This is a genomic window from Methanobrevibacter sp., assembly GCF_045603845.1.
Classification (GTDB): domain Archaea; phylum Methanobacteriota; class Methanobacteria; order Methanobacteriales; family Methanobacteriaceae; genus Methanocatella.
The window spans coordinates 1-45,218 of the sequence record NZ_JAZUMY010000033.1 but is presented as its reverse complement, the minus strand read 5'-3'; the positions used below and the strand labels follow the sequence as shown (position 1 = coordinate 45,218).

The 45,218-nt window shown below is 36.0% G+C and carries 24 protein-coding genes; 18 read left to right on the top strand and 6 right to left on the bottom strand.

All coding sequences use genetic code 11. The features are described from left to right. Positions 1 to 13 precede the first annotated feature (13 nt). From ACKI2W_RS03330 to ACKI2W_RS03310, 5 genes are all read left to right on the top strand, one after another. Positions 14 to 7,423, top strand: a complete 7,410-nt coding sequence (locus ACKI2W_RS03330) for an Ig-like domain repeat protein (protein WP_407379214.1) — start codon at positions 14 to 16, stop codon at positions 7,421 to 7,423. 72 nt (positions 7,424 to 7,495) lie between these two features. Next, positions 7,496 to 8,128: a flavodoxin family protein gene (locus ACKI2W_RS03325; protein ID WP_407379212.1), complete on the top strand. Its 633-nt coding sequence runs from the start codon at positions 7,496 to 7,498 to the stop codon at positions 8,126 to 8,128. A 5-nt stretch (positions 8,129 to 8,133) separates the two neighbouring features. Next, the gene (locus tag ACKI2W_RS03320; protein WP_407379210.1) at positions 8,134 to 8,649 is read left to right on the top strand and encodes a nitroreductase family protein; all 516 of its coding nucleotides are present in this window, start codon (positions 8,134 to 8,136) and stop codon (positions 8,647 to 8,649) included. Further along, entirely contained in the window at positions 8,636 to 9,805 is a 1,170-nt protein-coding gene (locus tag ACKI2W_RS03315; protein WP_407379208.1) for a MalY/PatB family protein, read from the top strand. The genes ACKI2W_RS03320 and ACKI2W_RS03315 overlap by 14 nt, the downstream gene beginning before the upstream one ends. A 5-nt stretch (positions 9,806 to 9,810) precedes the next feature. Further along, positions 9,811 to 10,287, top strand: coding sequence for a GNAT family N-acetyltransferase (locus ACKI2W_RS03310; protein ID WP_407379206.1), 477 nt, complete (start codon positions 9,811 to 9,813; stop codon positions 10,285 to 10,287). Here ACKI2W_RS03310 and nudC read toward each other — a convergent pair whose 3' ends face one another. After that, complete coding sequence (gene nudC / locus ACKI2W_RS03305) at positions 10,288 to 11,073, bottom strand: NAD(+) diphosphatase (protein WP_407379204.1); 786 nt, start codon at positions 11,071 to 11,073, stop codon at positions 10,288 to 10,290. Positions 11,074 to 11,165: 92 nt separating this feature from the next. On the opposite strand from nudC, the gene ACKI2W_RS03300 reads away from it, so the two are divergent. From ACKI2W_RS03300 to ACKI2W_RS03290, 3 genes are read left to right on the top strand one after another with little or no spacing between them, the layout of a single operon-like run. Beyond that, complete coding sequence (locus ACKI2W_RS03300) at positions 11,166 to 11,666, top strand: ferritin (RefSeq protein WP_407379202.1); 501 nt, start codon at positions 11,166 to 11,168, stop codon at positions 11,664 to 11,666. A gap of 41 nt (positions 11,667 to 11,707) precedes the next feature. Beyond that, the gene (locus tag ACKI2W_RS03295; protein WP_407379200.1) at positions 11,708 to 12,358 is read left to right on the top strand and encodes an adhesin; all 651 of its coding nucleotides are present in this window, start codon (positions 11,708 to 11,710) and stop codon (positions 12,356 to 12,358) included. 26 nt (positions 12,359 to 12,384) lie between these two features. Continuing rightward, positions 12,385 to 13,104: an ion channel gene (locus ACKI2W_RS03290; protein WP_407379198.1), complete on the top strand. Its 720-nt coding sequence runs from the start codon at positions 12,385 to 12,387 to the stop codon at positions 13,102 to 13,104. Here ACKI2W_RS03290 and ACKI2W_RS03285 read toward each other — a convergent pair. Both ACKI2W_RS03285 and ACKI2W_RS03280 read right to left on the bottom strand, forming a co-directional pair. Next, positions 13,101 to 13,532 carry an acetolactate synthase gene (locus ACKI2W_RS03285; protein WP_407379196.1) on the bottom strand — a complete coding sequence of 144 codons (432 nt, stop codon included), beginning with the start codon at positions 13,530 to 13,532 and terminating at the stop codon, positions 13,101 to 13,103. The genes ACKI2W_RS03290 and ACKI2W_RS03285 overlap by 4 nt on opposite strands. A 12-nt stretch (positions 13,533 to 13,544) precedes the next feature. Continuing rightward, the gene (locus ACKI2W_RS03280; protein ID WP_407379194.1) at positions 13,545 to 14,846 is read right to left on the bottom strand and encodes a phenylacetate--CoA ligase family protein; all 1,302 of its coding nucleotides are present in this window, start codon (positions 14,844 to 14,846) and stop codon (positions 13,545 to 13,547) included. A gap of 191 nt (positions 14,847 to 15,037) precedes the next feature. On the opposite strand from ACKI2W_RS03280, the gene ACKI2W_RS03275 reads away from it, so the two are divergent. The 7 genes from ACKI2W_RS03275 (at position 15,038) to ACKI2W_RS03245 (ending at position 26,779) form a co-directional block, all read left to right on the top strand. Then, positions 15,038 to 18,091 (top strand): DUF3344 domain-containing protein, encoded by a 3,054-nt coding sequence (locus tag ACKI2W_RS03275; RefSeq protein WP_407379192.1) that lies wholly within the window; start codon positions 15,038 to 15,040, stop codon positions 18,089 to 18,091. A 224-nt stretch (positions 18,092 to 18,315) separates the two neighbouring features. After that, complete coding sequence (locus ACKI2W_RS03270; protein ID WP_407379190.1) at positions 18,316 to 23,250, top strand: cobaltochelatase subunit CobN; 4,935 nt, start codon at positions 18,316 to 18,318, stop codon at positions 23,248 to 23,250. Between the two features lie 119 nt (positions 23,251 to 23,369). After that, positions 23,370 to 24,080 carry a DUF2162 domain-containing protein gene (locus ACKI2W_RS03265; RefSeq protein ID WP_407379188.1) on the top strand — a complete coding sequence of 237 codons (711 nt, stop codon included), beginning with the start codon at positions 23,370 to 23,372 and terminating at the stop codon, positions 24,078 to 24,080. A 19-nt stretch (positions 24,081 to 24,099) separates the two neighbouring features. Beyond that, entirely contained in the window at positions 24,100 to 24,747 is a 648-nt protein-coding gene (locus ACKI2W_RS03260; protein WP_407379186.1) for a MotA/TolQ/ExbB proton channel family protein, read from the top strand. Positions 24,748 to 24,752: 5 nt separating this feature from the next. Beyond that, positions 24,753 to 25,091: a DUF2149 domain-containing protein gene (locus ACKI2W_RS03255; protein WP_292800080.1), complete on the top strand. Its 339-nt coding sequence runs from the start codon at positions 24,753 to 24,755 to the stop codon at positions 25,089 to 25,091. Positions 25,092 to 25,187: 96 nt separating this feature from the next. Beyond that, on the top strand, positions 25,188 to 25,505 hold the full coding sequence (locus ACKI2W_RS03250) for a transcription factor S (RefSeq protein ID WP_407379183.1): 318 nt from the start codon (positions 25,188 to 25,190) through the stop codon (positions 25,503 to 25,505). Between the two features lie 92 nt (positions 25,506 to 25,597). Next, positions 25,598 to 26,779: a potassium/proton antiporter gene (locus tag ACKI2W_RS03245; RefSeq protein ID WP_407379181.1), complete on the top strand. Its 1,182-nt coding sequence runs from the start codon at positions 25,598 to 25,600 to the stop codon at positions 26,777 to 26,779. A gap of 12 nt (positions 26,780 to 26,791) precedes the next feature. On the opposite strand, the gene ACKI2W_RS03240 is transcribed toward ACKI2W_RS03245, so the two are convergent. Both ACKI2W_RS03240 and ACKI2W_RS03235 read right to left on the bottom strand, forming a co-directional pair. Continuing rightward, positions 26,792 to 27,565, bottom strand: coding sequence for a DUF389 domain-containing protein (locus ACKI2W_RS03240; protein WP_407379179.1), 774 nt, complete (start codon positions 27,563 to 27,565; stop codon positions 26,792 to 26,794). Positions 27,566 to 27,670: 105 nt separating this feature from the next. After that, on the bottom strand, positions 27,671 to 29,263 hold the full coding sequence (locus ACKI2W_RS03235) for an ABC1 kinase family protein (RefSeq protein WP_407379177.1): 1,593 nt from the start codon (positions 29,261 to 29,263) through the stop codon (positions 27,671 to 27,673). Between the two features lie 131 nt (positions 29,264 to 29,394). On the opposite strand from ACKI2W_RS03235, the gene ACKI2W_RS03230 reads away from it, so the two are divergent. Continuing rightward, a complete protein-coding gene (locus ACKI2W_RS03230; protein WP_407379175.1) occupies positions 29,395 to 31,179 on the top strand; it encodes a YhgE/Pip family protein in 1,785 nt (594 codons plus the stop codon). A 234-nt stretch (positions 31,180 to 31,413) separates the two neighbouring features. Beyond that, positions 31,414 to 32,622: an ATP-binding protein gene (locus ACKI2W_RS03225; RefSeq protein ID WP_407379173.1), complete on the top strand. Its 1,209-nt coding sequence runs from the start codon at positions 31,414 to 31,416 to the stop codon at positions 32,620 to 32,622. Between the two features lie 36 nt (positions 32,623 to 32,658). On the opposite strand, the gene ACKI2W_RS03220 is transcribed toward ACKI2W_RS03225, so the two are convergent. Further along, positions 32,659 to 32,904, bottom strand: coding sequence for a hypothetical protein (locus tag ACKI2W_RS03220; protein WP_407379171.1), 246 nt, complete (start codon positions 32,902 to 32,904; stop codon positions 32,659 to 32,661). A 315-nt stretch (positions 32,905 to 33,219) separates the two neighbouring features. On the opposite strand from ACKI2W_RS03220, the gene ACKI2W_RS03215 reads away from it, so the two are divergent. Beyond that, the coding region (locus ACKI2W_RS03215) for a beta strand repeat-containing protein (protein ID WP_407379169.1) at positions 33,220 to 45,218 on the top strand (11,999 nt) is incomplete at its 3' end.

Here is a 45,218-nt window from a genome sequence, read left to right as displayed (position 1 = left end):
TGTTATTTTGAATGTGACTAAGGTTGTTAATGAGTCAATTGTTTATGTTGGTGATGTTGTAAGGTTTAATATTACTGTGAATAATACTGGTTCTGCTAATGCGACTGGTGTTAATATTACGGATAGTTTAAATTCTGCTTTTGAGTTTGTTAATGCTTCTGGTAATGTTAAAGCAGATGTTAATAATGTTGTTGTTTGGAATAATCTTAAGATTGTCAATGGCACTTCTGTTACTGTTTGGGTTGAAGTCAGGGTAAAAACCAACGGAACGTTCACTAATGTTGCTGTTGCTAAAGCCAATGAGAATACGACTACATTTGAGAATGAGACTGATGTTACTGTTAAACCTGTTGTTAACTTGACTGTTGTCAAATCTTCTGATGTTGTTGGTAATGCCAGTGTCGGTGATTTGGTTAATTATACTATTACTGTGACTAACAATGGTCCTTCTAATGCTACTATGGTTAATATTACTGATAAACTCGACTCTTCATTTGAATATATTAATTCTACTGGTAATATTCGTCCTGTTAATGGTGTTATCACATGGAATATTTCCAAGATTGTTAATGGTACATCCGTCAGTGTTTGGGTTCAAGTCAGAGTAACTACCAACGGTACTTTCACTAATGTTGCTGTTGCTAAAGCCAAAGAGAATAATACTGAATTTAATAATGAAACTAACATTACTGTAAAACCGGTTACTAATTTGGACATTATCAAATCTTCAAATGCTTCCTATGGTAAAAATGCCAGTGTTGGCGATTTTGTTGAATTCAATATTACTGTAATCAACAGAGGTCCTTCCAATGCCACTAACATCAACATTACTGATGTATTAAATCCTGCATTTGAATTCCATAATGCTACAGGTAACTACACCAGAAATAATCAGAATATAGTTTGGAATATTGGAAAATTAAACAAAGGGGAAAATGTCACTGTTCATTTAATAGCTGTAGCGAAAAATAACGGATACTATGAAAACGTGGCTGTTGTTAATTCAACAGAAAATCCTACAGGAAATTCAAGCAAAACAATCGTTGTCATTGAACCTGCTGTTAATATCACAATGATTAAGAAGTCCAATCTAACAGATAATGCTCATGTTGGCGATTTGGTCAATTTCACAATTGAAATAACAAATAATGGTCCTTCTAAAGCTACAGACGTTAATATCACTGATAGTTTGCCAAACGGTTTAGTATATGTTGATTCTGGAAACAATATAACAGGCAATAAAGGACAATATTCAAAAATCAACGGCATCGAAAGCATTGAATGGAATATCGGTAATTTAACTAAAGGATCCAAGGCTCTTGTTTGGGTCATTGTTAACGTGACTACTAACGGCACATTTACAAATGTTGCAGGCGTCACTTCAAACGAAAACAAAACAGGAACATCAAATGAAACAAACATTACCGTTGACCCTGTTGTTAATCTGACTGTTGTTAAATATTCGAATGTTATCGGAAATGTCAGTGTCGGTGATTTGGTAAACTTCACTATTGTTGTTACGAATTATGGTCCAAGTAATGCTACAATGGTCAATATTACTGATGAGCTTAATTCAGCATTTGAATTTGTCAATGCATCCGGAAATGTTAGGGCGGATGAGAATAATGTTGTTAAATGGATTATTCCTAAGATTGTAAGCGGCAATAGCACTTCAGTATGGGTTCAAGTCAGAGTTAAAGCTAACGGCACATTTACTAATGTTGCAGTTGTCAAATCTAGGGAGAACAGCACTCCATCTGAAAACAGAACAAATATCAGTGCTGATCCTATTGTTAATTTGGTTGTGAACAAGACTGTCAATGCCACTAACGTTATCGTTGGTGATTTGGTTGAATTCACTATTAACGTGACTAATAATGGTCCTTCCAATGCTACTTTGGTTAATATTACTGATAGGCTTGATTCTGCATTTGAGTTTATTGCTGAGTTGAATCCGGGTGTTACTTATGCTAATGGTGTTGTATCCTGGACTATCAATAAGATTAATGTCAATGAAACAGCTTCTGTTGTGTTGAAGGTTCGTGTTGTTAAAGAAGGTAATTTCAGCAATGTTGCTAGTGTTGTTTCTCATGAAAATGATACAGTGACTAACGGTTCCAGTGAGAATGTAACAGCAGGAACTGTTATTTTGAATGTGACTAAAATCGGTAATGCGTCAATTGTTAATGTTGGTGATGTTGTCAGGTTTAATATTACTGTGAATAATACTGGTTCTGCCAATGCTACTGGTGTTAATGTTACTGATGTGTTAAATCCTGCATTTGAGTTTGTTAATGCGTCAGGTAATGTTAAAGCAGATGTTAATAATGTTGTTGTTTGGAATAACCTTAATATTGTCAACGGTACTTCTGTTACTCTTTGGGTTGAAGTTAGGGTAAAAACTAACGGTACATTTACTAATGTTGCTGCTGCTAAAGCCAATGAGAATACGACTACATTTGAGAATGAAACGGATGTTACTGTTAAACCTGTTGTTAACTTGACTGTTGTCAAGACTTCTGATGTTGTTGGTAATGCCAGTGTCGGTGATTTGGTCAATTATACCATTACTGTGACTAACAATGGTCCAGGTAATGCTACTATGGTTAATATTACTGATAAACTCGACTCTTCATTCGAATATATTAATTCTACAGGTAATGTTCGCCCTGTTAATGGTGTTATCACATGGAATATTACCAAGATTGTTAATGGCACATCCGTTAGTGTTTGGGTTCAAGTCAGAGTGACTGCTAATGGAACATTTACTAATGTTGCTGTTGCTAAAGCTAAAGAGAATGATACTGAATTTAATAATGAAACTAACATTACTGTTAATCCTGTTGTTAATTTGGCTGTGAACAAGACAGTTAATGCTACGAATGTCATTGTTGGTGATTTGGTTGAATTCACTATTAACGTGACTAATAATGGTCCTTCTAATGCTACTTTGGTTAATATTACTGATAGGCTTGATTCTGCATTTGAGTTTATTGGTGATTTGAATCCGGGTGTTACTTATGCTAATGGTGTTGTATCCTGGACTATTGATAGAATTAATGTCAATGAAACAGCTTCTGTTGTGTTGGTTGTTCGTGTTGTTAAAGAGGGTAATTTCAGCAATGTTGCTAGTGTTGTTTCCCGTGAGAATGATACTGTGACTAACGGTTCCAGTGAGAATGTAACGGCAGGAACTGTTATTTTGAATGTGACTAAAATAGGTAATGAGTCAATTGTTAATGTTGGTGATGTTGTAAGGTTTAATATTACTGTGAATAATACTGGTTCTGCCAATGCGACTGGCGTTAATATTACGGATAGTTTAAATTCAGCATTTGAGTTTGTAAATGCTTCTGGTAATGTTAAAGCAAATAGCAGTAATGTTGTTGTTTGGAAAAATCTTAAGATTGTCAACGGTACTTCTGTTACTGTTTGGGTTGAAGTTAGGGTTAAAACAAATGGAACATTCACTAATGTGGCCACTGCTAAGGCCAATGAGAATAAGACCGCATTTGAAAATGAAACAAACATTACGGTTAATCCTGTTGTCAATCTGACTGTTGTCAAGTCTTCTGATGTTGTTGGTAATGTCAGTGTCGGTGATTTGGTCAATTATACAATTACTGTGACTAATAATGGTCCAAGTAATGCTACAATGGTCAATATTACTGATGAGCTTAATTCTGCATTCGAATTTGTAAATGCATCTGGAAATGCAAAAGCAGATGAGAATAATGTTGTTAAATGGATTATTCCTAAGATTGTAAGCGGCAATAGCACTTCAGTATGGGTTCAAGTTAGAGTTAAAGCTAACGGTACATTCACTAATCTTGCTGTTGTCGAATCTAGGGAGAACAGTACTCCATCTGAAAACGGAACAAACATTACTGTTGATCCTGTTGTTAATTTGGCTGTGAATAAGACTGTTAATGCTACGAATGTTATTGTTGGTGATCTGGTCAAATTCATTATTAATGTGACTAATAATGGTCCTTCCGATGCTACTTTGGTTAATATTACTGATAGGCTTGATTCTGCATTTGAGTTTATTGCTGAGTTGAATCCGGGTGTTACTTATGCTAATGGTGTTGTATCTTGGAATATCAAAAAGATTAATGTCAATGAAACAGCTTCTGTTGAGTTAGTTGTTCGTGTTGTTAAAGAGGGTAATTTCAGCAATGTTGCAAGCGTTGTCTCTCATGAAAATGATACTGTGACTAACGGTTCCAGTGAGAATGTAACGGCAGGAACTGTTATTTTGAATGTGACTAAAATCGCTAATGAGTCAATTGTTAATGTTGGTGATGTTGTCAGGTTTGATATTGTTGTGAATAATACTGGTTCTGCTAATGCTACTGGCGTTAATGTTACTGATGTGTTAAATTCTGTATTTGAGTTTGTTAATGCGTCTGGTGATGTTAAAGCGGATGTTAATAATGTTGTTGTTTGGAGTAACCTTAATATCGTTAATGGTAGTTCTGTTACTGTTTGGGTTGAAGTTAGGGTTAAAGCTAACGGTACATTCACTAATGTGGCTACTGCTGTTGCAAACGAGAATAAAACAACGTTTGAAAATGAAACAAACATTACTGTTGATCCTGTTGTTAATTTGTCTGTGAACAAGACTGTTAATGCTACGAATGTCATTGTTGGTGATCTGGTCAAGTTCACTATTAACGTGACTAATAATGGTCCTTCTAATGCTACTATGGTTAATATTACTGATAGGCTTGATTCTGCATTTGAATTTATTGATAATTTGAATCCTGACGCTAGTTATGCTAATGGTGTTGTATCATGGACTATCAATAAGATTAATGTCAATGAAACAGCTTCAGTTGTGTTAACTGTTCGTGTTGTTAAAGAGGGTAATTTCAGCAATGTTGCAAGCGTTGTCTCTCATGAGAATGATGCTGAAACCAATGGCTCCAGTGAGAATGTTACTGCAGGAACTGTTATTTTAAACATTACTAAGTCTGCTAATGCTTCTGTTGTTAATGTTGGTGATGTTGTCAGGTTTGATATTGTTGTGAATAATACTGGTTCTGCTAATGCTACTGGCGTTAATGTTACTGATGTGTTAAATTCTGTATTTGAGTTTGTTAATGCGTCTGGAGATGTTAAAGCGGATGTTAATAATGTTGTTGTTTGGAGTAACCTTAATATCGTTAATGGTAGTTCTGTTACTGTTTGGGTTGAAGTTAGGGTTAAAGCTAACGGAACATTTACTAATGTGGCTTCTGCTGTTGCAAACGAGAATAAAACTACATTTGAGAATGGAACTAATATTACTGTTAATCCTGTTGTTAATTTGGCTGTGAATAAGACTGTTAATGCTACGAATGTCACTGTTGGTGATTTGGTCAAATTTACCATTAATGTGACTAATAATGGTCCTTCCAATGCTACTGGTGTTAATATTACTGATAAATTAGATTCAGCATTTGAGTTTATTGCTGAGTTGAATCCTGGTGTTAATTATGCTAATGGTGTTGTATCCTGGACTATCAATAAAATCAATGTTAATGGAACAGCTTCTGTTGAGTTAACTGTTCGTGTTGTTAAAGAGGGTAATTTCAGTAATGTTGCATTTGCTAAGTCTAATGAGAATGATACTGAAACCAATGGCTCCAGTGAAAACGTAACTGTAAACAAGGCTCCTTCATTCGTCAGTGCTGAGGATGTAAACGTGACTTATGGTGAAGCAATCATAATTCCTGTTGTCAGTGAAAATGCCACTGGTGTAATCTATCAAATCATCAATACTGAAGGAAAAGTAGTCGCAAACGGCACTATTGGCATTGGTGAAAATATCACAGGCCTTGATTTACCTGCAGGAGATTATGTGGTAAATTTAACCACAATGGTTGATGCAAATCACACTGTTGCAAATAACGCTTCCAAATTGACAGTCAATAAGGCAATTCCTCCAATGGATATTACTCCGGTAAATATCACTTATGGAGACAATGAAACAATTATCATAGAATTGCCTGAAAATGCGACAGGCACTGTCAATATAACTGTTGGAAATAAAACATTTGTGGATATTCCTGTTGAAAACGGAACTGTCAACATTACTGTTCCTGATTTGCCTGCCGGAAACTACACTGTCGATGTGACTTACAGCGGAAATGAGAATTACACTTCAACCAACGGATCAGAACCTTTCAATGTCAAAAAGGTTGATACTCCAATTGACCTGGATACCCAGAATATTTTCTATGGTGATGTGGAAGTGATTGTCGTAACATTGCCTGAAGACGTAACTGGCACTGTAAATATCACAGTCGGCGATAAAACATATGAAAACGTTCCAGTCAACAACGGCAAGGCTGAATTGCCTATTGATGACTTGGGCGGAGGAACATATCCTGTTGAAGTGGTCTATGGCGGAGACAATAACCATAACGGAAATTCAACTACAGGTTCATTTGTCGTATCTCCTGTAAAACCGATAATCACAATAGAAGTTGAAGACATCTGGGTTGGAGAAGTTGAAATCTTAAACATAACAGTTAATGCACCAGGATCTGTAAACATTACAGTCAACGGCATTACTGTGACTGTTAGTTTAGAAAATGGTGTTGTAACCACTGATGTTTTAGCTGTTGGCATCCATGAAGATTATAATGGAAGGGCAACATGGAACATCATTAACTTGCCTGTTGGTCTTTATCCGGCATTCACTATATATGGCGGTAATGAAAATTACACAAGTGTCAATACAAGTGATGTATTTAGAGTAAGGGCTTTACCAACTTCACTAGATATCACAACACATGACATTTACGTTGGTGAAGATGAAAGCATTCAGGTACTTGTAAACTACACTGATGCAAAAGGCAATATCACAATAACCGTTGACGGCAGAAATTACACTTCACCTGTTGAAAACGGAAAAGCCCAATTCACAGTTCCTGGCCTTAAAGCCGGTGAATATGACGTTGAAGCTTATTACAGTGGTGACGATAAATACCTGCCTTCAAACGCTACTGGTGAGTTCAAAGTATCCAAATTTACCCCTACAATCAACACTGAAGCTCCGGATATTAAAGTCGGCGAAGATGGTGTAATCACTGTAACGGTTCCAAGCGATGCGACAGGTACAATAACAATTGTAGTTGAAGGAAAAGAATATACTGCCACTATCGATAATGGAAAAGCAATATTTGTTGTTCCTGGATTAAGCGAAGGCACACATGAAATAAAAGTTTATTATTCAGGTGATGATAAATATAATCCTATAGACGGTATAGGTAGTATCAGGGTCCTGCCATTAGATAAGAATAAAACATCTCCGGATGCCATTCCTTCTAAAGGCGTTGACTTAACAAGTTACCCAACAGGTAACCCTATACTAGTAATGTTATTGGTTATGATGTTAATTGGATCAACTGCAATTAGAAGATTTAAAAAATAATTAAATAATCCTTCTTTGGATTATTTTTTTCTTATTTTTTTCATTAATCATATACTAATAAGGAGATTAACTATGAAAACGATTGTGATTAATGCAAGTCCAAGGAAGAAATGGAACACCGCAGAAATCATGCAGGCTGCCCAAAAGGGAGCCGAATCTGTTGGTGCCGAAACGGAATACATTAATTTATATGATTTGGCTTTTAAAGGATGTAGAAGTTGTCTTGTATGCAAAATGCAGGATAAAACCAAAGGAAAATGCTACTGGAAAGATGACCTGGCTCCGTTAATTGAAAAGATTTTTGATGCGGATGCATTGCTTATAGGAACTCCGATTTATTTTGGAGAGCCTACAAGCGAATTTCGGGCATTGGTTGAAAGATTAATCTTTTGTATTCTGTCCTATGATGACGGGTCCAGTTATTTCACTGGAAAGGTCAATGTGGGGCTCTTTTATACAATGAATGCTCCATTTGATTTCTTTGCAAATAATATGAAGGACAATCTGGCAAAAACGGAATATCTATTTAATTTTTTAAATGGGGAAGTTGTTTCCTATCCTGTTTGCGATACTCTGCAGGTTTCCAAATACTCCAAGTACAACATGGCAGGATTCAGCGAAGAGGCCAAACAGAAACAGTATGTACTGCAGTTTCCAAAAGATTTGGAAAAGGCATTTGAAATAGGTGCTCAGTTAAGCAAGTGATTATTATGAGTGATTTTGAAACGATAATTAATACAAGAAGAAGTATCCGTGTATATGAAGATAAACAAGTCAGTGATGAAGATATTTTAAAAATCCTAAAAGCGGGAATGCAGGCTCCTGGTTCCAGATTAGGTTCTGAGCCATGGGAATTTGTTGTTATTAAAAACAAAGATACTCTGGAGAAATTAGCTGAAATCAAACCTAGAGTCAAAACTGCTCCTGTAGCAATTTTGCTTGTGGCAAATATTGAAAGGGCATTTTATAAGCTTCACTGGCAACAGGACATGTCCGCAGCTGCAGAAAACATGCTTCTTGAAGCAGTAAACCTTGGTTTAGGCGGTCTCTGGAATGGTGTAGCGCCGACCGAAGAGACAATGGAGAAAGTTGCAGAATTATTTGGTCTTGACAATGAAAACCAAAAGCCGTTCTGTGTAATAACATTGGGCTATCCTGCCGATGGCTGGGAAAACAAATTCATGGACAAGTTTGATGAAGAGAGAATCCACTATGAAAAATACTGAATATGATTTTGAAAGCGTTATAGATAGAAATAACACAAACTGCCTTAAATGGGACTTATTTAACGATGATCTGCCTATGTGGGTAGCAGATATGGATTTTAAGGTTGCTCCGCCAATTCAGGAAGCAATCTTAAAAAGGGCAAATCATCCGGTTTACGGGTATAATATTGTTCCTGATGAGTTATTTGAAGCTTACATCAGCTGGTGGGATTCAAGATATGACTTTAGGATGTCCCGTGAAGACATGCTCTATTCAATAGGCGTAATGCCTTCAATTTCATCAATGATAAGATGTCTGACTGATATTGGGGATGAAATACTGATTCAGTCCCCAGTTTATCATGTGTTTTTCTATGTGATTGAAGATAATGACAGAAAAGTCCTTGAAAATGAGCTGATTTATGAAAACGGTGAATATAGAATAGATTTTGATGATTTGGATGAGAAACTCACAAAAGTTAAACTGATGATTTTGTGCAATCCTCACAATCCAATCGGAAAAATCTGGTCAAAAGAGGATTTGGCTCGAATTGGTGAGTTATGTAAAAAACATAATGTTGTATTGATATCAGATGAAATCCACTGTGATTTAACAGATCCCGGAGTCAGTTACAATCCTTTTGAAATGTCATCAGACTGGAAAAATGTCATAACATGTCTTTCCCCTTCAAAATCATTTAATGTTGCAGGTTTTCAAAGCTCAATTGTCCACACAAAAAATAATGAACTTCTTGAAAAGATAAAAACTCAGATGCATGTTGACAATTCAGATGCCTGTAATGTGTTTGCAGCAAGTGCTGTAATGGCAGCTTACAATGAGTCTGGTGAATGGCTGGATGAGCTAAAAGAGGTTTTATATAAAAATAAACAAATTGTAGAGGATTATCTGGCAAATGAATTGCCTATAATAAAACTGGTTCCTTCAGATGCGACTTATTTGCTATGGTTGGACTGTTCGGCTTTAAATGTTCCCTCAAAAGTCTTAAGCGGTTTTTTAAGAGATAATCAAGGATTATTTTTATCTGCAGGAATTGATTTTGGCCAATGCGGTGACAACTTCCTGAGGATGAATATAGCTTGTCCTGAAAAGTTATTGGCTGAAGGATTAGGTAGGCTTAAGGCAGGAATAACTGCTTTGACAATAATTAAAGGGTGAAAAAAATGTCTGATGTATCATTTAGATTTGCTAGCGAAAATGATTGTGGATTGATTTTGGAATTCATTAATGGTTTAGCAGTATATGAAAAATTGGAAGATGAGGTTGTTGCAACTGAAGAAGTCTTAAAAGAATGGTTATTTGATAAAAACGCTGCTGAAGTCATTTTTGCAATGGAAGGTGATGTCGAAGTGGGATTTGCATTGTTTTTCCATAACTTTTCCACATTTCTCGGAAAAGCAGGAATATATCTTGAAGATTTGTATGTGAAACCTGAATTCAGATCAAAAGGTTATGGCAAAGCATTAATTAAAAAATTAGCCCAAATTGCAGTTGAAAGGGATTGTGGACGTTTTGAATGGTCATGCCTTGACTGGAACCAGCCAAGTATTGACTTTTACCTGTCTTTAGGTGCTGTTCCTATGGAAGGATGGACTGTTTATAGGGTTTCTGGAGAAACATTAAATGATTTGGCCAAATAATTAATGGTTGTCAATAAAATCCTGTATCAACCAATCGGATATGCTGATATCGGAATCATATCTGATTATTTCATCTTTTTTAAACCATTTTGCTTTAAGTATTTCATCACCGTCAACTTTAATGTCACCGGATTCATATTCCGCTTCAAATGCAAGCATCAGTGAATTCGGAAAGGGCCAGGATTGGCTTTTCTTATATTTCAGGTTTTTGATTTTGATTCCAACCTCTTCTTTGACTTCCCTGTGGACAGCTTCTTCAATGGATTCGCCAGGTTCCACAAATCCTGCAATCAGTGCATACCTGATGCTGTCATGGTATGAATGCTTGGCCATCAGCAGTTCATCATTTTTTCTAATGGCCACAATAATTGCAGGAGCGATGCGGGGATAGTGAACCTGACCGCAGGAAGGGCATTTTAACATCATGTCCTTTTCATCTACTTCAGTCTTGGTTCCACATCTTCCACAATACTGATGTGATATATACCAATCGTTTACAAGAACTGCTTTTGTACCCATTAAATATAGGTCCCTGTTGAATTCATAGACTTGTCTTAAATCAAAACCTTCTTTGAAATTAGCATTAGCCACAAAACAGTCCTTATTTTTGTATTTTCCAATGTACAGTGAAAAATTAATGTCTAAATCACTAATATCTCTAATTAACTCTTTTTTTTCAAGATATAACTCTCTGTTTTCATTAAAGATAAAATAATAAGCATCATCACTAGTGTATGTGTCGCTGAAATCAATTTCATAATCTTCATAAACGGATTTTTCAATCATGATAATACTTTGTTTTTCTTCAAATTAATGGTTACCATTTCTAAACTTAATCTTTATATTAAAGAAATTACATAATCTATACTGGTGATATTATGGTATCAGAAAATATGGAAAAAGCATTAAATGCTCAATTAAACGCTGAAATTTATTCAGGATATTTATACTTATCCATGGCAGCTTATTTTGAAGACGAAGACTTAGCAGGATTTGCTAACTGGATGAGAGTACAGGCAGAAGAAGAATTGGAACATGGAATGAAATTTTACGATTACATTATCAGAAGAGGAGCTTCTGTAACTTTAACTGATATTGAAGGACCTCAAACCGAATGGGATCCTCCTTTAGCAGCATTTGAACATGTTTTAGAACATGAGAAAAAAGTGTCCGGCTTAATCAACGACTTAGTCAATTTGGCTATTGAAGAAAAAGACCACGCAACCAACAACTTCCTCCAATGGTTTGTTGAAGAACAGGTTGAAGAAGAAGAAAACGCAATGGAATTAGTCGCTAAAGCTAAATTTGCAGACGGCGACAACAGATTGATGTATGAATTGAACAAAGAATTAGGTGGACGCGCACCATCCGAAGACTAGATTTATCTAGTCCTATTTTTTTTATTTTTGGAGATTTTACCATGAATTATCCTGAAGGCCCTACAACTGAAGCTAAAGTTAACTCAAAAGATTATGACTCCGAATTACTTGGAAAAAATGACTTAGGTAGTGTATATATTCATGGTCCTTTCGGCAATTCGGATTCCAATATTAAAATTGCATATCTCATTGGAATGCATCCGCTTGAAAGCAAGTCTCACAGGGCACTGTTTGAAGAGTTAACTGCTTGTGAAAGCTTAAACTACTGCTATTATCTCTACAATATTGAAGTTGACAATCCAGACAGTGAAAGCGAAGGCCGTTTGGAAGGTCAGCTTTTGGCTCAGGAATTTGTCAAGGATGAAATTATTAACAATAAATATGATTTATTTATGGATATTCACTCCAATAGGGGATCCAATGGTCCTGGTGAGTATAAGATTACCAACTTTGTCTTTGCACCCGGCTTTGATGAAAAGTCAACGGAATATGTCAATGAACTGATTAATCTGATAGATGGAGTTGTCTATTATGAGCCGGAATTCCGCTCAAGTCCATCATTTATTACAGAACCTACGGCAAAAGCTGGAATTCCTACAATTGTCTATGAATGCTATTCATATGAACCGATGGAAGTTTCACGAAAACTTGCTGGTGAACTGGTTAACTGTGTTGATAATCTGATATTTTAAATATATCTTTAGATAGATAGTAATCCATGGAAAGAAAGCAAGTATTTTACCTATCAGTTATTTTTTTGATGGTAATTGATATTCTATTTTTAATATATATCACATTTTCTGATGTTTCTTTAACTTTAAGATATTCTGTTCTTGCTTTTGATTTCATATTGTGTATTGTACTGTGGATTGAGTTCATTTACAGTTATATTAATTCTGATGACAAAAAACAGTACATGAAGGATAATTCCTTAAGCATTTTGGGAATGCTTCCGTTTGATTTCATTTTCCTCAGGGCATTGAGATTAATCAAATTAATACAATTCATCAAACTGTTTGTTCTTGCCCGTGACACCCAAAAGGCATTTTCAAAGTTTTTGCGAACAACATATCTGGATAAAATCATATTTATAGCAATTCTGTTTGTTTTCACCGTAACATTGCTTGTAAGACTCTTGGATCCTACTATCCATGACTTAAACACTGCACTGTGGTATGTTGTCGTATCAATTACAAGCACAGGATATGGTGATGTTGTTCCGGTTTCCACTTCAGGCAGAATTATCGGCATAGTCGCAATGATTGGTGGAATACTTATTTTTTCAACAGTGACTGCCGTTATTTCATCAATATATGTATCAAGAATCAGCAGAAGCAGTCACAATGATTTGGAATCAAAGATTGATGATTTGACTATGGAAATTAAGGTTTTAAATGAAAAAATAGATGAGCTAAAAAATAAGGATGAAGAAGTCTAAAGGTTGTAAACTTCTTCGCTAGGTACAAGTGTTACGTTATTTTCCTGAAGCACTTTAATCAGGTTGTCTATATCGTCTGCATGAAGCAGTAAAATAGCTTTATTCGCTTTGTCATGTGAAAATGCATATAGATACTCCAGATCGATATTGTTGTTTTTAATGATTTTCAAAACGCTTGTAAGACCGCCCGGTGTGTCATTCATTTCAACACCGATGATTTCAGTCATCTTTACAAGGAAATTATTCTGTTCAAGTGCTTCCTTTCCTTTTTCAGGGTCATCCACTACAAGTCTTAATATGCCGAATTCAGAAGTGTCCGCCATGCACATTGCCCTGATGTTGACGTCTGCAAAGGTGAGGACTTCCAAAGGTTTTGAAAGGCTTCCCATTCTGTTCTGTAAAAATATTGACAATTGTTTGATTTTCATTTTCTCTCCCCTTTAATGTAAGTTTCTCTCATCAATAACTCTTTTTGCTTTTCCTTCAAATCTCGGTAAGGTTTTTGGTTCAACTAGAGTTACTTTTACTCTGATACCTGTTTCATTTTCAATGTATTTTCCAATTTTCTGCTGAACTGCCATCATTTCTTTAACGCCGTCGAAGAAAATGTCCTGTGACGCTTCGACTTTAACTTCGATTTCATCCAAGGTTCCAGGTCTTGTAACTATAATTAAATAATGAGGCTCTACATCGCCTGCCTTAAGCAATGCTTTTTCTATTTGTGATGGGAATATAGCTACTCCTTTGACCTTAATCATGTCATCTGATCTTCCTGTGATTCTGCTCATTCTTGCATGGGTTCTTCCGCATTTACATTTTTCACGTGTGATTTTGGTCAAATCTTTTGTTCTGAACCTGATTACCGGCATTCCTTCTCTTTCCAGATTGGTTAAGACAAGCTCACCTGGAGTGTTTTCTCCAAGGACTCTTTCGGTTTTCGGATCGATTATTTCAGGATAATAGATGTCTTCTGCAATGTGCAGTCCTTCCTGCGCTTCACATTCAACTCCTACACCTGGACCCATAAGTTCGGTCAGTCCGTAAATGTTGTATGCCTTTGCGCCGAATATCTCTTCGACTTTCTGTCTGATTTCTTCGGTCCACATTTCTGCTCCAAATCCGATAGCCTTGATTCCTAATTCTTTTGGGTCAATTCCGTCTTCAAGGGCAACTTCACCTAAATGTATTCCGTATGATGGTGTAAATATGAGACCTGTTGAACCGAAGTCTTTCATGATTTCAATCTGTCTTCTGGTCTGTCCGGTTGAAATTGGGATGATTGCAGCTCCGACTTTATGTGAGCCGTAGTGAACACCGAATCCTCCGGTAAACATTCCATATCCGTGAGTGTTTTGGAGAATATCGTTTTCGCCGATTCCCATCATAGACAGTCCTCTTGCTATTGTTTCTGCCCATGTATCCAAATCCTTTTCGGTGTATCCGGAAACCACTGGCTTTCCGGTGGTACCGGATGATGAGTGCAGTTCCTTGATTTCTTTCATGTCAACTGCAAAGAGTCCAAAAGGATAGCTTTCACGCAAATCGTCCTTTGTAATGAAAGGTAATTTTTCTATGTCTTTTAATGTTTCTATATCTTCAGGATATACTTCTGCTTCACTGTATTTTTTGTTGTAATAGGGAATCTTATCGAATGCTCTTTTTACAGTGCTCTGAAGTTTTTTTAATTGCAATTCTTCAAGGTCTTGCCTTGACATTGTTTCTATTTCTTCGTTCCACATCATGGATTTTGCCTCATTTGATTTAATATATTATTATATTGATTTTAGTTTACCTTATATTTTATCTATAGTAATACTTTTTTTCGATTTTTTATTTAATTAGTAATACTTTAACTAATTTTATATATTACTACTTGTTTATTTAATATATGGCCATCATATGGTTATTAAAATTTACGAGAGGAATTATGAATATGAAAAATAAATTATTGATTTTTTCTATATTTTTATTTTTATTAGTTTTCTCTTCGGGAATTGTTTTTGCTCAAGATTCAAATATTCCTTTAGTTGAAAACGGAGAAGTTTCAGGTGATGTCGAAATTTCTGCAATTAATCCGTTTTCTTCAACTAATGGAGAACTTGTATACGAAATTCCTGAAGGGGTCAGTGAAATCAAATCTGCAAATGTTGTTGTTGCTTCATATTCCGGAAGTGGAGCACCGACATATGGATTGACTACAAATATTTCTTTGAAAACAAATAATGTAACTGATGTTCTGGAGTATGCGAATTTAACATTTTCCGAAAATACCGCAAACAATCCTGTTATTTATCCAATAACCGATTTTACTTCAAAACAGTATTCTGAATATCAAAGTTTAATTAATATAACAGACAAGGTAAAAAGCTTATCCTGTGGGGATAAAATTACAATATCCGTTAATAATACCCGATTAAGCGATTATTCCTTTGACGGAAGAATCAAAATGATTGCACTGATATTTGCTTATGATGATGGTGATGGGGATAAAATTTCCTATTGGCTGAATATTGGTCAGGCATGGACAAAGGAAACCTTAACTACTGTATTTAAAACTCAAGAATTCAATGACAGCTTTGAATCAGTAAGTTTGGACAGTATTGCTCTTTCCAGTTATGATGCTACATATAGATTGAATGGGGAACTATTAACAGACCCTATTCAGGAACAAGGAAGTTATTATATTCGAGATTCATGGGACATAACTGATAATTTCAAATTGTCTCAGGACAACAATTTCACATACACATCTTCTAAAACATCAGCTTACGGTTCCTATAAAGCTGTAGTGCAATTGTTGAAAATTAATTCTCTGGAAAAACCTGTAATTTCCGCTACTGTTGCTCCGCAATATGCAAACACTGTTTTTGCCGGTGTTTACAATACATTAACTATAACAGTTAAAGACGAAAATAAAAAAGTTAACGGCAGTGTTGTTCTTTTAATCGGCGATGAGGAGATTGCTTCCAGTAATTTAAGCATTGATTCCAATGAAAGCGTTAAAATTACTTTGATTGATTTTACCATCAGGCCTATTGATGAGTCAACAGTTAATGGAGCCAATAATACTAAAGTCACTTACACTTTAAACATACTTGATGATAAAGGCAGCATTTTAAATTCCACTAATGTTACTTACAGTGTTTTATATAATGGTAACTTAGGTAAGGATTTTGCTTATCCTGCTTTCAATGCCAGTGTCAATCGTGTTTATAATATCACTGGCGATGTCATTGTTTTAAAACAGGACACTTCTGCTTATATGGGAAGCGCGGTTACCTCTAAAGAATCAATCTTTGAAGTTAACGATTCTGATGTTTTCGAATCTTTGCTTTATGTTTCATATAATTGGGACAAGATTGTTGGAGGGGACTTTAATGCTTGGAATATAACTTTCAATGATGAGATGATTTCTCCTATAGCATCATACCGTGACCAGTCTAATTTAGGAAGTTATGGAAAATATGGTTATGGTCTGGTTGTTTATAATGTGACGGATTTAATCAAATCAGGCAATAATACATTGGTTTTAAATAAAAGTTCAGGGGGTTGTGCTGTTTATCCTGCAAGTCTGATTGTAATGATCGATGATAATCAAAGCGATACTTTTAAATTAGTTTACATTGCTGAAAACGCTGATTTGTTATCCAAGCCTGCCAATATCGAATCAGGATCTTATTCTTTTATGGATGTTGAGGCTGAAAATTGCATTAATTCCACTTTATACGTTTTTGCTGCCGGAGCCCAATCCGGTGAAGGCAATATTGTTGTAAATGAAAATGCCACTTTTGAAAATGTCTGGAACGGAACCACAAGTTCATTAGATTATTATGTTGTCGATATGGCAAATATGACTGAGGACAATAATGTTATTTACTTCCAGGCAACAGGTTCAACAATTTTGGCATTGCATGACATTTTGGTATTGGAATTTGAAAAATCTAATCCTGAAGTTAATTTAACAGCTCCTTCTGTTGAAAAATATTTCGGCGGTTCACAAAGATTTGTTGTTTACTTATTTGACGGCGATGGCAATCCTTTAAGCAATGAAAGCATTTCAATTGATATCAATGGAATCACATATAACCGTACAACAAATGAAAACGGTTCTTCATCCATTACATTGGGATTAAATAGCGGCGAATATGATGTTGTTGTAAAATATAAAGGTTCAGACATCTATAAACCATGTGAAGTTAATTCTACAGTCACAATCAAATCAACCATCGGCGGAAAGGATATTACAAAAGTTTACAGAAATGGAACTCAGTATTTTGCTAATTTCACAGATAATGAAGGCAATCCGTTAGCCAACGGCACTAAAGTTACTTTCAACATTAATGGAGTAATGTATGAAAGAAAGGTTAATGAAAACGGTACTGCTAAATTGAACATTAATCTGAACCAGGGTACTTACATATTAACAGCTATCAATCCGTTTAACAATGAATCTAGTGCTAATACTGTCACTGTTATTCCAAAGATTGTTGAAAACAGTGATCTGGTTAAATATTACAGAAACGCTTCACAATATGTTGTTAAAGTTTTAGGCGATGACGGAAACCCTGTTGGTGCAAACGAAACCGTTACATTCAACATCAACGGTGTGATGTATGAAAGAAAAACCAACGAATCAGGATACGCTAAACTAAACATTAACTTACAGCCTGGAACTTACGTTATCACCGCTATGTATGGCGGAAGCCTTGTTGCAAACAACATTACAGTCAAACCTGTTTTATCAGCTGAAGACGTTTCTATGAAATATCTTGACGGAACTCAATTCAAAGCTACTTTGCTTGACGGTCAGGGCAATCCGTTCGCTAACCAGACTATTACTTTCAACATAAACGGAGTATTTTATAACAGAACAACTGACAGTGAAGGTATAGCCAAGTTAAACATCAGATTGATTGCCGGTGAATACATTATAACATCAATGTATGAAAACGGTGCAGCAATCTCAAACAAAGTTACAATATCTTAGGGAGGTTTCAACAACTTCTCATTATTTTTTTAGTAATACTTTTTTGCTTATTTTTACCCATTTAGTAATACTTTAATTAATTATATTAATAATCAAATTAGATATTAAATTGAAAGGAATTTTATATAATTCTTTTCAAAGGAGGTTTTAATATAATTAAGAGTAATCTTACTACTTTTAATTTAAAATTTATAGCAATTTTAATTATATTATGTGTTTTACTCATGAGTTCAATCAATATTTCATTTGCTCAGGATAATGAAACGCTATCTGATTTGGAAGCTAATAATCAGATTTATGATAAATCAATGCTTCTTATTGCAGATAATGGCGGAACGAATATTCTGGACTCAGCGGCAAGTGATATTTTAATGAACTATTCAAATGTGGATATTCAGGTTCGAAGCTCAGCTCAAATTTCCACCATGGGTGAAAATGAATTGTATGAATTGATGGATAAAAGCGATATAGTCATTGCTAACTGGCTGACGAGTGATGCTGATTCAGTTTTGACTAATATATTACTTAAATATCCTAATCTATCAAATAAGGAAATGTTTTTGATATTGGAAACATCTTCCTCATCACAGCTCAAAACATTTAATTTAGTTAAAAATTCCACTATAGGTTATAATAAAATCTTTGAAGAAGAATCATTTACGACGGATTTTTTAAATGAATATTTCCAGACAACAAAAAGAGGCCAATCTTTCACAACTGTGAGCGATTATCTTACAAATGGGAATGGAAATCGTGTAAATTCCAATTTTAATCAGGCAGTTTTATATAAAAATTGCAATGATAAGGAAAATTTCATTAATCAGATTTTATGGGCATTGAATGTCACAGGTTTCATATGTCAATATAACAACCCAGTATTTTACGAATCATATCAGTACGGTTTATACAGGCATAGATATATGACCTTGGATGAATATAAATCATTATTTTTCAATTCTTCCAATAAATATACTGTAGGTCTTCTTGAAAGTAATATGTATGTTTCAAGCGCTTCTTTAGAACCATATTATTCATTAATAGAGTCTTTGGAATCTAAAGGAGTAAATGTCATACCTGTTGTTGCTGCAGGAGGATCTGATGATCAGCTGAAAGTCATGGTAAAATATTTTACAAATGCTCCGGATTATGAATCCTTTTTAGGAAATTCATCCAATTATGAAAGTCTGGTTGATGCAATCATTTCAATGCCAGCATATGGGATTGGAGGAACCTTATTTGATAGGGTAACGGAATTTTTCGAAACCTGCGAAGTGCCTGTATACCGTGCGGTCCATTCAGATTATGTAAGTAATGATGAATGGGAACTGAGTACAACAGGTCTTCCAGGAAACAGAAGCGACAAATGGTGGCATGTAGCTATCGGTGAAGCGCAGGGAATTATTGAAGCTACCTTTGTCGGAGGAGTTACCAATGAAATATCCAATTTGACAGGTGCTCAAAGGACAGGATACAAGCCTCATGAAACGAATATTGATTTATTCAGCGATAGAATTATCTCCTGGATTAATTTGAAATATGCTGAAAATGAAAATAAAAAAATTTCATTAATATATTATAATTATCCTCCAGGAAAGCAGAATATCGGTTCAAGTTATCTGGATTCAATTACAAGTATTTATAATCTGTTATTAACATTAAAATCCCAGGGTTATGATGTCGGAGAGCTTCCGGAGAATACTTCTCAATTGGAAGACATGATTATCAGATGTGGTATTAATGTGGCTACTTGGGCTCCGGGTGAACTGGAAAAACTTGCAAACAGATTCAACGTGGTTTTATTGCCTGTATCAGAATACTTAGATTGGTTTGAAAGTTTACGGCCTATTTCAAAAGTGCAGGTCATTGAAGGGCCTGTCGCATACATCGGTGAACTTTCAAGAAATGCAATAGCCATTAATTATACCTCTCCAATGGATGAGAGATTGGCAGACTGGTATAATCAGATTATTGTATTGTTGCCTGAAAATTACACATCACAGGCCATTCCAATTTTAGATAATATTATCTCTTCATTGAAACAATATTTAAAAACGGGTCTTGAATCAGATTATGATGTCTTTTTAATGTATAAGAATCAGTGGGCTGATTTAAATGTTCCCGGCTTAAACGGCTGGGGTGAAGCTCCGGGCAATATTATGACTGTTGAGAGAAATGGGACATTATACTTTGTGGTTCCTGGTTTAACCTTTGGAAATGTATTTGTTGCTCCCGAACCGCAAAGAGGTTGGGAAGCAGATTCCGATGCACTGTACCATAGCAGTGCGGTTGCTCCAACACACCAGTATCTTGCCGCATATTATTATTTCCAGGAATATTACTCTTCAGCAATGGTTTTTGTTGGAAGACATGCGACTCATGAATGGCTGCCTGGTAAAGAAGTATTGTTGTCATCAACTGATTACGGATCAATTGTCGTTGGTGATGTGCCACAAATTTATTTCTATATTTCAGACGGTCTTGGTGAAGGTATTCAGGCAAAAAGAAGAGGTTTTGCTGTAATGATATCTCATTTAACTTCTCCTTTAGCCTATACTCAGCTTTATGGGAATTTGACAGTCCTGGCAAATTTGGTTAATGAATATGAAAACGCATTGAATCAAAGTTCTAAAGATGCACTCATATCTGAAATCAATCATATTGTTGAAACAAATAATTATGTTCATTCTATGGGCATAAACAATGATACATTCAATAACTTATCGGCTGATGATAAGGTTTCAGCAATCGATTCTTTCATTAAATCAGTGCAGAATGAACTTTACACTTGGGGTTTGCATGCACTTGGCCAAAACTGGACTGATAAGGATATTTCACTGGCAGTTTCTACGGCATTATCTCAGAAATTCACATATAATGGAGTTACTACATCTTTATATGATGAAATAGCTCAGATTAAATTCTCTAAACATTATGATGAACTCAATTCCCTTGAAAGGGATATCGTGATGAATCTGTCATGTGATGTTGTTCCCGCTTTAATATATTATTCCTCTGAGGAAGTGGCTCAGGTAATCGGCGTTAATTCCACTGCTTTGATTGCAACATTGGATTATGCGAAACTTTACATTAATCTAATACAGTTATCAGTACAGTCAGAGCTGGATTCATTTATTAATGCATTGAATGGGAAATATATTTCTCCAGGGCCTGCTGGTGATGTATTGGACATTAATTCGCTTCCGACTGCAGGTAATTTCTTCCATGACCAGTCACAGGAACTTCCTACCGCTGAAGCCTATGAATATGGAAGGATATTGACGCTTCTTGCATTAGACGGATTAACTGATGATACAGAAAAGCTTGTTATGGGTATATGGTGTGTTGAAACAGCAAGAGATGACGGAGCTTTGATTTCTGTTGTATTGTATCTGCTTGGAATGGAACCTGTTTATTCATCTTCACCAAGTGCAGGAGGATATGTTCAGGCGGGCAATGATGAAGACCATGATGACCATGAACATGATGAAGAGATCAGTGTTGGAACAAAAACAAGTTTAATGCCAAGCTATGTCAGTTTGGATAATCTTGTGCGTCCTGATGGATGGGATAAAAAAAGAATTGATGTGACTGTCATAACCAGCGGTAACTTCAGGGATTTGTATTCAACACAGGCAATTCTAATGGATAATGCATTCAGGGTTGCATTGGCCAGATCATACTTTACAATATTGAACAATCAGTCTTTAAAAGAAAATGAATGGTTTGATGACATTAAAGACGGTCTGGAACATGTTGTAGCAAGCATTGATTATTATGGTGTCGGAAGAGAAAGCTTTGATGAAAACTATGTTGCAAAACATTGGATTAATGACTTTGTTTATTATAAGGAATTGGGATACAATACTACTTATGCTGCCGAATGTGCTATTACACGCATATTTGCACCTCCTAACGGAGATTATGGTGCAGGAATAGCAAAATCAGTATCTTTAAGCTGGACTTGGAATGATACTGATGAATTGGCTGATTTCTATTTGGGCAGGATGGGAAATATGTACTCCAAATATTATTGGGGTGAAACCAATCCTTTAGTATTTGCAAGAGCATTAAACAATACCAATGATTTGATTGTCAGCCGTAATACCAATGTCTATGGTGTATTGGACAATGATGATTTCTTTGATTACTGGGGAGGTCTTTCAATGGCAATGGCTTATGTAAACGGAAACACTCCAAAAATGGATGTGCTGATGTATGGAAATAGAAACACTCCTTATACAACATCTATTGAACAGGCTATTGCTAAGGAAATCCTTACAAGATATTCAAACCCTGACTGGATTAGCGGAATGATGCAGGAAGGTTACAGCGGTGCCAGATATATTTCAAATAAATTTTTAACCGATTTGCTTGGATGGTCTGTCACAAGACCTGAGGCAGTTTCAAATTATATGTGGGATGATGCCTATAATGTTTACTTCAATGATAAGTATGGAGTAGGCGTTAATGACTGGTTAAAATCCGGAAACAATGCATATGCATTCATATCCTCAGCAGGTACCCTATTAACTGCAGCTTATGAAGGATATTGGCAGACAGATTCAAATACATTGTCTGATGTTGCAAATCAATGGGCTCAGGCAGTCATTACGAACGGTGTTGCATGTTGCGACTGCAGTTGCGGAAACATAGCTATGATGCAGTGGGCGGTTGATTTCATCAATCCGGATTTGCTTGCGAAATTTGCAGATCAGGTATTCCAGGCGACGAATCATAATTTCTTCAATCCTGCCAATTTCCAGAATAATCCTAATGCCGATGATCCTGAAGGTGATGTTGATGAAAATTCAGGTCTGAATTCAACTGATGCGGATATCTTATCTAATTCCACATCATCAACTCTTCAATCTGAAAGTTCAACATCAGGTTTTAATACTGGAGACACTGCCAGAGGTGTCGGCACTTCTTCATCACTATCTGCCACAGCATCCAGTTCATCAGAGATTTATGATTCTCAAAATGTCGGAGACAGTGGTGCGGATTCTTCATCTAAAAGTTATGAGGTTGAAAAATCAGTTTCAAGTAGCAGTACGACAACTGAAAAATCAATGTCAATACAGCTTATAATTTGTGTAATAGTTTTAGTTGGAATCTTTGCTATAGGTTACTTTAGAAATAAACGTAAAGATGAATTTTAGTTTTAGAATAACAATATTGTTATTCTTTAATTTTTTTTCGTTATGAATTAATTTATATAGTTAGAAAAATAAAACATAAAATGTAATTGATTTTTAATTAATTATGGAGAGGATTAAATATGGATATGATGAGTGTTTTATGGCAATTCGGTATTCTTGCGGCAATTCTTGTCTTTGGAATTAAAGTAGGATTGGCTTCAGGTTTGGCTAATTTGTCAAAAAAATTATTAGCATTGATTTGTATCGGATACGGTGGTGGAGTATTAATTATTTCTGCTATTGCGTCTTTATATGCACAACAACTCACTCAAGCTATTTATAGTTATAATTCAATATTCTATATGATCATGGCATTAATAATGATTATTGCAGGTTTATTTACAATACGCGAATGGAAGGTACATGACCACAATACGAGTACTGCAACTTCCCTGGCAGTTATTGCTCCTTGTCCATGCTGTTTCGGTTCAATTGTTGCTAGTATCTTAATTGTTGCTCCAACCATTGGTGTCGGTGCTTTTTATTTAAGCTGGTTTGCGGCAGCTGCTTTGGTGGCTGTAATTATTATAGCTTATTTCGCATCAAATATTGTAATTAAATACACAAGCAAACCTTATCCTATTATTTTAGGTAACTTCATGTTGCTTTTAGGTGCATATTTCCTGCTTTCTGCAATTGTTATTCCAAATATTGCAGGTTCTTTAAGTAAAGACTTTAGTGGTCTTACAATAACTTCTCCCGAATCTATTATTGCAATACTTGTTGCTTTAGTTATTTTGGTGATTATTGGAATATTTTTAAATAAAAAAGGTAAAAGTCTTTTAGATTAAGTATTATAGGTGATATATAATGAGTATAAGTATACCTGGTGGAGAATATTTAACAGGTTCTTTGGATGTTATTTCACAAAGTTTAACCATTCCTGTATTGGTTATACTTTTAATTATTGTTATAATTTCAATAATTACATTAGGTGGATTAATATCAGAATATACTTCAAGAAAAAAGGTTCCTGTTGGAACTATAAGAGATTTGATTTATGCTATCAATTCAGCAGCTTCCGTTGATGCGCTCAAAGGCATCATTGAAGGAGCAGAAATTCCAAAATCTCAGAAAAAAGTTTTAACTGAAATTGCTAGTTCTTCTGCTTTGGATAAAAATTCCAGAGAAGCTTTAGCTCGTAAATTAGTTGAATATGAAGAAGAAAAAATCGATAGTGCATTACAAAAAACTGACATTATCACCCGTATCGGTCCTACATTAGGGTTAATGGGTACATTGATTCCTATGGGTCCGGGTCTTGCGGCATTGGGTGCTGGAGATATCAATACCCTTGCAGATTCACTGACCGTTGCGTTCAACACAACAATTGTCGGTATCGGTTCCGGTGCTTTATGTTATGTTATCGGTAAAATCAGGTCTGGCTGGTATGACCGTTATTTATCAGATTTGGATGCTTTATCAGATGCTGTTTTAGATTATATGAATAATCAGTGATTTAAATGGTTCGAAAAAAACAAAGAAGACGATCTAATCGTGTTGAAGAAGATCCTATGGCAGGTACATCAAACCTTGTTGATGCAATGCTTGTTATTGCTGTCGGTTTTCTTGTCTTTGTAATTTTAAGCTGGAATATGCAGGCAATTGTCTTTAATGAGGACATGACTCCTGAACAGAAACAACAGGTAATGCAGTCTATCAGCAGTGTTAGCGAAGTTACTCAAGGTCAGGAATTGAATGAGACTCCGGATACTTCTAATAGTTCAGGTCAGGGATATACCGAAATGGGTAAGGTATATAAAGACCCATCGACAGGTAAGCTGATTATGGTAGAGGGTTAAGCCTCTATCCCAAACTTTTTTTTTAACTTTTTTTCCACTACTTTTAAATATTTTCAATTACAAATATTCTACTTTAATTATTCATGGTGATATTTTATGGAATTCTGTCCGAATTGCGGTTCAATGCTGATGCCTGATGATGGCGTAATCAAATGTTCATGCGGCTTTGAGAAATCCCTTTCAGATGATGATTTAAAAGAGCAATATAAGTTTGAAGGGGAGAAAAATAAGGATCTGGAAGTAATTGTAACAGATAACAACAATGTTGCATTGCCTACAACCAGGATAACATGCTATAAATGCGGCGGGACAAAGGGTTACTGGTGGACAGTACAGACACGCTCTGCTGATGAGGCTCCGACTAATTTTATACGCTGTGCCAAATGCGGAAACACCTGGAGAAGTTCTAACTAGAATATGAATTATTATTTCACTTTTTAAAATATCCTGTTTCTATTCATGTTACTTGAAAAAGTTTAAAACATATTATTCATAAACATTAATTTATGTATGAGATTCATTTGATTTTGATGATTATTGGAGGATTATTGCTTTTAAGCATATTCTTAAGCAGATTTTCTTCCAGAATAGGAATTCCATCATTGATTATTTTTCTTTTCATTGGATTGATATTCGATGCAAGCAATATTCTTCCTCCAAATCTGCATAACTTTCAGCTTGTTCAGTACCTGAGCACGTTTGCATTAATCATTATAATGTTTTCCGGCGGTATGAATACAGATTACAAAGTGATTAAGCCAATAGCCAAGCAGGGAATTTCGCTTGCAACTGTTGGTGTTGTAATAACTGCTTTTTCAATTGGTATTTTAATACATTTAATTTTCAATTTCGATTTGATGCTGTGTCTGCTTTTAAGTGCAATCATTTCATCTACTGATGGTGCGGCCGTATTTTCAATATTTGGAGCCTCCGACATTAAAATCAAACATAATCTTGACCATATTCTTGAACTTGAAAGTGCAACAAATGATCCCGTTGCATATATTTTGGTTTCATCAATAATGTTCATGCTTATAACTCCAACTGTTTCTACAATTGATTTTATCGTAATATTCATTAAATCAATAATTCTCGGTGGAATTGGAGGTTATGTTTTAGGGAGATTATTTGCATGGATTTTAAAACACATCAGACTTTCCGTTGAAGGATTGTATCCGCCGTTACTTTTCGCAATGGCAATCTTGTCATTTTCCATTGTTGAAGCAATCGGAGGAAACGGATTCTTATCAGTGTTTATCTGTGCACTTATCGTAGGTAACTCCGAAATCAAACACAAGGAAAATCAGCTATCTTTCTTTGATGGTCTTTCATGGTTAATGCAGATATTAATGTTCCTTTTACTTGGAGTATTCACTGCTCCTAATGAACTGGTACCGATGATTGTTCCGGCAATCACAGTATCAATAATACTGACTTTTGTTGCAAGACCTCTTGCAGTGTTTGTTTCACTTCTGCCGTTCAGAATGGGATTCAAGCCCAAATTGTTTTTAGCATGGTCCGGAATTAAAGGTGCCGTTCCTATTGTGTTTGCATTTTATCCTCTTGTGGCAGGCATTCCAGAAGCCACTATGATATTTGATATAGTGATGATAATTACATTTATTTCAGTAATAATACATGGAACATCCATCAAATTTGTAGCAAAACATTTGGGACTGCTCGAGTGAAAGACATCTGCTTTAAATCATTGAATAAAGTGCAATTATACTTGGAATTGCAATGATAATAGTGTTCCTAACCATTCTGAAACGATGCCTTCTCCATTCCTTTTCACTCAATTCCTTAGTTTTTGGAATTTTCAGAATACTTAATATGATGCTTGCTGATAGGAAAATGAAATATGCATTGAGTATGAAAAGATATCCTGCTCCCAAAAGCATGTCAACTCTCCCGTTTGCAATAGCATAACCACATGTACAAAGTGGAGGCATCAAAGCTGTTGCGATTGCAACACCAGGAATAACAGTATTTGTTTTATCCAAACGAGTTTGCCCTATAATTCCTGCAAGTCCTCCGAAAAATGCTATAAGCACATCAAAGAAAGTCGGAGATGTTCTTGCAATCAATTCAACAGTCGGTTCCTTAACCGGAGATAAATAGAAATAAATTGAGGCTGCAACAACACTGATTACAACCTGCATTCCCAAACCGATTATGTGATTTCGAAGCAGAACATAATCCGCAGACACGTTTCCATATGCAGAAGCAAGAATGCTTCCCATTATGGGTGAAATCAGCATTGCACCAATAATTACTGCAGTTGAACTGACGTTAAGACCTACTGAAGCGATTATCATTGCACATACCATTACGCACATGTTGGTTCCGGTAATCTGCCCTCCATCAAGAAGACGTGCCCGAATCTCTTCATGTGATGCCGAATCTTCCTTTAATGAAAATGCTTTTCTGATTTTTTCTTTGATTGTTTCATTTTGTTCTTTAATCTCACCCATATTTCCAGTTCCCTAATTCTTAATAATTATGTTCAAAAAAATAATATTTCTGTCACCTTGTTCATAATAAAATGCATAGGGGAAATTAATTCCCCATAATTTAATTTATTTTAAAACGAATTTCTTGATGCCTATGAGACTTAAAACTATGGCTATCAGATAACCAATTAAAGAAATCACCGGCATGTCAAATACTCTAGGACCGAAAGAAACAACTGAAGAACCGACAATAAGTGCGGATACCAATGCAATTATTGAAACCTTATCAGTTATGTCCACTTCAAACTTAAATTGCAGTTCCTCATTATCAATCTTGTGTATTGTCCTTGTAAGAAGTTTCGGCAAGGCCTGAATCATATGTTCATATAAAATCAGATTGCTTTTCTTTCTTTTAAAATACTTTTTAGGACTAACTCTTTGTTTAGCAATTTCTTTAGAAATAGGCTTGATTGATGCGAAAACATCAATTTCAGGATCCAGATTTTTAGCAATTGCTTCAACCATGGATAATCCCCTTGCCATTGTGACAAACTCATTTGGGAGGATAACGCCATATTCCTGCATAAGATTGAGAAGCTCTTCAAGAACTCCATTGAAACGGTTAAGCTCAACGCCGAAGTATCTTCCGAACAGATCATTCAGGTCTCTTTTTAAAGTTCTTGTTTCAATGTCATAATCCAAAATGTCCATATACATTAACTGATTGATTAAACCGTCAATATCCTGGTCAACAAACAGGAGCATCAATTCGGAAAGATTACGTTTGAATTCCTCATCAAAGAATCCCATCATACCCAAATCAAGATAACATACAACATTGTTTTCCAAAATCATGATGTTTCCAGGATGAGGGTCTCCATGGAAAAAACCGTCAATAAATAGCTGCTGAAGGTAGGAATCAAGAACATTTTTTGCCAAAAGCTTTTTATCAAATTCATCACTGTTGCTTTGATATACATCACTTAATTTTGTACCGTCTATAAATTCCATTGTCAAAACTTTTGATGTGCAATACCGGGAATAGGTGGCGGGAATATGAATGTCAGGATTATCTTCAAAATTCAATTCAATGCGCTGCATATTCATAAGTTCATTATTATAATCGATTTCCTTATGAATTGAACGGTCAAATTCTTCCATGATTCCAGGCAAGTTCAATTTTCTGAGATTTGAGTTCAGTTTGTCTGCACGGTTGGCAACATATTTCATTATCCTTATGTCAAGGTCGATCTTATCTGTGATACCTTCTTTTTGCACCTTAACTGCAACTCTCTCACCAGTAATTAATTTGGCTTCATGAACCTGACCTATGGATGCAGTTGCTAAGTGTTCATGTGAGAAATCTTCAAACAAATCATCAATATTGCCATGAAGCTCTCTTTCAACAATCTTTTTAACCAGATCATATGATATGGCAGGATTGTCATCCTGCAAGTTCGCCAATTCATTTGCTATCTTTTCACCAACAATATCCGGCCTTGTACTTAACAGCTGACCCAATTTGATGAAAGTTGTTCCTAAATCCTGAAGCATCAACCTTAATTTTTGAGGAATCTCATCATCCAATAAAGGATTGATTGCCTCATCATCGTTTCTACGTATTTTACTTTTTGCAGTTTGACCTAAAACTTCATCAAAGCCATATTTTTTTAAAGCTTGTCGAATTTCACCCAAACGAGCTTTTGTTTCTTTATCCATAAATACACCAAATGATTTTTATAATCTATTAATTAATTATATTTGATTAATGATTATTAAATTGTTATGTGCACAAATTTTATATTTATTATAAAATATATAATTAAACGTATAAAAATTTGAGGTATAAAATGGCTGGAAGAGATATAAGCAATGTTGTTGAGATTATTAAAAAAGACTTCAAATCAGCATTTTCAAATCCTATTGTTACAATTGTTTTAATTGGGATAATAATACTGCCCTCACTTTATGCTCTTATAAACATTCAGGCATGCTGGGATCCTTATGGAAACACTGGTGAAGTGCAGTTTGCAATAGCAAACCTTGATAAGGGAGCATCATATGATGGTGTAGAGATTAATGTTGGAGATGAGCTGATTAAGGATTTAAAGAATAATGATAAGTTTAATTGGACATTCGTAACAGAAGATGAGCTGCGGGACGGCGTTTATAAGGGAGATTATTATGCGGGAATAGTAATACCCAAAAACCTGAGTGAAAATATTTTATCAATCACATCAGACGACCCGCAACAGGCTAAGTTAGAGTATGTTGTTAATGTAAAATCCAATCCGGTTGCCACTAAATTAACTGATTCTGGTGCTAATGCAGTTTATAATGCATTGAATGCAAAAATAATAGAAATCATTAACTTAGCAGCTTATGGAAAACTAGGGGAACTGCAGGCAGGTCTTGCCTCTGGTGCAGGTCAGTTATCCAGCGGGGGCAGTCAGCTTTCAGCAGGTTCAGCACAGGTTTCTTCCGGTGCAAGTCAGCTGTCAAGTGGTGCAGGACAGTTATCAGATGGTGCAAGCCAGTTATCAGATGGTGCAAGCCAATTGGCTGATGGTGCAGGTCAGGTTGCCGGAGGCACTCAGCAGGCATATGATAAAGTAAATACATATAATACAGAAATTCATGAGGCCACCGGATACATTAGAGAGCACACCAGTAGCTCTATAATACACGAAGTGACTGACAAAATTGATTCTAAAAGTGAAAATGTCACAGGTAAAGTCCAGCAGTTGAATGATGGTGCCGGTCAGGTTGCAGACGGTTCAGCATCTTTAGCTGAAAATACAGGCAGGCTTAAATTAGGTATTGATGAGTTGGCTGAAGGTTCACTGTCCCTTGCGGCAGGTGCGGAGTTACTTGGAAATGCAGCTGCACAGGCATTGTTTACTGCAGCGGCTTCCCTTGCTTCTACTGCAAATACTCTTGGGGAAATCACAGGCATTAACGAAACAATACTTGGAGACTATTTCTATTCTCCAGTTACCCTTGACCGGCATGAAGTTTTCTCAGTTCCGGATTACGGATCCAATGTATCTCCATTTTATCTGGTACTGTCAATGTGGGTTGGTGCTTTAATCACCTGTGCAATGTTAAAACCTGGCGTGGCTAAAGGAACAAAATATTCTCCTCTTGAAATGTACTTTGGAAAATTAGCGATATTTTTCATATTGAGCATTCTTCAAGTATCCGTAACAATTATCGGAGCATTTATATTAGGAATTTACATTGCCAATGTACCGCTGTTTATTTTCTCAGCCCTTCTGGTATCGGCGGTATTTATGGTTCTGATTTATTCTCTGGTTTCCGCATTGGGAGATGTTGGAAAAGCAGTAGCTATTGTCCTTCTGGTTATTCAGATATCAGGTACCGGAGGAATTTATCCGGTTCAGATTATGGATCACTTTTTCCAAGTATTGAATCCTTATTTGCCGATGACATATGCAATTACATTAATACGTGAAGCCCAATTAGGTCTGGTCTGGTCAAACTACTTGCCTGCATTGGCTATCTTATTGGGAATAGGTATTGTAACTGTTGCTGTTCTGTTGGTTGTTAAGGAAAAGGCAGATACAGCAGCACATTACTTTGAAAAACGTTTGGAAGACAGCGGACTATTTTAGAAGTTTATTATAACTTCTTTTATTCTTTTTTTACATTTAAACTATTTTATATTTTATATATGGGTCGATGAGGCTCTAATTAATTTTATACTCTGTACCAAATGTGGAAACACTTGGGAACCTTTAATTAATTTTTTTTATTTTGTCGAGTATAATCGACAAATTTATAGTTTTTTTCATTTTTGTCTAGTATAATCGACAAGATTATATATTTCTAAAATCAATATAATTATGATGATTATAAGAAATGAATATATGGATAAAATTGAACGATTGATTGATAAAGATCCTATTAAAATAATAATTGGTGTTAGGAGAAGTGGAAAAACATATTTGTTGAAAAATATTTATCACTATCTCTTAAAAAGGGATATTCCCGAATCAAATATTTTTTTCATATCCTTTGAATCAATGAAATATAATTATATTGAAAATTCCAAACAACTTGATGAAAAGATTATTGAATTAACTCAGAATATTGAAGGTAAGGTATACTTCCTTTTTGATGAAATACAGAATGTTGAAAATTGGGAAAAAAGTATCAATGCATATAGGGTTGATTTTAATTGTGATATTTATATAACTGGTTCCAATTCAGAATTATTGTCTGGAGAACTTGCAACTTTGATAGCTGGAAGATATTTCCAAATAGATTTATATCCATTTTCATTTAAGGAGTTTGTCCAATACAAACAACAAATTGATAATTGTGATATATCTAATCTTGAAGATTTATTCAATGAATATTTGAAATTTGGAGGCATGCCTTCAATACTTCAGATATCTGATGAGGATAAATTTTCATATCTGGGGGATATTTATGCTACTATTCTTTTAAAGGATATTATATCAAGACATCAAATAAGAAATACGGACATGCTAAATCGCATTATTGATTATACAATAATGAATATAAGTAAAGATTTCTCAGCAACTAGCATATCTGATTATATGAAACACGAAGGAAGAAAAATATCAAAAGATACCATTTTGGATTACTTGTTATATTCACAAGATGCTTGTTTTATTCATAAAGTGCCAAAAGAACATATTAAAGGTAAAAAAGTTTTATTGAGCAATGAAAAATATTTCATAGTTGATCATGGATTTTATCAACTTAAATTTGCCAATATTGAAAATATAGGTTCTATTTTAGAAAATATTGTTTATATTGAATTACTTAGAAGAGGATATGATATTAAAATAGGTATTCTAAATAAAAAAGAAATAGACTTTGTTTGCAGAAAAAATAAAGAAAAGATTTATATTCAAGTTGCATATAAGCTATCTGCTGATAAAACTATAGATAGGGAATTTTCAGGTCTTGCAAAAATAGATGATAATTATGATAAATATGTTTTGACTATGGATACTCAGGATTTTTCAAATAATGGATTAAAACATAGAAATATCATTGATTTTTTAACTTCAGATTATATTTAACTTTTAAGTTGAAAAAAATAAAAAGAGAAAAATGCTCTATTTTTTAAATGGATTAATTTTATCAATGATTCTGCTTGTTATTATGCCGATGGCGGCATTGTAAATCATATCTGCTTTTGCCTCGTCAACGCCTAACTTTTCTGAAATCATTTGGGTTATGGTATCCTTGTTTTTGTTCCCGGCAAGAAATGTGCTTTCAAGAATCTCATTTACGCCCTGTGACTGGCTTTGATTCAAACCTGTTTCATCGGATAATCTTTTGAAAAAGTCTTCAGCATTCATTTTTACACTTCATTTTTTCTACTATATAATATATAATATATTATAATAATTCAATTTTCCACTCGTAATTAAAAAATTGTAATTTGATGATGTATACATTTTTAGGTTAATTTTATACATTGTATAATATACTGTCATTTGAACTGAATTAATTCATAGTTTATTTTTTTTCAAAATTTTTAGTATATATATTTTGATACTTTATTCTCGTTAGTAAAGTATTACTATAATAATAAAGTAAAATAAATCTCATTGTAAACTCTCCATGACTATGTAAAATATACTAGTCATTTATGTAAATGGAGGGGGTGTATTATGAATAAGAAAGAGATATTGTTAATATGTTTAATATTTTGTTTTATCTTTTCAATGCAGGCAGTAGCTTCTGCTGATGTTGATTTAGATAACACAAATGATACTAAATTGGCAACATCATCTATTGATGCTATAGGTATCAGCAATGATCTTTCGTCATATTCACTTCCTGAAAATAATCAAATATTAAGGGGTGAAAATGATGACGCAGGATCATTTTCAGACCTTCAAAGTAAAATAAATAGTGAGTCAGGCACAATTGTGCTGGATAGAAACTACACATTCAATGAATCATTGGATTCAGATGTTGCGCTTTCAACTTCAGGTATTGTGGTTAATAAGGATTCAACCCTTACAATCATTGGAGCTGCCGGCAAGAATATTACTATAAACGGTTTGGGAGATTCCAAACTTTTCTCATTTAGAAGTAATGTGATATTGCAGAATATCAATTTCATAAATGGTGTAGGACACAAGACTTCAGCTATTATCTCCGATGCCGATGTGACATTGGAAATTTCCGGTTGTACATTTTTAGACAACACCGGTAAATTAGGTGGAGCTATCCAAGCCAATGGTGGTTTGACACTCACTGATTCTATCTTTGACGGTAACTTGGCACTAGATGGTGGAAGTATTTATATAGGTAACAGTCAACTGACTTCCAGAATTGAAAACTGTAATTTCACTGACTCCTCGGCAACTACAGCCAGTGGTGGATGTATCTATTCAGATTCTCCAGATTTAACATTACGTAATATTAATATTACTGATGCGGTGGCCGCTAAAAATGGTGGGGCAATTTTAATCAATGGTGAAAATACAGTTCTGGAAAACATCTACATTGCAGATTGTAGGGCAACCAATGGTGGAGCAATGTATGATATGAAAGCTCCTAGAGAATCCATTAATTTAACGTTTGTAAGAAACCATGCTTTCAGTGACGGTGGTGCAATATACCTCGTAGCAGACAGTACTGGTAATGGTATGTCAAGCGGATTGGTCAATTCCACATTCAAAAATAACATTGCAAATGATGAAGGTGGTGCCCTATACCTTGAAGGTAGAAATGGTATAATATTTAATTGTACATTTGAGAGTAATACTGGTAGTACTGATGCAGGTGCTGTAATGATTAAAGGTTCTAATTGGAGAGTTTATAATTCAACCTTTAAAAACAATAAAGTTAATAATCGTTATGGTGGTGCAATATATCTAGAAAACAGTACTGGTTCTGAAATATGGTATAGTAACTTTACCAGTAATGAGGCATCTTATAGTGGAGGTGCAATATTCCTGTATAATAGTTCAAGTACTACTATTGCATATTCTAACTTCACTAGTAATGTTGCTGGTCATGGTGGAGGTGCTATATATTGGAACTTTAATGCAGATGATGGTACACTAACTCACTCAAGATTCATCAGTAATACTGCGCATGCTGGTGATGGTGGTGGAGTATATTGGAATGGTAATAGAGGTAATATTACTTGGTGTACTTTTGAGTATAATAATGCTCAAGGTTCAGCCGGTGCAAATACCGGTTTCGGTGGTGGACTCTCTATATCTGGAATTTATACTAATGCAAGTAACTGTACATTCAGACATAATCATGCTGATGTTAATGCAGGTGGTTGTGTAGTTAAAGGTACTGCTAATAGTGCTAGTACATATGTAACTGTTAGAGATTCCATATTTGAGTATAATGATGCGGGCAGAAATGCAGGTGGTCTATGTTGGAATGGTAACTCACCTCACGGTACTGCTATAAACTGTACTTTCAGATATAATCATGCATTAGGTTCAGCTGGTGCTCTAGGTTGGCAAAGTAGTTGGGGTGAAGTATATAATTCCACCTTTGAACACAACTATGCAACTGGACAATATGGTTCCGAACACCCTGGTCACGGTGGTGCAATGACATTCAGAGGAAGCAATAACCTTGCATATAACTGTACTTTCTTAAATAACACTGCTGCTAAAGACGGTGGTGCTGCATATATGAGGCTTGCCGGTAATAATGTTAATGATAACACTACATTTGAGCTTTGTAAATTTATTAACAACACCGCTTCAAATAATGGTGGTGCACTCGCATGGGAAGAAGGATCAAGCAATGCAAATGTTACCAATTGTAATTTCACAAACAACACTGCTCAAAGGTCTGCCGGTGCAATCTCCTGGGAAGGTACCTACGGATTCTTTGAATATTCAAACTTCATCAACAACACTGCTACAGGTAAGGTAACCGACGCAATCGGCGGTGGAGATGCTGGAGCTGTCCTATGGATAGGTAATCACGGTATTGTAAACCACTGTAACTTCACAAATAACTTTGCAGAGTACCGTGGAGGTTCAACATTCATCAAAGGAAGTACAAACATCACATTCAACGATACGGTCTTCAAATTCAACACTGCAGGAACTAACGGTGGAGGAATTGACTGGCAAGAAGGTTCCCATGACGGCAGATTGCTCAATTCAGTCTTTATAAACAACACTGCATGGAGATCTGCAGGTGCTGTATTCTGGTACGGTACCAACGGAACAATCTACAACTGTAACTTCACAAACAACACTGCTGTAGGAAATGTGACAAGTGACGATAGAAAAGCCGCAGCTATCACATATTCAACCATAGGAGGTAACGGTGGTGCTCTCGTATGGACTGGTTCTATAGGTAATGTTACAAAAGTCAATTTCGATAACAACTATGCAGAACGTTTGGGTGGAGCAGTATTCCTTGAACTGAATGAAAACATTACTTTAAAACGTGTAAACTTCACAAACAACACTGCCGGTATCAACGGTGGTGCTGTAGACTGGTACAAAGGTGCTGCAAACGGTAGACTCGAACATGCAATTTTCATTAATAATACCGCTAAAAGGTCCGGTGGGGCTATATATTGGTATGGTCATAACGGTACTTTGTACAATGTTTCATTCACAGACAACAGAGCACTGGGTCAGGTATATTATATCAATCCATTTGGTGAAAACACCACTGGCGGTGACGGTGGAGCAATATTCTGGACAGGTTATGACGGAAACGTAACAATATCCAAATTCATAAACAACACTGCAGTTAAACGTGGTGGAGCAGTCTTCCTGCAAGGAGCAAGTGATTATTATTGTAATAATACCAGATTCAAGACTGCATGGTTTGAAAACAACACTGCAGGTACCAACGGTGGTGCAGTTGACTGGTTTAAAGGAGCTACACATGGTGTAATAGACAATGCAACATTCATAAACAATGTAGCTAACAGATCCGGTGGAGCTATATACTGGAACGGTGATTACGGAGATATCCTAAACTCCAACTTCACGGATAACCGTGCTAAAGGTCTGACCTACGCAATCAATGCATATGGAGAAAACACAACCGGAGGTTCCGGTGGAGCTATCATCTGGTCAGGTTCTCACGGTGAAGTAATCAACTGTAGATTCATTGACAATAATGCATCAAGACACGGTGGTGCAGTATACATGCAGGGTACATCCGAAGAAAACTGTACCAACACAACATTTGACTTGTGTTACTTCGAAGGAAACAACGCTACCGTCAACGGTGGTGCGCTGGACTGGCACGAAGGAGCTCACGACGGTGTAGTAAACAGATCTGAGTTCGTCAACAACAGGGCAAGAGCTAACGGTGGTGCTATCTTCTGGTCAGGTCACGGCGGTGAAATATTGCATTCCAACTTTACAGAAAACCATGCATTAGGTATAGTAAGTGATGATAATGGAAACCAGGGTGATGGTGGAGCAATAATATGGATCGGATTGAACGGTTATGTGGATGACTGCTGGTTCAAATTCAATAATGCATCCGCCCGTGGTGGAGCAGTATACCTGCAGCCATGTGCACACGGAAACAACAACATTACATTTGTAAAATCTCACTTCATCAACAATACTGCAGGTACCAACGGCGGTGCTATTGACTGGCATGCGGGTGCTGAAAACGGTACAGTTAAAGAATCTGAATTTATCAACAACACTGCAAAACGTAGCGGTGGAGCTATTTACTGGAACGGTCACTATGGTACTATCCAGTCATCTAATTTCACTTACAACAAGGCTTTAGGTGTTGCCAATGCAACAAATGCATTTGGTGAGGTTACTTACGGTGGTGACGGTGGTGCTGTAATCTGGATCGGTTCTGACGGTACTGTAGATGACTGTAGATTTGAATTTAACAACGCTACCAAACGTGGAGGTGCAGTATATCTGCAGGGTACTTCTGATGCTAACTGTACTGACACTAACTTCACTAATTCACACTTTATCAATAACACTGCAGGTACTAACGGTGGTGCTATTGACTGGAACGTTGGCGCTCACAACGGTCTTATAAGCGGTTCCGAATTTATTAATAACACTGCTAAAAGATCAGGTGGAGCTGTTTACTGGAACGGTCAATACGGAACCATTAAATATTCCAATTTCACTTACAACAAGGCTTTAGGTGTTGCCAATGCAACAAATGCATTTGGTGAGGTTACTTACGGTGGTGACGGTGGTGCTGTAATCTGGATTGGTTCTCATGGTAGTGTAGACAACTGCTGGTTTACATTCAACGAAGCAAAAGCAAACTCAACTACAGGCGCTACAGGTCGTGGAGGTGCAGTATACCTGCAGGGTACTTCTGAAGCTAACTGTACTGACACTAACTTCACTAATTCTCACTTTATCAATAACACTGCCGGTACTAACGGTGGTGCTATTGACTGGAACGTTGGTGCTCACAACGGTCTTGTAAGCGGAACAGAATTTATCAACAACACTGCAAGATATGACGGTGGAGCTATCTTCTGGAACGGTATTACAGGTACAATCAAAAACACTAACTTCACAAACAATACTGTTGGTGATGACGGTGGAGCTATCTTCTGGCAAGGTGATGGAGGTAGTATAGATAACATTACCTGTATTAACAACAAAGGAATAAGTCAAGACACTTCCAGCACTAGAGGAGGAACAATCTGTCTTACAGGTTCCGACGTCAGCATATCTAATTCCACATTCAGTTATGGTCAGGCTTATATTGATGAGGGCAAGGATTCATCTAAAGTTGATGGTGGTGCAATATTCATTACAGGTAACAATGTAAATATTACCTCATCTGATTTCGACCACTGTAATGCTACAAATAACGGTGGAACCCTATATATCTTAGGTAACAATACCAATATTTACCACTGTACATTTGACAATTCCACTGCAAAATTCGGTGGAGTAATATATGTGGAAGGTATTGAAACCACAATAGTCAACGCTACAGCAACAAATTCCAACTGTACAAAAGACGGTGGAGTATTATACGTAAAAGGTAATGACTGTGAAATATATAACTCCACTTTAAAACATAACGTTGCAGGTGACGACGGTGGAGCAATCTACTGGGATGGAGACAACGGTAGAATGTACAACATCACATGTGAAGACAATAAAGGTATCAGTGCAGGCACTTCCCACTCCAAAGGTGGTGCAATCTGTCTAACATGTGATAACGCTTCAATTGAAAAATCATCATTCGATGACAGTTTCTCCACATACAGCGGAGGTACAATATTCATCACAGGTAACAATGTAAACATTACAGATTCAGAATTTAAAGATTCAAAAGTGGACCTTGATGCACAAATCGATTATGATGAAGGTGATTACCCTTACGGTGGTGCATTATACATTCTCGGTAACTACACCAATGTATTGAACTGTACTTTCGACAACTGTACAGCAATCAACGGTGGAGTAATGTATGTAGAAGGTCACGACGTAAAAGTCAACGCAACGTTTACAAACAGTAATTCCACAAAAGACGGTGGAGCATTATATGTAATAGGTGAAAACTGTGAGATGTTCAACTCAACTTTCAAACATAACGTTGCAGGTGACGACGGTGGAGCTATCTACTGGGAAGGTAATGACGGTTCAATGTATAACATAACCTGTGAGGATAACAAAGGTATCAGTTCAGGCACTTCCTCTTCTAAAGGTGGTACAATCTGTCTTACAGGTAATAACACTTCAGTAAATAAATCCAGTTTCACAGACAGTTTCTCCACATATAATGGTGGTGCCATTTTCGTTACCGGTAATAATGTAAACATTACTGAATCCGACTTTAAAAACTGTACTGTAGACATTACTGCAAGTATAACCAGTAAAGACGAACCGTACGGTGGTGCATTATACATTCTAGGTAACTATACCAATGTATTGGACTGTACTTTCGAGCAATCCAAAGCAATTAACGGAGCGATTATTTATGTAGAAGGTCATGACGCCACAATCAGAGCCAACTGTAGTAATGCTTCAGCAACCAAGTTCGGTGGAGCAATATTTATCGATGGTGAAAATGCTACAATCACAGGATCTGCTGTTGAAAATACAAATGCAACATTGTCCGGTGGTGCAATATATGTAAACGGTTTCAATGCCACAATCGAAGATTCAAGCTTTGATAAGACAAATGCGTTTGGATCCACAGGAAATGGTGGAGGAGCAATATTTATTGAAGGTGATTTGGCCGTTGTAAAATGCTCAAACTTCACAAACAATGCGGCTAACAGTAACACCCATGCAATAGGTGGAGCTATTTACGTTGACGGTGAAAATGTAAACATTTCAGATTCCATATTTGAAAAATCCAAATCTAATTTACATGGTGGTGCTATTTACATCCACGGTACAAATACCACAATCAGCGGTTCTAATTTCACTGACTGTACTGTAGATAGTGCCGGTTCTACAGGTGGTGCTATTTATGTAGAAGGTGTAAATGCTACAATCGACGAATCAGAATTCGACAATTGTATTGCAGAATCACATGGTGGTGCTATCTATATCCATGGTAGAAATACTGTAATTAATGGTTCTAATTTTACTAAATCAAAAACCACTGCAACTGGATCTCAGGGTGGAGCTATTTATGTAGATGGTCTTAATGCATTTATTAACGGTTCTGACTTTGATGAGTGTAGTGCTGTTGAAAGTGGTGGATCCATTTATATTAAAGGTACCAACACTACTATTCAGGATTCCAATTTCACAAGTTCTAAAGTTACTTCTTCATCATCAGACGGTGGAGCTATTTATGTTGACGGTAACTATGCTTTAATCAATGGTTCCAATTTCGTAAGCAGCCAAGCATCAGATTTAGGTGGTGCTATTTACATTATAGGTAGTTTTGCAGAAATTATGGAGTCTAATTTCAATTTATCTAAATCAACATATGGTGCAGGTATTTATATCCAAGGTAATAATGCAACTATAGACAATTCAACTTTCAATGAAAATAAAGCTTCTTCAGGTGGTGGAGGTATTTACAGTAATGGTATCGGTTCAAAAGTATATAATTCCAATTTCACAGATAATGAAGCTAATAAAAATGAAGTTATGGGACATGGTGGTGGAGCTATCTACTGGGTAGGTGGTGCAAAAGGAGACACTATCGAAAACTGTACTTTCACGAGTAATTCTGCTGGATTCGGTGGAGGTATCCGTTGGGTAAATAAAGCTGGTGTGGTTGCTAGTGGTCTACTCAAAAACTGTACTTTCGATGACAACTGGGGTAGCAAAGGTTCAGCAATAAGCTGGGCATCATCCAACTCCGCACTTATTACTGAATGTACTTTCAAAAATAATTATGCTTATAAAAACGGTGGTATCTATGCTGGTTCAAACGGTCAAGGCGCAACTGGTGTCGGATTCAACATAACTTATTGTAACTTCATAAACAACTCTGCAGACTTCTGTGGTGGAGATATTGCTTGTGCTATGGCATATGCTGTAATTAAAGGATGTAACTTCACTGGAAGTGAAGCAGGTTATGGTGGTTCCATTGTATTAAGAGAATCAAGTCCTTACGGAACAAAAATTATTGATTGTATTTTCACAAACACTACCAGCGCTATGCTTAAAGGTCATAATGATGGTGGTAAAAACGGTGGTGGAGCGATTTATGTAAGTAATGAAAACCATAATGCTAACTCAATATCAGTTATTAATGTCACAATCATTAACAGTACTTCAACAACTGACGGCGGAGCTATCAAATGGGGTAATGGTGATTATGGTAAAGACGGTAGTTTAATAAATGTAACAATCATCAATTCAACGGCTACAAGTACATATAATAATCAATTTAATACCTATGGTAAAGGTGGTGCTATTTATTGGTTAGGAAATAACGGTAAATTCTTAAATGTAACTGTAATCAATGCTAATTCCAGAAACAATGGTGGTGCTGTTTATGTTTCAGGTACTAACCTTAATATTATGGAGTCCAATTTCATTGATTGTGTCGCTAACCAATCTGGAGGAGCTATTTACTGGGATGCAGATAAAGGTGTAGTATTTAATTCTAACTTTACAAACAACTCTGCTATTAATAATGGTGGAGGAATCTACTGGGCAAGCACCAATGGACAAGTATTGGATTCCCTTTTCACAGCCAACAGTGCAACCAATGGTGGAGGAATCTACTGGGCCGGATCAAACGGTAAACTTGATGGTACAACATTCGTTAAAAACAATGCAACTTTAGGTGGTGGAGTATACTGGACAGCTTCTTCATCAACATTCACTAACAATAAGCTATATAACAACACCGCAACAAACGGTGGTGGAGTATACTGGAACTTAAATGGCGGTTCAATTGTTAATTCAACAATGATGTACAACAAAGCAACAACCGGTTCTGCAATCTATGCAAGATATTCACCTTCTGATATAATCAACACAACACTTTTAGAGAACCAAGCTCATTCCTATGAGATTTACAATACAAAAACTACAGTAATTGACAGAACTGCAAATACAATCACAGTATTTACCTACTTCAGAGGAAATGATAACCAATTAAATGCTATCTACAAACAATCTGGTACTATTTACTATACAAATGTAACTTATTTGGGAGTAAATGGGGTCAGAAACACCAATGATAAAGGACAAAGGGTATCTGTGGTTGTACTTAATGATAATCAGTACCCAACCGATGAAAATGAAATCTATCAAACCAACCTTGAGGTTTATCAGGATGTAACCGTATATGCATATGACGGAAACAATAAACTGGTAATGAATGTAACCGGAAAAACAGATTACAGAGGAGCTATTGAATTCACATACACTGATGATTCATTCCCTGCAGATGATATCAATGTTAAAGTATTCCATCCGGAAGACAACTACTACACATACATAGCATTTGCAAACAGAACAAAACTATCAACCGTAATAATTGAAGTGGATGATATCTACTTCCAGGAAACAGAATACATAAACATTACTATAAGGCCTTTTAATGAAACTGAAACCGTCAGCGTATGTCCTGGTAACGTAACTGTATACATTAACGGTGAACTTTACGCTGAAAATGTCACTTTAAATCAGGACGGTACAAACGGCCATGCCACAATTCCTGTTTCAGGACTGCATGTGGACACATATAAAGTCTATGTTGCATACTCAGGTAACGGCGAATATATTCCTGAATACAATTCCACAACATTCAGAGTACTTAAAATCCCTTCATGGATTACTGTTGAAGTGGATGACTATTACTATGGAGATGCAGGTAAAGCTATTATCCACACAATTGAAAACGCAAGCGCCAATGTAACTGTTATCATAAATGGTAGGGAATATCATGTTGAAGTAAATGATACGGGCTATGCAGAATTGCCTATTCCACTCTTTGATGCTGGAAACTACACTGCTGAGGCATACTATCCTGATACCAGAGACTGTTACGCTTCAAATGCAACCGATGACTTCAACATATTAAAAGTCAACTCCACACTCAATATAACAGGAGTAATCCTTGACAGCCTCAACACAATCAAATTATACATTGATGTCGGTCCTGCTGACACTTTCGGTAAAATCAGCATATTATTCGACGGAAAACAATATAACCTGACTTTAGTCAATTCCACCGCTGAGCTGACATTATATGATGTTGAACTCGGTGTATATCCTGTTTATGCTGAATATTATGGTGACAGAAACCACTATGGATCAAATAATACAACTGTAATAGATGCAACCAAATACAGGTCCTACATTGACATTGACGTTACTAACATCACTTACGGTGAAAATGAAACCATTATATTCACTTTGCCTTCCGATGCGACGGGCAACTTAACAATAACATTCAATGGCCAAACATTCAACAAAACTATCAAAGACGGTAAGGTCATTTTAGAGAACTTGAAATTGCCTGCAGGCAACTACACGGTAAACGCAACATATCTTGGTGATGACTATTACAGAGGATCCTACAATGAAGACTTATTCATCGTAGCTAAGGCTGTTCCTGTATTGGAGCCTGTCGTTGAAAACATAACCTATATGGAAATTGAGCATATTATAGCTAACATCAACCAGACAGGAAATGTTTCAATTATCATAAGAAGCTTAATAAATCCTGAGGTTATCATTACTCAAAACTTAACAATCAACATTACCAACGGCAGAAACGTAAGCTGGAACGTATCCGGCCTTGCAAGAGGAGACTACTTCGCTCAGGTCATATTCCATGGAAACCAAAACTACACATCCGTTGAAGTAAACTCAACATTCATCGTAAAACCTGCAGTTCCAATAATAATCGTTGAAGCAAACGACACTGACGTTGACAGATATAATCCAATTAACATTACAGTATATCCAAGAGGCAACGTAACCGGAAACGTGACTGTATACTTCGACGGTGAAAATATAGGAACATATGACTTGACAAACGGATTCATAAGACTGGAAAACGTATTCATTTCAACAAATGGAACTCATGACATTGTCGCTGTCTATAACGGCGATAACAACTTCACACATCAGCACAACTCAACCACATTCAGTGCTGATGGAGTATTCACGAAACATGATCCTAAATTCAATATAACTGCATTAAACGTTACTGTAGTTCAAAACGGTCATATTACAATCAACTTGCCTGCTAATGCAACAGGTATGGTATACATCAAGGTTAATGACACACAATACTATGTCAACCTGTCCGAAACCAGAACATTGACACTTCCATTGCTTTCAAACGGAACCTATAATGTGTGGGCTAACTACACCGGTGATGACTACTGGAACTCTATTGTAAATGTAACAACATTCAAAGTATCCAAACTGAATACTACTGTGGATATAAATGTTGTTGAACCTATAATCTATGACGGTCCTGCAAATATCACAGTAACTGTATTGGATGATGTTGACGGATTCATCACATTGACTATAAACAATGGTACTGCCGATATCAGAAACATTACATTGCCTGTTGACCACGGAAAAGTCAACTGGATTGTCGACGGATTAGGCGCCGGTTCATACACGGTTTACGCTAACTACACCGGCAGCGCAAGATACAATATTAATGATACTCAATCCAAGGCGTTCACAGTAACACAAGCTACTCCAAGCTTCACTGTTGAAGAGGTTACTGTTGATGCAAATACAAATGCAGTCGTAACTGTTAAAGTGGCCAACGCTACCGGAAAACTCAACATTACTGTGGATGGTAAGAACTACACTGCTGATATAATTGATGGTGAAGCCGTATTCACTATTGACAAACTGGCTAACGGAACCTATGATGTAAAAGTCACTTATGCAGGAAATGACAACTACACATACAAATCAGATAACTTTGAAGACAAATTGCTCGTAAACAAAGTATCCTGCTACCCAATAAATGTAACAGCTGTTGATGTGGATGTCGGTGTAAACACTACAATTACCGTTCGTGTTCCTACTGATGCTACAGGTACAGTAACTATTTGGGTAAACGGAACTGAAAAGGTTAATGCTACTATTAAAGATGGTGTTGCTACATTCCACCTTAACCAAACTATTTCAGGTAGATATGACATTAATGCTACTTTAAGCGATGTTAAATATGCTGATAAAACTGCTTATGCTTCTTACTGGGTATCTAAAGTTGACACTCCAATATTGATTGATGTTGATCC

Bases quoted from the DNA above. Each gene is read 5' to 3' on its own strand.
- ACKI2W_RS03325 (WP_407379212.1), top strand. From the start codon at position 7,496: ATGAAAACGATTGTGATTAATGCAAGTCCAAGGAAGAAATGGAACACC.
- ACKI2W_RS03320 (WP_407379210.1), top strand. From the start codon at position 8,134: ATGAGTGATTTTGAAACGATAATTAATACAAGAAGAAGTATCCGTGTA.
- ACKI2W_RS03315 (WP_407379208.1), top strand. From the start codon at position 8,636: ATGAAAAATACTGAATATGATTTTGAAAGCGTTATAGATAGAAATAAC.
- ACKI2W_RS03310 (WP_407379206.1), top strand. From the start codon at position 9,811: ATGTCTGATGTATCATTTAGATTTGCTAGCGAAAATGATTGTGGATTG.
- nudC (WP_407379204.1), bottom strand. From the start codon at position 11,073: ATGATTGAAAAATCCGTTTATGAAGATTATGAAATTGATTTCAGCGAC.
- ACKI2W_RS03300 (WP_407379202.1), top strand. From the start codon at position 11,166: ATGGTATCAGAAAATATGGAAAAAGCATTAAATGCTCAATTAAACGCT.
- ACKI2W_RS03295 (WP_407379200.1), top strand. From the start codon at position 11,708: ATGAATTATCCTGAAGGCCCTACAACTGAAGCTAAAGTTAACTCAAAA.
- ACKI2W_RS03290 (WP_407379198.1), top strand. From the start codon at position 12,385: ATGGAAAGAAAGCAAGTATTTTACCTATCAGTTATTTTTTTGATGGTA.
- ACKI2W_RS03285 (WP_407379196.1), bottom strand. From the start codon at position 13,532: ATGAAAATCAAACAATTGTCAATATTTTTACAGAACAGAATGGGAAGC.
- ACKI2W_RS03280 (WP_407379194.1), bottom strand. From the start codon at position 14,846: ATGATGTGGAACGAAGAAATAGAAACAATGTCAAGGCAAGACCTTGAA.
- ACKI2W_RS03275 (WP_407379192.1), top strand. From the start codon at position 15,038: ATGAAAAATAAATTATTGATTTTTTCTATATTTTTATTTTTATTAGTT.
- ACKI2W_RS03270 (WP_407379190.1), top strand. From the start codon at position 18,316: ATGAGTTCAATCAATATTTCATTTGCTCAGGATAATGAAACGCTATCT.
- ACKI2W_RS03265 (WP_407379188.1), top strand. From the start codon at position 23,370: ATGGATATGATGAGTGTTTTATGGCAATTCGGTATTCTTGCGGCAATT.
- ACKI2W_RS03260 (WP_407379186.1), top strand. From the start codon at position 24,100: ATGAGTATAAGTATACCTGGTGGAGAATATTTAACAGGTTCTTTGGAT.
- ACKI2W_RS03255 (WP_292800080.1), top strand. From the start codon at position 24,753: ATGGTTCGAAAAAAACAAAGAAGACGATCTAATCGTGTTGAAGAAGAT.
- ACKI2W_RS03250 (WP_407379183.1), top strand. From the start codon at position 25,188: ATGGAATTCTGTCCGAATTGCGGTTCAATGCTGATGCCTGATGATGGC.
- ACKI2W_RS03245 (WP_407379181.1), top strand. From the start codon at position 25,598: ATGTATGAGATTCATTTGATTTTGATGATTATTGGAGGATTATTGCTT.
- ACKI2W_RS03240 (WP_407379179.1), bottom strand. From the start codon at position 27,565: ATGGGTGAGATTAAAGAACAAAATGAAACAATCAAAGAAAAAATCAGA.
- ACKI2W_RS03235 (WP_407379177.1), bottom strand. From the start codon at position 29,263: ATGGATAAAGAAACAAAAGCTCGTTTGGGTGAAATTCGACAAGCTTTA.
- ACKI2W_RS03230 (WP_407379175.1), top strand. From the start codon at position 29,395: ATGGCTGGAAGAGATATAAGCAATGTTGTTGAGATTATTAAAAAAGAC.
- ACKI2W_RS03225 (WP_407379173.1), top strand. From the start codon at position 31,414: ATGATTATAAGAAATGAATATATGGATAAAATTGAACGATTGATTGAT.
- ACKI2W_RS03220 (WP_407379171.1), bottom strand. From the start codon at position 32,904: ATGAATGCTGAAGACTTTTTCAAAAGATTATCCGATGAAACAGGTTTG.